Genomic DNA, 57,671 nt, shown 5'->3' with positions numbered 1-57,671 from the left:
CTTTAAAGAGCAACAACGTGTTTTTGATGTTGCACTACAAAACTCACTTCAGGTTTCTAACCTCCATTCAGATGTGATTAGCCAAGAGCTACAAAGAAGTATTGCCTCTTTACGAACCATCAGTGGCCATGAAAGAGTCAGACAAGGGGACGTGCCTTTTATTATTGAAGAGCTGAAATGGCTTCAAAGCATACTAGGGCAGGCGGTGATTAATACGAGCTTTGTCGACCAAGATTGGAATCTTACTGACTATCAAGGCCGTAAAACCCAAATCACCCAGCCAGATATTAAGGATGATGTGCAATGGAAACTGGCTAGCCATCACGTGACTAAGCCACATATTGGTTTGGTTACCGGAGAGCCATTGATTGCGCTTGGTGTTCCTGTTTTTAATACGAAGCAAGATTGGCGCGGTATTGTTGCGGTGTCGATATCAATAAACCATCTCAGAAACAGACTTTCAGAAGTCAAACTTGGCAATAGCAGTTATGCATGGATTGCCGACAACTTTGGCAATGTGGTCTCTCACCCCGATAAGTCACTTATTCTTGATGCGAACATTTTCGATGTCGACCATATTGGTTTTAAGGGGTTTGGTGACATTGCCTTGCAAACAAAACAACACGATGTGGGGTATGGCCACTACTTTGATGAAAACCTCGGTGAATCTAAGATTGTCACTTTTGCAGAGATAGATTGTTTGCCCGGTTGGACGCTGTTTGTCACCACCAAAGAGTCGGACATTTTCCTTGATATTAAAGCGTTAGTCGAGGATGTGACCATAACTTCATCGCTGGTATTAATTGTCTTCTTTCCTATCATCATCTATCTGACTAACTCTGTAACGCGGCCGATTTTGCAGCTTACGGACGAGGTGAGAAACTCGGTGAACAATCACTACACTCAGTTTGTGGAGCAAAGCTCGAAAGATGAAATAGGGCAGCTATCGAAGGCATTTAAAAACACCATTGATGAGATTCAACAGCATAATCGAAATCTGGAAGTGGTGGTTGCGCAAAGAACGAATGAGCTCAACGATGCCAACCATGATCTGGAGCTGTCGGTGAAGTTATTAAATGAAAACAATCAGAAGCTAACATGGCTTGCGATGTATGACCCTCTGACGAACTTATTCAACAGGCGGGCTTTAATTAGCCAAGTGCATCAAGAGTTGGCCAATAAGACGATGCTTTTTGATACCACTTGCTTGATTCTGATCGATCTTGATTTCTTTAAAGCGGTGAATGATACATTTGGGCATGATGTGGGTGATCAAGTGTTGATACATATAGCGGATTTCCTGAGTAAAAACTTGAGAAAGCAAGATCTTATTGCCAGATGGGGTGGGGAAGAGTTTGTTATTCTGTTGAGAGAAACATCGATTGAACAGAGCGAACAAATTGCCATCAATTTGCAAGAGAAGATGAAGCAGGAAAACTTTTCGCCCGTAACAAGCATGACGTTTAGTGCTGGTGTCGCGACATTAGAAGCAGGGCAAAGCTTTGATGAACTGGTTGCCAATGCCGATAAGGCACTTTACGAAGCAAAGAAATCGGGAAGAAACTGCGTGAAAAGTTGGTATTAGCATAAAAGCTGTGTTGATATAAAGCTCATATATCCGTGCAGATCTACGCTCTTTCTTGAAGACGAATATCATGCTCTACGGGAGAGAAAAAGGGCTGATAACCAGCCCTAGTTTACTATGCCACTTCACTTATCAATCAGTGATTTGCTAAGTAATCAGCGACTTGTGCACGGTATTTGGCTTTCATTGCCTCGCTAATGAAGCTCGCGTTAATCGCATTGATCGTGAACTGAGCGAGTTCTGACTTTGTCATTGGGTGAGCATTACTGACCGCCATGAAGTTATCCGTCATGTAACCGCCAAAATACGCAGGATCGTCCGAGTTAATCGTCACCGCGACGCCTTTACGCAACAAGTCGACAATGTTGTGCTGTTCCATTTCATCAAATACACACAGCTTAATGTTCGATAATGGGCAAACCGTCAGGGGCATTTTGCTTTCGATCAGGGCATCCATTAATGATTCATCCTCAACGCAGCGAACTCCATGGTCAATACGGCTGACACTGAGCATCTCGACAGAGTCGACAATGTTTTGTGCCGGGCCTTCTTCACCAGCGTGTGCAACGGTCAGTAAGCCAGCGTCTTTGGCTTGTTGGAAAGCACGTTTGAACTTCTCTGGTGGGTGACCAAGCTCTGAAGAATCCAAACCGACACCGATGATTTTGTCTTGATGCTTGATGATTGATTGCAGCGTTTCAATCGCGCTCTCTTCCGATAGGTGACGTAAGAAGCAGGCAATGATTTGAGACGTAATACCTAGCTGTTCGTTACCATCTTGCATAGCACGGTGAATACCATTGATGACCGTCTCAAACTCAATGCCGCGATCGGTATGGGTCTGTGGGTCAAAGAAGATCTCAGTATGGATGACGTTGTCGGCTTTGCAGCGCTCTAGGTATGCCCACGTCAAATCATAGAAATCTTGTTCCGTACGCAGCGCGTTGGCGCCTTGATAATAGATATCTAGGAAAGACTGCAAATCTTCGAACTCGTATGCTTTGCGCAGTTCCTGTGGTGACTCGAAAGGAATGTCGATATTGTTGCGTTGTGCCAGTTCGAACAACAGCTCTGGCTCTAGCGAACCTTCGATATGTAAGTGTAACTCTACCTTTGGAAGACCTTGAATAAATGCGTTCATAATAAACTCCCACTTTTTCTTATGGTTGTTGTGGATGCAATTACTCTAAGGATAGGTATAGATTGAGAAAAATCGAACGCTATTACAAAGAGTAAGATCCACAGTGATCTCAACTCTTCGTAATCAGCACTTTGCGGGAGCTGGTAGAGACCCCCAAACCATATCATTGGGGTTATACGAAGCAAACGGCGCGATTATACGCAAAAATTGAAGGTTGACCAGAGCCGTTGATGAAATTGTACTATCTAAGGGATAAGGGATAAGGGATAAGGGATAAGGGATAAGGGATAAGGGATAAGGGATAAGGGATAAGGGATAAGGGATAAGGGATAAGGGATAAATAACGTTGCAGTGATTTCATCGCATGATGGTTTCGTTGTCAGCACACACCTTGCTGATTTTCGAACGTTCAGTGGCTAAAACTGAATATCATCACGCGAGAAACATTTGGAGTCATATCGAGTTTATTGTGCGTTGCTCATTGTGAGCTCTCATTGTGAACTGAGAGAAGGGGTGGCGATACCTTGCACATCGATACTTTAGATTGAGAGGAGTAAAGAAAAGGAATTGGAAGGAAATGTAATTATAGCTCGAACATTTTATCAAATTCTCTTTGCTCCATAATGTCCTCAATTCGGCGGCGCGTTCTTTGTTTAATCGCAGCTGCGTTTTGTTCGGACTCTTTCTTTTCTTGCTCAATCTGCTTCTTGCTTTTGTTTGCCATGTTTTTCACCTTGGGAATTTCTTCCTAAATTTCCGCATCATTCATTAATGCACGAAAATTGATTTATTTAATAATAAAACTTCCTAGCTTTGAACCTGAGTCACACAGAATGTCACCGGAGTAGGTTTTCTCACAGTATTTAAAATCAATGAGATAGCAAGCGGATTGGAGTTTTGGCAATATATGGCGCCTCAAAATATCACTGTTAAGTTGATGAATTTTGGCGTTCCAAGAGATGTCGGGTTGTTTTAAACGGAATTCAATCTCTATCATTTATTCTCCTGTTTTTTAGTGATCTTTTCTTTATTCAATAATTGGTACCAGTGTCTTTGGCGACCTGTTCTTTTAGACATAATTTTTCCTAATTTTAAGTAAGTGAAATACCAACGATGGCTATCGTATTTGATAGATATAACGTTCCAACGATAGATATCGTGTCCGCAGCCCATTTATTTTAGGCAGCAGAAAACCGAGCAAGAATACTTGCGGGTTGTTAAGTGTGAGGAATTTTTGAAGGGGGAGAGAGTTTGGTGCAGCGAGGAAATGCTGCACCAAGAAAAGCTATCTTATAGAGGAGTAACTTCAGTCGCTTGAGGACCTTTTTTACCGTCTTCTACATTGAAGCTTACTTTCTGACCTTCAGTCAAAGTTTTGAAACCGTCAGCAACGATAGCGTTGAAGTGTACGAATACATCTTGGCCGCCGTTGTCTTGAGTTAGGAAACCAAAACCTTTAGTTTCGTTGAACCATTTTACTGAACCAGTTACTTTACCAGACATAAAAACCTCTGAAATTAAACAATAATATACGAATTGTGGTGGATCTTTTTTAAGCTATTGAATGTGCAATCAAGAGGAAGTTTTACGCAGGAGTCTGAACCGAGAGTTCAGGGTGTTACTGAGAGGGAACTTAAACTAAATGTAGCATTAACAGCTCTTTTCTAGAGCCAGCCGCCACTATACAGGGTGTTTAAAAAAATAGCTACATTTATTTTTCAATTTTTTTTCGTTCGAAAAAAACTGATGGAGTAGAACAATTTCATCCCCTCATGATTTTTATCCGTCTTCCTACAATGAATCCATACCAATAAGGGAGGCAATATTATGAGTACAGTGAGAGAGATTCGTCAGATCATTCCATCGCACGCAACAGCAGATGGGGATGGAGTGAAAATTCGTCGCGTAGCCGGATTCAACAATACGAGCTTTTCACCATTCTTGATGGTGGATGAATTGAAATCAGACCAACGAGCAGACTATGTTGGCGGTTTTCCTCCGCATCCACATCGTGGTATTGAAACACTGACCTATATGCTGACTGGGCACTTCCAGCATCGTGATCACATGAACAACGTTGGTGAGCTCCGTTCCGGCGGCGCGCAATGGATGGCGGCAGGCCGTGGTGTGATTCACAGTGAAATGCCAATCATGGAAGACGGCGAACTACATGGTTTCCAAATTTGGATTAACCAACCAGCGCGAGACAAGATGTCTCCGGCGCAGTATCACGACTTCCAGCCGGAAACCATTACCGAGCATCGTGCAGAGGCTCATGGTTTAGTCCGCGTTATCTCTGGTGAGTTGAACATTGGTGATGAGGTAATTCAAGGCCCATTGAGCCGAACGGGTGTGCCGGTGACGGTTGCCGATTGGCGAGCTCATTCAGGCGCCTCGCTCAATCTTATGACGCCTAAACATCATAATATGATGGTCTATGTTTACAAAGGCAGCATCAAAGCGGGTGAACGTGTTGTCACGCAAGGCGAGATGGCATTGCTTTCTCAAGGAGAATGGGTGGCGCTACAAGCCAATGACACCAGTGGCGTTTTGCTATTTATTGGCGAACCGATTAATGAACCTGTCGTGCACTATGGCCCGTTTGTGATGAACAGCATCGACGAGATTGAACAAGCGATTCAAGACTACAATTCTGGCGTGTTTGAAACCTACTAAGGCGTTTAATGCCTGATAGCCAGTACCGAGTCTTGAAAATGATGCTCTAGGTTTGAGTACGAGAGGAAAACTCGAAGTGATTTGGAGCCCGTTAATTGGGCTTATACGCAAGCAAAGACGATATCCACTGCCATCGAATTTGCATTAGCCACACCGACATGGTGTGGCTTTTTTTGTTGTTCAGGTTTTATGACCGAGAATCGGTGATTGAGTGAAGCTCGCTTTTTGGGTTGGGCGAGCGTTTAGCTTTGTTCCCAGCGTTCGATGGCGTGCTGACCATATGCCACACCCAGTTCATAAGCTTCACGCAAAGGCTCAGGGGATCGGCTTAAACGCTTTAACTTAAAGCCTTCTGGTGGGCAGATTTGAATGATCTCAACGCCTGCTGGTGGATTGTTTATTAATTCCAAACTCTGGTTGTATCGGACATGACGCGTAAGCATTGGCTCGATCAATGCCTAATTCTTTGAGCGTGACGTCCCACATCCAATCTAAATCCATCATATCGCCACCGCGCACGAGTTGCGTGGGGGAGATAAACTCTTTGCGTAAGCTGTAATCGAGGTAGATCTTGAGGTTTCTGCCCGGCATTTTTGCAAGGTAAGCCGCTAAGTTACTAGCGCCTGCCGAGACGCCCCAAAAGCTGTCAAAAGGGGAGAAGTCTTGTTCCATAAAGTGATCGAGTATGCCGCAGGAGAATACTCCGCGCATCGCGCCGCCTTCTACAATCAGCGCTCGAGAGCCAACTTGTTCCATCCTAGCCATCCGTTTTGATTATTTTGATTTGGGATACGAGTTAATTAGAGTAACGGATCTAATGCCCATACCCAAGTTGTGTTCGCTTGATCGTCACCTTGATGAATTTTTGATTTATGTTATAACATAACAATTGTTAAAGAATTAAACGGTAGCGTGTGTCTTGTGTGGGGGGAGAATGAGCGATATTGACGCCATTATTAAGCATGTAGAGGTCAGCTTTAGAGCTCAAGGAAAGCAGTTAACATTGCAGAGGAAGCTGGTGTTGCAAGCGTTGGTTCATGCCGATAAAGCGCTTTCTGCTTATGAGCTAGTGGATTACTGCAAAGCTCACTTCGATAAGAATATTCAGGCGATGTCAGTTTATCGGATTCTGGATTTTCTTGAAGGCGAGCATTTAGCCCACAAGCTTAAAGTTTCCAATAAATACATCGTCTGCTCCCATATCCTCTGCGAGCACGAACACGGCGTTCCTCAATTTCTCATCTGTTCCAAATGCAACAAAATCAGCGAGCAAGCCATCGATCCAACCTTAATTCACGGTCTGCAATCCCATGCAAAAGAAGAAGGTTTCACCGTTGTCAGCCCTCAATTAGAGATCAATTGTGTTTGTGATGACTGCGCTAAATCCAAGTAAATATAGCTGTTTTTGAATGTCCTCTATCTGCGTATTCATCACCACTCAATGACGTTTATCCCTTCCCACTACTAGCATCATCAGCAAGGAGTTCTGAACCGCTATGTCTGTAACATTGATTAAAAACGCCCTTGTCGTCAACGAAGGAACCATTATCGAGACCGATTTACGAATTGTCGGTCAGCGAATTGACACTATCTCAGCCAACATCGCGGCGAAACCGGAAGATACGGTGATTGATGCGAAAGGGTGCTATTTGATTCCCGGTATGATTGATGATCAAGTGCACTTTCGTGAGCCGGGGTTGACGCACAAAGGTTCGATAGCAACAGAATCCCGGGCTGCAGTTGCTGGGGGTATCACAAGCTATATGGAAATGCCGAACGTTAGTCCTGCAACGACAACCATTGAGGCGCTAGAACGTAAATTCTCTATTGCCGAGCAGAGCTCCCTCGCGAACTACTCTTTCTACCTTGGTGCGACCGAAGACAACCTTGAGCAAATCAAACAGCTTGATCCGAAGAAGCACTGCGGCGTGAAAGTGTTTATGGGTGCTTCGACGGGCGATTTGTTGGTCGAAGCGCCTCAAGCCTTAGATGACATTTTCCGTGATTCACCAGTGTTGATTGTGACGCACTGTGAGAGTGGCCCTGTGATTGCGCAAAACAAACAGCGACTACTCAAAGAGAAGTCGGTATTCACCATTGAAGATCATCCGTTACTGCGTGATGACGAGGCGTGTTATGCGTCTTCCTCTTATGCGGTAGAACTGGCTAAGAAGCACAACAGTCAGTTGCATGTTCTGCACATCACGACAGCAAAAGAACTGGCTTTGTTTGAAGCGGGCCCGATTCAAGGTAAGAGCATCACTGCAGAAGCGTGTGTTCACCACCTCTGGTTTAGCAATGAAGACTATGCAGAGCGTGGTAACCAAATTAAATGTAACCCAGCGGTGAAATACCCAAGCGACCGCGAAGCCATTCTAAAAGCGTTGAGTACTGGCCAAATTGACATTATCGCCACTGATCACGCACCTCACACATGGGAAGAAAAACAGGTGCCTTATGAGCAAGCGCCAGCGGGCTTACCTTTGGTGCAGCACGCACTGCTGTCTTTGTTTGATCAAGTTGCTCGCGGGTACATGACGATGGAGCAAGTGGTAGAGAAAACGGCTCACAACCCAGCGATTCGTTATGGCGTTCATGAGCGCGGTTTTATCCGTGAAGGCTACTTTGCTGATTTGGTTCTTGTTGATGCCGCAGCACCAACGCCAGTGACGAACGAGAACAGCTTGTACCATTGTGGTTGGTCGCCATTTGCTGGCCATCAGTTCTCGGCTCAAATTAAGAATACATGGGTCAATGGCGGCCTAGTGTATGCCAACCAACAAGTGAATGAGCGCGCTGCACACGCCATGCGATTGGTATTTGATCGCTAGGATTCACGTTTTTTAAAAACTTAGATTATTTGAAAGCTCAGTTTATTTTCGAAAGCTTACATTTATCCGCTTTCTTTGGGCTTTATTTGTAGAAGTATAGTTGCCGTAGCTTGGGTGTCTTTATGGCACCGAATAAAGAGAAATCAATATGTTAAGAAGAAACCCTACTGGTCACATGCCGGAAGTATCGGAAACGGCGTTCATCGATCCGACGGCGATCATCTGTGGCAAAGTGATCATTGAAGATAACGTTTTTATTGGCCCTTATGCGGTGATTCGTGCTGATGAAGTGAATGAGCAAGGCGATATGGAAGCCATCGTCATCAAGCGCGATACTAACATTCAAGATGGTGTGGTCATCCACTCAAAAGCAGGTGCAGCTGTGACCATTGGAGAGCGTTCGTCGATTGCGCACCGTTCTATTATTCATGGCCCATGTGAAGTCAGTGATGACGTGTTTATCGGTTTTAACTCAGTGGTGTTTAATGCTGTGATTGGCACAGGTTGTGTGATTCGCCATAACTGCGTGGTGGATGGACTAGACTTGCCAGAGAACTTCCATGTTCCGCCGATGACCAATATCGGCGCCGACTTTGATTTGAACAGCATCTCCAAAGTGCCGCCAGAATACTCGGCGTTTTCGGAGTCTGTGGTTTCGGCAAACCACGAGCTGGTGCAAGGCTATAGGAGAATTGCCAATGAGCTCTGAGAACCAACCCATACTTGGTGTTCCTACTAACATCATTACTGGGTTTCTGGGCGTAGGAAAGACCTCTGCGATTTTGAATTTGATGGCGAACAAGCCAGAGAACGAGCGCTGGGCGGTATTAGTGAATGAGTTTGGTGAAATTGGCGTTGATGGCAGTTTAGTTCATGGGCAAAAAAGCAAAGAGCAGCAAGTGTTTATTCGTGAAGTACCCGGCGGCTGCATGTGCTGTGCTGCGGGGTTGCCAATGCAAATCGCCTTAAACCAACTACTTAATGAAGCGAAGCCAGACCGTCTGCTGATTGAACCTACTGGGCTTGGCCACCCGAAAGAAGTACTGCAAGTGTTGTCGACAGATCACTATCGCCAAGTGCTTTCGCTACAAAAGAACATCACTTTGGTCGACGCGCGTAAGCTTGCGGATGTGCGCTATACACAGCATGACACGTTCAACCAACAGATTGCGATTGCCGATACAGTGGTGGGTAACAAGCTCGATCTCTATCAAGAGGGTGATACCCAGAAGCTCGAAGCTTACGTGGCGGAAGTTGGTCGTCCGAATACAAAGGTGATTTTCGCGGAGCATGGTGTGATTCATTTTCATGAATTTGAAGGTGAGACCACCATTCATGAGCATCCGCCGCACCATCACCACCATCATGCGAGTGAAAAGCCGTTGGCTTCAGATATGCCAATGCCTGAGACTGGCGTTATTAAAGCGACCAATGAAGGCGAAGGTTTCCAGAGTGTCGGTTGGCGTTTTGCTCCAGAGAAAGTGTTCGATCGCCGGAAGTTGCTCCCTCTTCTGGTCGAGCTGGAAGTAGAGCGCATGAAAGCGGTGTTTATTACTGGCGATGGCATTTATGGCTACAACCTAACGCCTGATGGGCTACAGGAAGTGGAGTTGGATGACTGCGCGGAAAGCCGAATTGAACTGATTGCAGACAGCATCGATGAGCAATTTGAGGCAAAGCTTCTGTCTTGTGAATTGGTTTAAGGCTAATAACAGCGGGCATTATCCTCATTAATGCCCGTGTTTCTTTCTCATCTCCCTCTGCGTTTTTTTCCTATTCCTATTCTTCATTAACACCACGATCATGATCTTTTGGTGATGTTGACTTTCCATATTGACATTGTTTGATTGTCAAATTAAATTAAAATCAAATAATTTGATAATCAAACTAAAATTGGAAGGTAAGTGTCTCAATGGCTGTATCGCAACACTCACATGATTTCGTTTCTCATAACCAGAAGGGTGAAAAACGCACGCTCTACGTATTGATCCTAACCGTGACCACCATGGTGGTGGAGATTGCTGCCGGAACCATGTTTGGCTCAATGGCATTGCTAGCAGATGGTTGGCATATGGGGACACACGCAGCGGCATTTTGTATCACCTTGTTTGCTTACCGCTACGCGAAACAAAACGCCCATAATGACCGCTTCTCATTTGGTACGGGTAAGGTGAGTGTGCTCGGCGGTTTTACCAGTGCGATTGCGTTAGGGATTGTGGCATTGATGATGATGGTCGAGTCGATTCATCGTCTCTTCAACCCAGAAAGCATTCAGTTTAACGAAGCCATTATGGTGGCGGTGATTGGTTTAGTGGTAAACCTTGCAAGCATGCTGCTTCTGCAAGATCACCATCATCATGGGCATGACCATCATGATCACCACGGACACGATCACGAACATCATCACGACCACAACTTAACCGCAGCGTATTTCCACGTACTGGCGGATACGTTGACGTCTCTGTTGGCGATTGTCGCGTTGATTGTCGGTAAGTTTTACGGTTGGATTTGGTTGGATGCCATGATGGGGATCGTTGGTGCCGTTGTGATTGGTAAATGGACTTTGGGTTTAATGAAGCAAACAGCGCCAGTGTTGTTGGATGAGAGCATCAACAAGTCTTACCGAGATGAGATTACAGAGACGCTTGCACCTTATGCTGAGATTGTTGATTTGCACATCTGGAAGGTGAGTGGTCACCATTACTCTGCGGCAATTGCGCTAAAAAATCACAGCGACAAAACGCTGGATGAATTTAAGCAATTATTGAGTAAATTTGATAAGATTCACCACCTAACTTTGGAAGTTCAAACGACTGAGTGATGCGCGAATTAGAAAAGCTGAATCAAACGCTTACCGAGTTCTATGACAAAATGTCTTCTTGGGAGCAATCTGTAGTAAAAGGCACGGGTTATTCACTGGCTCAAATCCACACGATTGAAGTGTTAGGTGGGCATGGTGCGTTGCGTATGAAAGAACTGGCGGAGAAGCTCGGTATTACAACAGGCACGTTAACGGTTCAAATTGAGAAACTGGTAAAAGCGGAGCTTATTGAGCGTTGTCCGCATCCAGAAGATCGCCGCGCAATTGTAGTGAAGCTCACTCCTGCTGGTGAGGAGATTCACCGTCATCACAATCAGCTGCATTTAGATTTGGTGCAAGACTTAACGCGTAATATCGACCCGGATCATCAGGCGATTTTGTTTGCTTGCTTACAGAAGATGAACAGAGAATTTTGATTGCGCTTTTCGTTTCTACACTCAGATATTGAGTCTCGAATAGCAAAAAAGTAGAGCACCGAAATGCTCTACTTTTTTATAAGCTCGATAGAATCTGTTCGATTGGCAGCTGTGTAAACGCATACGTAATGCCAACACAGAATGCAGCGCCGGTAACGCCCATGGCGACAGTCGTTGCGAGTAGCAGAAGGGTAATCTTAGGCATTAGAGATTAAACTCCTTCTTAAAGGTTGGGTAAATGACACCATTTGCTTCTTGGTAGGATTTAAAGCCATAACCAAACGCAAATGCTGCCACCACAATGGCAAATGCCGCAATGTTTCTTCCTTTCATCCTTAAACTCTCTACCAATCGTTTTTCTATTGCTTAATGAATTCGGGTTCTTCAATTACTGGGTAAAACACACAAACAGTACCCATGCTGTTGTTAGCACAAGTAGCGGTGTGAATACTTTCTGAATTGAAGCGCCATCGGTTAGGTCATAAATCACGATCGATTCTTTATAGAATGCGCGTTTGAATGAACCAAAGCTGATTTCATTTTTAACGTCAGATTGCTCATAGTGATGACGTGCTGAGTCTGCCATTTGAGACTCTAGATCTTGCATCTCGTATTCTTTGTTAAAAAATGCATCCCACGCCGAAATACGTGCAACAGCTTTTGGTGAACGATTGCACTTCAGTTTTTCTAGACGCTTAGCGTATGCAGCTTGATATTTATCCACGATGATTTCCTACATGAATAGACTGTAATGTTGAACACAGCGTTAAATGCTCTGCTCAGTGGTTGTAAAAATTAGAAAATGAGAATCAAAAGGGAATTTTTACATGAGTAGGAAAGTGGCCAGATGAGGAAGTACGGCATTTGATTGTTAAAGAGCTCAAGGAAGGTTATCCCTTGTGTTGCGGATAATATGGGCTGCTTCTGGATGCGACAAACAAAAATAATTAGTGAGGACAACAAGCAATTTTTGTTGCGGACTTGGCCATTCTGAGCATCGAGACTCGTTTAACATGAATAAATACTAGGTATAGCAAGGGCTTGAGAGGTATTTAGATATGGGAGTTTTTTAAGCACTTACGGTGAATAAAGTTCATAACTGCTAATTATAAATACATCAAAAAGCGATATTATTTTTCTCGTTGGAGTGCTTAATAAAGATTGAGAGTTTGATTTTCTCGTGCAATCCGCCGCAGTCTTTACTCCTTCTTTGCACTCAATCCGAATATATTTCCCCCCCTCCATGGTGATATTTGGATTGAGTGTCTTTTTTTTAGTTATTTAGCGTCTTCTTTAGCTTGTTACTGTCTTTTCGCTTTGACGATAAGATTTGCTAACTGTGCAAACCCAAAGCCACCATTTTCCTCAGTCAAAAAGCTTGGTTGATGGTTCAGTTTCGCCAGTAAAGGGCGAATGTTGTTCACGCCAAAGGTTGTTGGCAACCATTCAAACATGCCTTCATCATTCAATGAATCACCCACATACGTGATGTGCCCTAAGCTCGGCAACTCGCCATTATTGAGCTGCCTAATGTAGGCTTCACCACTAGTGCGCTTACTATGATTGCCCACCCACGCATTTATGTGAATTGAACTCAATGTTGCATTGACGGGGTGAGATTCCACATTCAAATTCACGATGCGATTGAGGATTTCCATTGTTGTAGAAGGAGGGACCGGCGCTCTATCTTGTGTGATGTTCACCGCCACGTCGCAGTAACGAAAGCTCTGATCGTGGCTGAACTCGACATCAGGATACTCTGCCAAAATGCCCGCAATGCTTTCTTGCAATGCATACTGTTCTTTGCGCATCACTTCTGCCGGACGGGCAAAGGTGGTGTTGAATCCTGTCGCGTCTTTTCTCATCCAAAACGCGCCATTTTCACCAATTACACCATGCAGTGACCACATCTTTGCCATTTGGTCACACCAACCAGCGCAGGCGCCTGTGACTGCGACCACTTTTACGCCCACACGCTCTAGCTCGGCTAGCGCAACTAATGTCTCTGGTGGCAGTTTACCTTGCCAAGTCAACGTGTCGTCCACGTCGGTCAGCAGCCATTCGATCTGTTTCAGACTCTCCAAGTTGAGCTCTGATAACGGGTTAGGCATTCACCACTCCTTGCTTGTTTACTTGAGGATTGATTGCTTGGTTTTCGTCACTGACATCTTGCAATGATTTCGCTGGGGCCAGTGTACACTCGATGCGTTTTTCTGTGTTGGCCTCAAAAAGGTGAACATGCTTTGGTTTGATATCCAGACCAAGTTTATCGCCAATTTGAATTGGCGTATGTCCCTCAACACGAACAACCAGTTTTTGTGAATTACCGCCTTCTGTGCGGCAGTAAAGCAACAGATCGGCACCGAGCGATTCAATCAATTCGACTTCTACCTGCAACCATGGGTTATCTCGGCTGATTTGTAAATGCTCCGGGCGAAGACCTAGCTTCACTCCCCCTAAATCCAAGTTTGTTGTGGATGTAGGAAGCAGTGCATCGCCAATCGTAATGCCGTCAACGCTAACATTGCCATCTAAGATGTTCATGGATGGTGAGCCAATAAAGGTCGCGACGAACAGAGAAGCAGGGTTATCGTAAATCTCTAGCGGTGTACCAACTTGTTCGACATTGCCTTTGTTCAAGACAACAAGCTTGTCTGCAAGCGTCATTGCTTCCACTTGGTCGTGAGTAACGTAAACTGACGTGGTACCAAGGCGACGTTGCAGCTTCTTAATTTCTAAACGCATTTGCACACGCAGTTTGGCGTCTAGGTTAGACAGAGGCTCGTCAAACAAGAACACCTTTGGTTCACGCACAATTGCGCGTCCCATCGCGACACGTTGACGTTGTCCGCCAGAAAGCTGTCCCGGTTTACGGTCGAGTAGGTGATCCAACTCCAGCATCTTTGCTGCTTCGTGAACCAATCGTTCGATTTCTGCTTTCGGTGTTTTGCGGTTGCGCAGACCATAGGCCATGTTGTTGTACACCGTCATATGTGGGTACAAGGCGTAGTTCTGGAAAACCATGGCAATGTCGCGCTCGCCAGGTTCGAGATCGTTGACGATTGTGGTGTCGATCTTGAGCTCACCAGAGCTGATTTCTTCTAAACCTGCAATCATGCGAAGTAGGGTGGATTTACCGCAGCCACTTGGGCCAACCAGCACGACCATTTCACCGTCGCAGATATCAAGATTGAGTTTTTGGATCGCCTGATAGCCGTTCGGATAACATTTAGCGATATTTGAAAGAGTTAACGTGGACATTTATTTCTCCGAATCTACCAGACCTTTAACAAAGGCTTTTTGCATTGCAATTACCACAATTACTGGTGGCAACATGGCGATAATGGTGGTGGCCATAATTTTGTTCCATTCGATCACACCATCAACCACTCCGAGCATCTGTTTAATGCCCATCACGATGGTGTAGTACTGCACGTCGGTGGTGATCAAAAGCGGCCACAAATATTGGTTCCAGCCGTAAATGAAGGTGATGACGAACAGTGCCGCGATGTTGGTACGCGACAGAGGCAACAAGATATCGAAGAAGAACTTGATCGGTCCTGCGCCATCAATTCGTGCTGCTTCCACTAACTCATTCGGTACCGTTAAGAAGAACTGACGGAACAAGAAAGTGGCTGTCGCACTGGCAATCAGCGGAATGGTTAAGCCGTAAAATGAGTTGAGCATGTTGAGGTTCGTAATCACCTCAAACGTCGGCATGATGCGAACTTCAACGGGTAACATCAGCGTGAAGAAGATCATCCAGAACGCCAGCATTCGCCCCGGAAAACGGAAGAACACCACCGCATACGCGGATAGGTTGGAGATGCTCAACTTACCGATGGTAATGCACATCGCCATAATGAAAGAGTTCAGCAGCATACTGCCAATCGGCAAAGTATTGTTGTTGTACTGAGTGTCGTTACTCAACAAGTCAGTAAATACGCTAAAACCCAAGTCCCCAAACCACAATGGAGTGCCAGTAGCGAATGCGCTGTTCTCATGGGTAGTTGCTACGATTGCAATCCAAACCGGAAGCGCAATCGAAATGATGCCAAGAATCAAAATGACATGGCAAAACAGATTAAAAAACGGTCTTCTTTCTACCATCAGTACGCTACCTTCTTCTCAACATACTTAAATTGAATCACTGTCAGGGAAGCGACCAAGATCATCAGAATCACGGATTGAGCGGCCGATGAGCCTAAATCCAGCCCGATGAAACCATCGTTGTAGACTTTGTAAACTAAGGTGGAAGTGCTGTTACTCGGGCCGCCTTGCGTCATCGCGTGAATGATGGCGAACGTATCAAAGAACGCATAGACAAAGTTCACGACCAACAAGAAGAAGCTGGTTGGCGAAATTAGTGGGAAGCTAATAGTGATAAAGCGTTTGATTGGACCACTTCCGTCAATGGCAGCGGCTTCGTGCAGAGACTTGGGTACCGATTGAAGCGCCGCAAGGAAGAACAGGAAGTTGTAGCTGATTTGCTTCCAAGTCGAGGTGATGATCACCATCCACATTGCATGGGTGCCATTGAGCGTTGGGTTCCAGTCAACGCCAAACAGATGCAATAACTCAGTCATCACACCGATGGTTGGGTCGAATAGGAATAACCACAGCGAACCCGCGACAACCGGAGCGACCGCATAAGGCCAAATCAAGAATGTGCGGTACATGGTTGCACCGCGGATGATTTGCTCGGCAAAAGCGGAAAGGATAAGCGCACTGACCAACGCGAGCACCGCAACGCTGATGCTAAATTGCAGCGTGGTCATTAACGAATCTAGGTACAGTGGATCATGGAAGAGCTTTTCAAAGTTCTCTAAACCCACAAACTCACGGCTCATACCGAAAGCATCTTCAAGTTGTGAAGATTGGAAAATGGCTTGTCCTGCCGGCCAGATGAAGAACACCAAGGTGATCAACAACTGAGGTGCAATCAACGCAACCGGAAGCCATTTGTGTTTAAAAACAACAGGTGAGGACATACAAATACCAAAGTAAAACAGGCAAGGTGTGTGAACGAATTCCCCACCCAAAGGGGGCGGGGAGAGTGCGTACCTGAGTGGTTATGTGAATAAGACTCAGCGCACTATTGTTCGTTATTAATGTTCGTTACTTCTGCGTGCGCTCAAAGCGACGTAATTGCTCGTCACCGCGACGAACCGCATTGTTTAGCGCAGCTTGTGCCGTTGCTTTGCCTGCCCAGACTGCTTCTAGCTCTTCATTGATGATGTCACGTGTTTGCAGGAAGTTACCGAAGCGAATGCCTTTTGAGTTTTCTGTAGGCTCTGTCGAGGTCATTTGCAGAACGGCTGTGTCGGTGCCAGGATTCTTAGCGTAGAAGCCTTGCTCTTTCGTTAGCTCGTAAGCCGCTTTAGTGATTGGTAGGTAACCAGTGAACTGGTGCCAATCCGCTTGAACTTCTGCACTAGAAAGGTAAGAGAAGAACTTTGCCACACCTTTGTATTCCTCGTTTGAATGACCACGCAGAACCCAAAGTGATGCGCCACCGATGATGGTGTTTTGTGGCTTAGCTACCAACTCGGAGTCGTAAGGCAGTTGCGCTACACCGATATCAACGTCTTTCATGTTCTCTTGGATGCCAGCCAGACCAGCGGAAGACCCCATAGTCATCGCACACTCTTGGGTGTAGAACAGTGGCATACCATCAGATTGGCGACCGCCGTATTTGAAGATGCCTTCTTTCGACCACTTGCCCATTTGGTCAATGTGTCGAACGAAGGCTGAATCATTGAACTTGAATTCTGTGTTTAGGCCAGCAAAGCCGTTGTTGTTATTGGCCACAGGAACGTTGTTACGCGCACCGAAGTTCTCGATTTGCGTCCATGATTGCCACGTTGTGCTGAAACCACACTTTGCGCCAGACGCCAGTAGTTTGCGAGACACTTCTTCCATCTCTTTCCACGTTTTAGGCGGGTTTGTGATGCCTGCTTTCTCGAACATATTTTTGTTGTAGTAAAGCACTGGTGTAGAGCTGTTAAATGGCAGTGAAAGCATGTTGCCGTCGTTGGTGGTGTAGTAACCCGTTACTGCCGCAAGGTAATCATCTGGATTGAACGGTTCTTTGGTGTCGTTCATCAATTGGTAAACTGGATAAATCGCTTTTTCTGCACCCATCATGGTGGCTGTACCGACTTCGAACACTTGCACGATTGCAGGTTGTTCTTTTGCACGAAACGCAGCGATAGCACTTGTCATGGTTTCTGCGTAACTGCCTTTGTAAACTGGCTTGATCTCGTATTCTGATTGGCTTGCGTTAAAGTCTGCGGCAATTTCATTGACCTTTTTACCTAGCGCGCCACCCATTGCATGCCACCACTCAACCTCAGTTTTTGCTTGTGCTTGTGTGCTGATCAATGCCGCTGCGACAGCAAGTCCGGCGAGGTGTTTCATAGCCATAATGATTCCTTTTCATAGATGATTTGAACAGGTTGATTCCTTGCGGATGTTCACTTTGATAATGAATCCGCTTCAAAAAAATTCAAATGAACATTAAATGAGTCAAATGACGATCTAGTTACAGAAAAATGAACTTATTTGAGCATTATTTTCGTCACGATTTTGTAATCAAATCGTCATTGAGGGCTGAGATAGTTCATTTGAAAACAAATGAAAAAGACGGAATAAAAAATGACACTAACGGCACACCGTGGCTTATCCAGTTTGGCTCCAGAAAACACCTTATCGGCAATACAACGCGCCATTGAATTCGGCTGCGAATGGATTGAAATCGACGTTCAGCTCAGTGCTGACAACATTCCTGTGGTTATTCATGACAACACCGTAAACCGCTGCACTAACGGCCGAGGCAAAGTCAAAGAGCTGACTTGGCACGAATTAAGATTGTTGGACGCTGGTTTATGGTTTGGCGATGACTTCGCAGGCGAACATATTCCTAGTTTAGAAGAGACGCTTGAGCTCACTTCGAGAGCGGGCGTGAAGCTCAATATTGAATTGAAGATCTACTCAGGCGATGAAATTGATCTGCTGTGCGAAAAGGTTGCACAGGTCATTGAGCGTTTGGACGTCGAGGCGGATGCCATTCTCTTTTCTAGCTTCAACACTGAAGCCTTGATGACGATGAGAAACTACCTGCCAGAAGTGAGAAGAGGGCAGTTATGGCAAGAGATTCCAGACGATTTTTCTATCGTGTTGCAACACATCGATGCTTACAGTGTGCATTGTGATTACCGCTTTTTAACTGAGTCACAAGCGAAGCAGATCAAGCAGTTTGGCTACCAGCTGTTTTGCTATACACCGAACTTTCCCCAATTAGTTGAAGCACATTGGCAGTGGGGAGTGGATATGATGATTACCGACATCCCGCAACGTTACAAAGTAGAAGTGCCTTCAGCCAAACGAGAACCCGCACTGAATGAATAACCTAAATGTCCGCCAGCAAAGCATCATTGAACTGGTTCATCAGCAAGAATATTGTTCGATAGAAGAGCTTGCTCAACGCTTTGAAGTCACGACGCAAACCATTCGACGTGACATCAATCAGCTTTGCCAATTAGGACTGACCCGACGCCATCATGGTGGTGTCGGATTGCCTGCTACCTTAAGCAACCGCAGTTATGCCTCTCGCCAAGTGACCAATCAACAAGAAAAGCAGACCATCGCCGATGAAGTGGTCAAAGCTATCCCGAACGGGGCGACTTTATTTTTGGGTATCGGCACGACTATCGCGTTGATTGCCGAGCGTTTGGCGAACCACAGCGAGCTTCGTGTGGTGACGAATAACTTCGAAGCGGCACACATTCTTTCTCACTTTGAGAATATTGAAACTTGGATTCCCGGTGGGCGTATTCGTACTAACGATCGCGACGTGGTAGATGGCTCTGCAGAGCAGTTTTATGGCCAGTTTTCGGCGGATATTGGCATTATTGGTTGTGCAGGCGTGACCGACATCGCGCAGTCGCATTCCGACATGATCAACCTTGGCAGCACAACGATGGATACTCAGCCGTTCGCAATGGAACATGAATTGCGAGAAGCCAAAGTGAGCCAAGCGATTTTGGCTAACTCGGAGCAAAAGTGGCTAGTGGCGAACAACAGTAAATGGCAGCGCAGAGCCAATACTAAGGTGGCTCCGCTTAGTTATTTCGATCGCGTTTTCAGTAACTAATAAAAGAACACAAAAAAGCCGCCATCACAGGCGGCTTTCGATTATCTTTTGGCTATCTCTCGCGTCGCTACTTTCCGCTGTCTGTTCAGCCTAGTCGTGGATAGGCACAACCAAAATATCAACCGGAGACTTGTTGATCAGATGTCTTGAGTAAGAAATGATCTTGCTCCAGAAATCTTGGTGGTGACCACAAATCAGTAGGTCTACTTCTTGTTCTTTAATGGTCACTTCTAGTTTGTCTGCCAAGTCACCGGTGCCGACAAAGAAGTGCTTCAACGGTTGCTCCATGTAATCGCTGAAGGATCTCAAACACTCCATAGAGTGCTCATTCAGCGGTCTTTGATCTGGGTCCGCTTTGATATCAACAAGCTCACGATAAATCTCACCATGAGTACCGTCGATATGGATAAATGATATCTCGGAGCCGAGATAACTCGCCATAGATGCAGCGCGGTCAATCAACACAGTACTCTCATCAGACAGTTCCAGTGCGACTAGGATATGTTTGTATTTCATAACCATGCCCTTTTGTGGAATACGTTACTAATAGCATAGTATGTCTTGGCGAAAAAATGTGTTGCTAAGATCCCGAAATTGCTCAAAAAAGTTTTGGCAAATTATCATCAGCAGAGCAAGTGGAAGGCATTGATAAAAATAAAAAAAAGAGCCAGTATTAGTACCAGCTCAATTCAATCTCTAAAGGCATGTCACAGCGTATTTTCTCGCCGCACATTTCATCTGAAGCATTGAGGTGAACCAGTTTTGCTGATGAGTAGCTGCTGCCACGAAAATGATCCCTTGCTTCACAAAGGCTCGCGAACGTTAGCGGGCTTTTGTTTTCATTTAATATCAGTGATCTTGTCTGGTTTTCTACGTTGTAAGCGAGGTAGATACCACCCTCGACTGATTCAATCAAAAGATTCATAGCCGTTTCCCTTGGTGTGTCACTCTCTGGCTATTACGGCGAGTGATAGAATTTAGTTCACTTCCTGTGTTTGAATTCGTTTTTCTTAGACCTCGCTAGTGACAGAAGTCGCTTGCTTTTTATACAAGAAAACCTTTAGACTTCGCCCATCACTTCTTTAGGAGATTACGCCAACATGAACAACTAAACCTGTCATCCAACTCTCATTTTATTTTTTGGATTTACAGGGTTAGTAGGCGTAGCTCACTTTCCGATATTTCTTTGCAATCATCTCGCTTCTGTTTGAATCGTTTTTATGGGCGAGTGTCATTGCATCGATCTCATCTCTAGATTTATCTCAAGCTACGGCTGTTGTCCCTGTTATACAGGAGGCAAATTATGCCAGTTTTACAGGCTTACAATATCAGTCATCAATTTGGTAACGGCGAAACACTGTTTCAGCAAATCTCATGTTCTATGACCAAACGTCGTGTTGGGTTCGTCGGACGCAACGGTGTTGGAAAATCGGTGTTTGCATCGATACTCAGCGGTGAGCAAACCCCGACCAGTGGCACGGTGAACGTACCAAGGTCATTTGCAGTATATCGTCAGCAACCATCGCACTTGTTAGGTGGCGACCTTTCGATTGCCCAGTTTTTAGCAAAGGACAAGGTACTGAGCGCTATCAAGCAGATCGAAATGGGCGATTGCTCTGAACATTTGTTTGAGGTAGTGGGCGAACAATGGGATTTGCCGATTCAACTTGCTAAGCAGCTTACAGATATGGGCTTACCGCCACAGCCAGACTTTCCTTGCTCGCAATTGAGTGGTGGACAGTTAACGCGTTTGCAACTGTGGCAGTTGTTCGACAGCGAAGTGGAATTGCTGATCCTTGATGAACCGTCGAACCACCTCGATAAGCACGCCAAGCAGTGGTTGATTGACTCGATGCGCAGTTTCTCAGGCGCGATTTTGCTCATCAGTCACGACCGAGAATTGCTGCGCGAGATGGAAGAAACCTGGGAGCTATCCGGTTTAGGTTTGCAAGTGTTTGGGGGTAATTACGATGTGTATGCCGAGCAAAAGCGAACAGAACTGCAAGCGGTGGAACGCCAATTAGCCAGTGTCGAAAAGCAAAAGAAACATTTGGAAGAACAAGCTCAGCGCAATCGCGAGAAAGCGGAGCAAAGAGCGGCTCAAGGTAACAAGTTGAGAAAGGATGGCAGTCAGCCAAAGATCTTACTTGATGGAATGAAAGACAAAGCCACAGCCCGAGCTGCCAGTCGCAATAAGAATGAGCAACTTCGCCAAGCGCATCTACAAGAGAAAGAGCAAAGCTTACGAGCGCGTAAAGAGCAAATCAAAGGGCAAAAACTGTATTTGGCAGACAGTCAAAGTCGCTCACGAAAAGTCGTATCGTTATTAGAAGCCGTGTTGCCATTTGGGGCTGCTCAACCTATTACTGCGCAAGTTCATGCGGATGATAAGGTACATTTGCTGGGCAAAAATGGATGCGGTAAATCGACCTTACTGAAAACCCTGTTGGGCGAGTTCTCATTGCAAAGTGGTGAGCAGCAAGTCAATACGCCGCTTTATTACCTCGACCAGCACTTTGGTGCGATACAACCTGAACTCTCCATGTTGGAAAACTTGACGCAACATTGTGAGGGGATGAAAGAAAGCGATGCCAGAACATTACTAGCAGGTATTGGCTTTCGTCGAGACAGTGTATTTCGTTTGGGGAATGTATTAAGCGGCGGGGAGAAAATGAAGCTCGCGATGCTGATTGTCAGTCATCAACCAACTCAGCCTTTATTGCTCTTGGATGAGCCGGATAATCATCTCGACCTAGATTCGAAAATCATGCTCGCTCAGGCATTAAATGCTTACCGAGGCGGTTTTATTCTTATCAGTCATGACCAAGACTTTGCCGCGGAGTCGGGTGTGTCTCGCTGCATTGAACTGAGCTAACACCAATCAGCGATAAACGAGGAGTGTCTATCTCACGGGGCAAAGTAATTCACTTTATCTCCGTGGATTCACAGCTTTATTCAGACGATTAGAATCATTTCTCCGATATAGGTAAGATGCTTGATGCATTACACAAAACAAAAACAGAAAAGGAAGTCTATGAAAAAGAAAACCTTAGCATTGGTGACCGCGTTCGCGATGACGGGCATATTGCCGAGTGCTTATGCCGAAGACTCAACAAAGGAATTGGTTGAACACGTGCACAAAATGGCGGTGAAGTACCCAACGACAAAGAAAGTCGATGTAGTGGACGAGTATTTTGGTACCAAGGTCAGTGACCCGTACCGCTGGTTAGAAGATGACCGCAGCAAAGAAACCGCAGATTGGGTCAAAGCACAGAACCAAGTCACGTTCGATTACTTGGCGCAAATTCCTTATCGTCACCAGATTGAAGAACGCTTAACTCAGTTGATGGATTACGAGAAGTTAGGGCGTCCATTCAAAGAAGGGAAATACACCTATTTCTACAAAAACGACGGTTTGCAAAACCAAGATGTGCTTTACCGCCAACTCGATGATGGCAAGCCAGAAATTTTCCTCGATCCAAATACTTTTAGTGAAGATGGCACAACTTCGCTGGCGAACGTGAGTTTCACCAAAGATGGTTCTTTAGTCGCTTACAGCATTTCAGAAGGCGGTAGCGACTGGCGCAAAGTGATTGTGCTTGATGCCGAGACCAAAAAGCCTGTCGGTGAGACGCTGGTGGATATTAAGTTCAGCGGCGTAAATTGGCTGGGGAATGAAGGTTTCTACTACTCAAGTTACGACAAGCCAGAAGGCAGCGAGCTTTCGGCAAAAACCGACCAACATAAGCTTTACTATCACGAGCTAGGCACTAAGCAGAGTGAAGACAAGCTAGTCTTCGGCGGTACAGAGACTGAGAAGCACCGATACGTTCGCGGTTACACTTCGGACGACCAACGTTACCTATTTATCTCAGCAAGTACGTCAACGTCGGGCAACAAACTGTTCTTGAAAGACTTGACCAAGCCTGACAGTCCGCTGCAAACCATTTTGGATGACACCAATTCTGATACTTGGGTGATTGATAGCAAAGGCACCAAGCTGTATTTGGTCACTAACTTAGATGCGCCAAACAAACGTGTAGTGACGGTGGACGCGAGCAACCCTGAGCCAAAGAATTGGAAAGATTTAATTCCTGAAACTGATAACGTGCTTAGCCCATCAACAGCGGGCGGTTACCTGTTCGCAAGCTACATTGTTGACGCGCTTTCGATGGTCAAACAATACGACATGGACGGCAAGTTCATTCGTGAAATCAAGCTACCAGACATCGGCAGTGCTTACGGCTTTTGGGGTAAGAAAGAAGACGCTGAAGTCTACTACTCTTTCACCAACTACAAGACGCCAAGCACGACCTATCGCTTAGACATCAAAGAGGGTGACAGCGAGGTTTACCACAAATCGAACGCGCCATTCGATCCGGCACAATTTGAATCTCGTCAGGTGTTCTACAAGTCGAAAGATGGCACCAAGATTCCGATGATCATTACCTACAAGAAAGGCACACCGATGGACGGCACAGCGCCAACGATCTTGTATGGTTATGGTGGTTTCAATATCAGTCTGACGCCTTACTTCAGTCCAAGCAGAGCGGCATGGTTGGAAATGGGTGGAATCTACGCTGTTGCGAACATCCGTGGTGGTGGTGAGTACGGTAAAGAGTGGCACAATGCTGGCACCAAGTTAGAGAAGCAAAACTCGTTTGATGACTTTATTGCCGGAGCTGAGTTCCTTATCGATAAAGACTACACCTCATCAGACAAGCTTGCGATTAATGGTGGCTCGAACGGCGGCTTGCTCGTTGGGGCAGTGATGACGCAGCGCCCAGAGCTGTTTAAAGTGGCACTGCCGGCAGTTGGTGTATTGGATATGCTTCGCTACCACACCTTCACGGCAGGAGCGGGCTGGGCTTATGACTACGGTACCGCAGAGCAAAGTAAAGAGATGTTCGATTACCTCAAAGGTTACTCGCCAGTACACAACGTCAAAGCGGGTGTTAAGTATCCAGCAACCATGGTCACTACAGGCGATCATGATGATCGGGTGGTGCCAGCGCACTCCTACAAATTTGCGGCCGAGCTGCAGTCGAAACAAGCAGGTACAAACCCAACGTTGATTCGAATCGAAACCAATGCAGGTCATGGTGCAGGTACACCGACTAGTAAAATTATCGAGAAAACCGCGGATGTTTACAGCTTCACTTTGTTCAATATGGGCGTCGAAAAATTGTAAGTGAGAGGTTAGCTTCAAGCTTGGGCTTAAGTTCATTTGTCAATGAATCACAACGCAGTCTTCGGGCTGCGTTTTTTGTTTTATCTCAGCCAGTTAATAACAAGGTTATAACGCATATAACCATAGGTGATAGAGCTTCCTATTATTCTTCCTCTTAGTTTTCTACAGCGTTTAATCGACTATCCCTAACTTATCCAACGTTTGTTTGCAGACCTTTATTTGATGGGGATTGGATAACGCATTCAGTTAGTTCAAGTGGAATAAATATAATATGAAAAATCTTACCAAAATCGTTGTTGCGGGGTCCCTCCTCTCGTGTGCAGCAGCGCAAGCAGGAGGTCTGTACTTGTACGAGACTTCCACTACTGATATCGGTTTGGCTTCTGCGGGCATGGCCGCAAGGGCGCAGGATGCTTCGGTCATGGCGGCGAACCCCGCGGGTTTGTCTAACGTGGCAGGCCAGTCATTTTCCGGCCATCTGATCAGCTTGTATGGCGATACCACGCTGGACACGGTTGGTGGCGGTGATGCTGGGAATATCATTGGCTACGTCCCGCTTGGTTCTGCATTTTATAGCCAACAGGTGAACGATAAGTGGACGCTTGGTATCGGTATGTATGGTAACTATGGATTAGGGTTGGAGTACGACAAGTTGTTTAATCGTATCGATATACCTAATGCGATCACTCAACCTTGACCGTTCAGCCTTCTGCTTCTTACCGTATTAACGATCAATGGTCTGTAGGTGCGGCATTGGGCATCCATTACGGCATTTTAGATATGGATGTGAAAGTTGACGGTACGACCATCGCTGGTGGTGTTGAAGATACAGACACCCAAGTTAATGGCCGCGTTGGTGTGCTGTATGAGTTGAATTCCGGCACTCGCTTAGGTCTGTCTTACTCGAATGAAACTGAGTTCGAATTCGACGATAAAGACTTCTCGACCAGTGCCGTTGCGCCTCAGCAGTTGGTGTTCAGCGCTTACCATGAGCTCAACGACAAACTGGCGGTGATGGGTAACTTGAACTGGCAAGATTGGAGCGCGTACCAAACGCTGATGGATGTTGAGACGCAAGACACTTACCAAATTGCACTTGGTACTCAATACAAGGTGAACAGCAAAGTCATGTGGAATGCTGGTTTTGCTTTTGACTCTAGTATGTTTGCAGATCAATCCAATGGTGATCTCACCATTCCTTCAGGCAATGCTTACCGTTTAGGTACAGGTATTGACTACAAGATTGATGAAGCAAGTACGGTGTCAGTTGCCTTCGAAGCGACCTTGATTGAATCGTCTGAAGTGAAAGGTCGAGCGGGTAACACGATTGCAAGCTTTGACGATCCAGCGTTGTACTTCCTGAGCATTGGCTACAGCTGGAAAAACCAATAAATCAGTTTAAAACAACGGTAAGCAGGCTTTCGCTTACCGTTGTTTTATTGTTATTGATTGTTCTCGAGTTTTTCGCGGTATTGGTCTTGCAGAATGTACATGCGTTTTACATCGCGGTAGCTACCGTTAATGAAGTACTCTTGCACGAGATGACCTTCCTCAATAAAACCGCACTTCTGGTAGAGGTGAATTGCTTTTTCGTTGTCTAAGGCAACTAACAAATAGATTTTGTGTAGGTTAAGAATTGAGAACGAATAATCCAAAGCTCGATTGATCACCTCTTCGGCATAACCTCGCCCTTGATGATCTGGTGCGATGATGATCTGGTGCGATGATGATTTGGAATTCAGCACTACGGTGAATGTAGTTAATCTCAATCAGCTCTACCAGACCAATTAATACGCCGTGTTCATCTTCCACTACAAAGCGGCGCTCGGCGTCGTCGTGAATATGTTTGCGGTAAAGCTCTTCTAATTCATCGTGGGATTCGTACGGTTCTTCAAACCAATACGTCATGATATTACGGTTATTGTTGAGGTCGTGAATAAAGCGCAGGTCTGAACGTTCTAAAGCACGAATTGTGAGACCATTTTTCATCGTCTATCTCCGGATAGAAAAAGCATAATTAAATGCGACTATAACCATGCCATCTTAGCCTATTAGGGGGAAATCTCCCCTTTACTTCTGCGAGTTTATGCTTGTAAAAGCGATCTTCGTCATAGCCCTGTAACGCCTTTAAATATAAGGCTTATCGCAACAACAAAAGTTAATCATAACGACAAAAAACCTGATTAGGTTAAGGGTGCGATTTCAGATTAAATACCGCCAACGACTTAAGGTCATAATCTACATAAACAAGGTATTAAATATGTTTTCAATCGGTGACGTAGTAGTAGCTACTAAAGGTATCGATCTAGGTGAAATGGTTGTTACAGGTCTAAGCAGCGGCGGTTTCTACGTACGCGTTCAGGCTGGCGAAGCAACACTAACTTACCCAGCGAAAGATGTTAAGAAAGCATAATTTAATTTGCTGACTTGCAAAAAAGGTAGCTCACGAGCTGCCTTTTTTTATGCCTATTATTCCTTCCTAAATTCCTACTTTATTTCGTTCTGAATTATTTTTAATCGAATTTAATATGTTTGATTAATATATTGGTGCTCTCGTCATTTTTGACTCATATCAATAAAAGTTGTGGTTTTAAGTTGTTGTTTTTATGTTGTATTTTTTACTTATTGCCCCAAGTGTCTGTTTTTACGAAAGTTAGATGTTAAATTCGTTGCTCATCTAAATATTCGATTAATATCAATTCCTTTTTCCCATTTTTAAAAATATGGTCATTTCAATAACTTTCGCCCCAACTGATTTAGGGGAACAGTGATGAATAAAAAGAAAATAACGCTAGGGATTGTAGGAGTTGGCTTGGTGGCGTACTTCGGTACAGTCTATATGGTGAACCAAGACGATAAAAAAGTGGCTCAACAAAATCTGACGCAATTTAGTTCGTTAGATCAATCGACACTGGATTATCAAGCGATGAAGGTATTGGCGGATAAAGGTTGTGGCTATTGTCATACGCCGAGCAGTGAAATGCCTTTCTATTCTGAAATGCCAGTGGCAAAACAAATTATGGAAGCGGATGTAAAAGTGGCCATGCGTCACTTTGACATGACAAACTTGCTGGATGACGTGAAGCAGAACGATCCAGTTTCTGAAGTGGCTTTGGCTCGTCTTGAGAAGGTGCTCTACGACGATTCTATGCCGCCAGCGATTTACCTGACCATGCACTGGTCTGCAAGTATGTCGAAAGATGAAAAACACACGCTACTGAAATGGATTCGTGAAAAGCGTGCTGAGCGCCACGCACAATCACCGGTATCTGAAGAACGTAAAACCAAAGTTCTACAACCAATTTACACTACGTTTGAAACCGACGCAGACAAGGCTGAACTGGGTAAGGTGCTTTACCACGACACACGACTTTCAGGCGACAATACGGTCTCATGTGCATCATGCCACAGCCTTGATACAGGCGGCGTGGACCGACTCGTAACGTCTGTTGGTATTCATGGCCAAGTGGGTGGCATCAACGCGCCAACCGTTTTTAATGCTGTGTACAACAAGCTGCAATTCTGGGATGGTCGCGCTGCGGATCTGCAAGATCAAGCGGGTGGTCCTCCGTTTAACCCGATTGAAATGGGCTCTATGGATTGGGATGAAATCGTCGATAAGTTAAGCCAAGACCCAGACATGGTGGCGATGTTCCAAAAGGTTTACTCAGGTGAGATTAATGGCAACAACATTACGGATGCGATTGCCGAATTTGAGAAAACCCTAACCACACCAAACAGCCGCTTCGACCAATACATGATGGGTGATACAAAGGCGCTGGACTCGCACGAGAAATACGGTTTGATGCTGTTCAAGAAGTACGATTGTCAAACCTGTCACGCGGGTGAAGCGATGGGTGGTGAAACGTTTGAAACCATGGGCATGAAAGCGGATTACTTTGCGGACCGTGGTACCGACATGACGGATGCAGACCTTGGTCGTTACAACTTCACTGGTAACAAAGAAGACAAACATAAGTTCAAAGTGCCAACCTTGCGCAACATTGAACTGACAGCACCATACTTCCATGATGGCCATGCCGATACGCTAGAAAAAGCCATCTACGACATGGGTAAATACCAAGTCGGAGTAGAAATGTCGGATGAAGAAGTGGATGCCATCAAAGCGTTCTTGAAAACACTGACGGGCGATTATGAAGGCCGTCCTTTAAGTTAAGCTGAGGCATCACCGACAAGTTTGTTATCGCTAAAACGATAGACGTCGTAATCAAGACCACCTTTGACTAAGGTGGTCTTTTTTATGGAACAAATTCAATCAAATAGGGATTGGTATGATTGATCATTTTGAAATTAAGGTAGTGGATTTTAACGCCTGTGTCGCGTTTTACTCCAAGGTGCTTACCCCTTTGGGCATAGAGTTAAAATGGTCGGACGAAGCAGCGGCAGGCTTTGGATTAGTTGGTGAACCCAATACGCGCTTCCTGATAGAAAAGGGGGCTCGAAGTGCCCCTTGCCACATTGCGTTTAAAGCGAATGACAAAGCGTCCGTCGAGGCCTTTCATAAAGCAGGTATTGAGGCTGGTTTTACTTGTCATGGTGAGCCAGGCTTGCGTGAACACTATGCGCCAAATTACTACGCAGCTTTTCTTTATGATCCTGATGGCAACAACATCGAAGCGGTGGTTTATTTATAGGGCGTTAATTATAGGATTATCCAGTGGGTATTTACTGATCGAACGATCGTTAGATCATTGGTTTTACGATCAAGATAGAAGATAATCGAGCTCCTATTTCATCCCTATAAAAAGAACGAAAAACACTATGAAAGTTGTCGTCACAAAGGCACAAAAACAGCACGCTCAAGGCATTACCGAAGTTCTCAATCCCATCATAGAAGAGGGCTTATACACGATTCTCGATACGACCTTTACCCCAGAAGAGGAAGAAGGCTTCATTGAAAGCTTTCCTGAAACGGGTGTGTTCAATGTAGCATTGAATGTAAAAGAAGCGGATGAGGAAGACAGTGCCGTGCTCGGTTTCCAAAACGTAGAGCCTTTCGCCAGTTATACCAAGGCATTCGCACATGTGGGTATTATCGGTACGTTCGTCGATGCCAAGTGCCGTCGACAAGGTGTCGCGTCAGCGTTGTTTACCGCTACCTTTGCTGATGCGAAGTCCAAAGGCTATGAAAAGTTGTTTGCTTATGTACGAGAGGACAACCCTAACGCGCTCGCAACGTATCTGAAACATGGCTTTGAAGTGGTCGGTACTGCTAAGAAGCACGCCAAGGTTAACGGCCACTACATCAATGAAGTCATGATCGAGAAGTTTCTCTAACGCTTAGAAGGAAAGCAAGATGCACAAGTCAGCAGGTATCATCATTAAAGACGGCTCACTGTTGGTGCTGCGCTCAAAAGGCAAAGACACCTTCTATGCGCCGGGCGGAAAACTGGATAGTGGTGAAACATCAGAGCAAGCGTTATGTCGCGAACTGCAAGAAGAAGTAAGCATTGTCGTGGCGGAAAATGCCTTAACGTTGTTTGGCCGCTTTGAGGCGCCTGCACACGATAAAGACGGCATTACTTTGGTTATGGATGTGTTCTTCGTAAATGATTATTTGGGCGAGGTGGTTGCCAGCAACGAAATTGAAGAATGCCAATGGGTAGATTCTTCAAACGTGGATGACATTGCGATAAGCACAATTTTCCGCAATGAGGTTTTCCCGCGCTTGGCTGAGCAAGGATTAGTGAAGTAGCCGCCTAATCACGAACAGAATACAAAAACAAATGCCCACAATGCGAACGTATTGTGGGCGTTTTACTTTTTGAATCTTTTTCTACAATTCATGTTGACCTGTCTATAACTCTACAGTTTAAGATGCTTTCATCAGCGCTGAGGAAAATTACATGTATCGGATATCGGAACTGGCAGAGATGCTGGGTTTGTCTCGCACCACATTGCTCTATTACGAGAAGATTGAGCTCATCAAAGGGCAGCGGTTAAGCAACGGCTACCGCGCGTATAGCGATGCGGATCTGCAACGCTTGCGTTTGATCCAGCAATTGCAGAGCGGTGGACTGACGCTCAAAGAATGTAAAGCCTGTCTAGAAGCCAAAGTGGATCGCCAGTTGATGTTGGAAAGACTCAAACAGCTCGATGAAGAGATTGAGCAAAAGCAGAAATCGCGACAGCTGTTGGCGGCATTGCTTGGTGAAACACCGTTAACCGATTGGCATGAATCGTTGGATGAAGTCGCGCCGGATGCGCACTTGAAATGGCTGATGACGCAAGGTTTTAGCGAGAAAGAAGCCCTTCACTTACGTTGGTTATCAAAAGACATGAATACTCACGACGACTACATGGCGGAGTTCTTCCGCGTATATGAAGCCCTGGAGTTTTGGGGGCCGGGTTCAGAGCAAGATACGTTGAAAGCGTTGAGCCTATTACCAACTCAACCTGATGAAATCTTGGAAATCGGCTGTGGTCAGGGCATTGCGACTCGTACTTTGGCAAAACACGCACATGTTACCGCGGTCGATAATGACGAGCCGTCTTTGCAACGCTTGCAAGGCGAAGCTCAGGCTCTTGACCTAAGTGCCAATATCACCACGGTGTGTGCCAGCATGACTGAACTGCCATTCGCCGACGGGACGAGCAACCTAATTTGGGCGGAAGGCAGTGCTTACATCATGGGTGTGGAAAACGCATTCAAAGCATGGCGACCATTGCTTAAAGACGGCGGTATCTTAGTGGTGAGCGATTTGGTTTGGAATACAGACACGCCAAGCGAAGATACAGTGGCATTCTGGCAAAAAGAGTACCCAGATATGGGCAGCGTTGAGAAGCGCATTGCGCAAGCGAAAGCAGCAGGCTACCGAGTGTTAGAGACGTTCCCAATTAGCCAACAGGCATGGGATAACTATTACGTTCCTTTAGATGAGCGTGTGCAAAGTTTGGAAGCTGAGATGCCAGCATCACAAGCATTGAAAGACATACAAGTTGAATTAGATATCGTTAAACGCCGTGGTAATGAAGTGGCGTATCAGATGTATATCTTACAAAAAGATTGATAGAAAAATGAACGAAACAACAAATCAAAACACTCAAAAAGCAAACTACACACTTTCTCCTTACGAGGGAGTAATGAGCAGCGAGATGATCGCTTTGTTTACTCAAACCTTTTCTGATTCTGAAGGCGAACTAGAAGGCAAAACCATCGGCTCGCTCGTCGGCGATTTATTGAGTACGACACCTGAGCGAGAGCTTAAAGGCTTTGTTGCGAAACAAGATGAACGCTTGATTTCAGGCGTGTTGTTTACACCGTTACGCTTTGAGAATGGTGAAGTGGGCTACTTGTTGTCGCCAATGGCAACACTAACAGAGTGCCAAGGTAAAGGCGTAGGACAAGCCCTAATCAACTTTGGCCTTGAGCAACTGAAACAACAAGGCATCGAATTGGTATTTACCTATGGCGACCCTAACTTTTACTCGCGTGTTGGTTTCCAACAAGTGACAGAAGCGCAATTCAAAGCGCCTCATACTTTAAGCTTTCCACATGGTTGGTTAGCACAATCACTTGTTGGTGAGCTGACGCCAATCCAAGGGACATCCTCTTGCGTGAAAGGTTTGGATAGTCCTGCTTACTGGTAAGGTTACCTGCAATAAAAAACGGAGCTCGAAAGCTCCGTTTTTTAGTATTTAGCGAGCGCTAAATAGTATTGTACTCATCCAGTATTAACTGGCTCACTTGAGCGATAACCTGATCGCGCGCTTGCAAGGATAAATCGGTTTCAGTAATGTAAATGCTGATGTAAACCGGTTTATGATTCTCTTTCCAGATCATTGCTGTGATACCGCGTGATCCAAAGCCACCTGCGCCAGAACGATCGGCAATCGACCAACCCTTTGGTAACACAGAGCGCATCAAAGAATCAGAGACTTTGTTATCCTGCATCCAGATTTTTAATTGAATGCGTGATTCGTAGGACAGCGCATCACCTTCTAATAACGTATGCAGCGTATTTACCATGGCATTAGGTGTTGTGGTGTCTCGCTTGTCGCCCGGGTTCGCCTCGTTCAGTCTTGGTTCAAAACGGTCAAGACGCGTTGCTTTATCACCGATAGAACGCAAGAACGTAGTGACACCGCGTGGACCCCCAATGCTACGCAAAACAATGTTGGCTGCGGTATTGTCGCTCATCAGCATTGCGGCTTCACAAGCATGCTCAATACGCGTTGTTTGACCTGCCATACGATCCATTACTGGTGACCAAACCACCATATTGCGCTCTTCTACTTTGGCTGTGGCGTTTTTATCGAGCTTTTCATTATCCATGTCACTAAGCATCGTTGCACATGCAAGCGTTTTGAATGTGCTCATCATCGGGAAGCGCTCGTCGCCTCTATAGTCCCAATGCTCATCGGTTTGAGTATCCCAGACAGACACACCGATTCGACCCGAAATATGCTCTTCAATTGCGGAGATGTCTTCATTAAGTTTGGCGGCGTACGTTGCACTCGAACAGGCTAGCAATCCAAGTAGCAGAAATAGCTTTTTCATTATTGATTTTCTTAGTGTTATTTATTTTGGTTCACACTCAGGCGAATATAGTCGAACTATAGCGAGTTAATACTCTAATGACTGTTAGATTATTGTCTTTTTTCTGTAGGAATCTTTTCATACACCAAGCTTTACCCGTTTTTACGCTGATTGACGTTGCTTTACACATGGATAGCTAAAGTAAAGTTGTCGAATAACCGAGTAACCAATCATGAAAACAGTCCGCAATATCATCTGGGTAATGGTCGTCGCGATGTCCATATTATGGTTTGCGATGGAACCGCAGATTTTCTCTTCAACCAATGTCTTTGAATGGCGATCGGCCATGATCCAATATTCAGGGATTCTGTCTCTGATGCTGATGTCAATCACCATGGTTTTGGCGATGCGCCTTACTGTGGTCGAAAACTGGCTACATGGCATGGACAAGGCGTATCGCGTTCATAAATGGTTGGGTATTGGGGGCGTTGCTTTTGGGGTGGCGCATTGGCTTTGGTATCAAATACCTAAGTGGTTGGTGATGTCGGGTATTTTGGCAAAACCGATAAAACACTCAGGTGCAGGGCCTGCAAGTAACCTCTCTGATATTGAAATTTGGATTAACGGTTTGCGCGATTTTGCTCAAGGTATTGGTGAATGGGGCTTCTATTTGCTATTGGTTTTGCTGGTGGTTTCTTTATGGAGCGCAGTGAAATATAAGCCATTCAAACTCTCTCATCGGTTCATGTGCGTCGCGTACCTATTGATCGCGATACATTCTGTTTTGCTACTGAAACGTGCGTATTGGGGTGAGCCTGTTTACTATCTTACTGTTGGGTTTGCAGCCGTCGGTTCGATTGCCGCGCTTTATAGTCTGTTTGGTTTTGTGGGGCGTCGCAACAAACACACGGCGGTGGTGAGCGAGACACGTTATTTCCCACACGCAGAAGTAATGGAGTTGGTCATCACACCAGATGCGTCTTGGCAAGGCCATAAGGCGGGGCAATTTGCTTACCTACGATTTGGTGATGAGGATGCCCATCCGTTTACGATTGTATCAAGCACTGAAAGTAGCGAGTTACGCTTCTTAATCAAGGAGCTAGGGGACTTCACCACCGGGCTTTATGAGCGAGTACAACCGGGCGATACGGTGACAGTAGAAGGCCCTTATGGTCGCTTAGCATTTGATATAGATAAACCTCAAATATGGATCGCGGGGGGCGTGGGGATTGCTTCTTTCTTTGCGGCTTTGGAAGCATTAAAAGCGCAAACGAGTCATCAGAATGTTCATCTATTCTATTGTGATCGCGGTGTAGATGGTCAGTTGGTTGATGAGTTATGGCACCTTGCCCATGAAGCGAAGGTTAAATTACACGTAATTGATACACTAAAATCGCCACGTTTGAATGCGCAACGTGTGGCTTTACAGTGTGGTAATTTGAATCAATATGAAATGTACTTTTGTGGACCAGAAGTTTTTTCAAAAGCGCTGAAAAAAGAGTTAGATGCGCATCAATTTAACATTGATCAGAGTTATCATGAAGAGTTATTTATTATGCGCTAAGTGTCAGGATTGTTAGTCATAAGTTAGCTCAGTGATGAGTTTTTTAAGCCTCAATTTCGATATTCAGAAATGGTTAGGGTAATAAGCAAATCCAAACCGAGAGAGTAAAGATGACTATCACATCAAAACGCATTCTAGCGCTGACGACTTTAGCGACACTAGCGGCTTCTGGCCAAGCTCTAGCCGAAGGGCGTAATAATTCGATTGAAGCCGGTGCAACATTTGTGGGTGACCACGAGATGTTTGCACTGGGCTACAGCCGTGACGTGGGCAATAACATTGTGACTGGCGGTGGCTTCTTTATTGGTAACGACACTATCGATATGTCTGCAAGTAGCGATCAAGATGCATGGGGTATGTACGCGAATGTTGGTTACCGTTTCGAGATCGCTGAATTCGATATCATTCCTAAAATCGGCTTGAACTACTTCAATGCTGATGTAGACATCAAGAGTGGCGATCACGCTGGCAAAAGCATGAACATCGACAATGTTTACGCATCAATCGGCGGCACGGTTAACTGGCGTATGATTGGTCTAACGGTTGACTACGGTAAGATCAACGATTCAACAGTTAACCCAATTACGAATAAAGAATTTGAAGAAGATGTAGTGCGCGCTACGGTAAGCTTCAACTTCTAACCTTTTTCATCGACCTTTATCTTTTTGTCGTTTTATTGCACACACTGCTTGTTTGCCGCCTGTACCGGGCGGCTTTTTTACTTCTGGTTGTTTTTACACATAGATGGGGCGACGAGCAGGTGGTTTAGCGAATAGACCGCTTGAGACGTTATAAGTCGCGCAGAATATCAGACAGGTACTTTTCTAATTTCACAATGGTTGGATGTTGATAATAGCCCCTGTGGAATTGAAGGCCGATATCGAAGAACATTTGCTTCTTATCCTGAGTCAACGGGACTTTTTTGATCCCTTGCGGCAAAACGGATTCGGGCAGCGCAAAGCAAATCAAAACATAGTTGGTGTTCGTAAGCCAATCTAATGCAGCGTGCACAGAAGGAACCGTTAATCGCCTCGTAAGAGCAAAACCGAGTTGTCGTTTAACCCTTTCATAGTAAATTGCATCATCAAGCGCTCCCATCGAAACGCGTACTAACTTCTCACTTTGTAAAGCTTGAATGTCCACTTGGTCTTGGTGCGATAAAGGGTTACTTTCTGAGGTGTAGAGGTACAAGCCCAGCTCGCCAATTTTTCGTTCAACAACACGCTCGTTCATTACTGACGGGTAGCCGGAAATGCCCACAGCGAGTGAGCCTGCTTTTGGAAACTCGATGCCTTCCAAATTCCAATCCACCATAGAAAAGTCCGCAATATTGTTGTTGTGATCGAGAAGTTCGAGTAGTGGGGTAGTAAGGATTGCACTGAGTGGGTTGGGAACAAAAAAGCGGAATTGAGTGGGTTGAGTTGCTGCTTCTAACACATTGACCTGAGTTTGTGCAGACTCCAGCTGTTCGAGTGGCTCTTCAATAATACTCATCAGTTGGCTGCAAAATAGGGTTGGAACATACAGCCCTTTGTTGGCAATGAATAGCTCGTTGCCAAATAGTTCGCGGCAATCGGCTAACTGACGGTTAAACGTTGCTCGACTAATGTCTAGCGTATGGCACACCTTGGGCAACGATTTTTGTTCAAAAACCAGGTGTAAAAAGCGGTACAGGTTGAGATCTATCGAGTGTTTCACAAGGTGCCTTAAATTATAAAATTTCGTCGTTGAGTACGACATTGTGTGGCGTTCAAAGGTTCAAATTTGAGCTTCTTAACCTTCAAAAATGCGCATGTAATCCACGTATTCTGATAGTGGTAAATTAACGTATTCACTATCCGGAGGTGTCATGCTTAAAGATCTATTTGGCTTATTCATTTTGGTGCTATTAGTCAGTGCGCCTGTTTTTGCGAAAGAGCAGGACCCATTTGTCGCGGGTGGCGTCACCTTTATGGATGACCATGAGGTCTTGAGTGTGGAAATCGGTGCTGAGGTGTTACCTAACCTTAACTGGTCAATCGGATTTAATGCGCCCTTAGACAGTGGAGAAAAAGAGGAAAATGGAATTTACTCGGCTGAAAAGCAAGTATGGGGGCTGCATACTGCACTGGGGTATGAAATCCGTTTGAGCGACATGCTCGCGATTACGCCGCGTATTGGTGTGAACTACAACGATGTCGAGATCGAGTACTTTAATGAAGAAACCAGCGAACATGTGGAATCTTTAAATCAGAACAACATCACTCCAACGCTGGGAGTCAAAGTCGATATTGCTCGCGTTGGTTTGATTGTGGAAGGATACAAAATAGATGAAGATCTGAGCCTTTCAGAAGAAGAGGAAACCGCAATTCGCGTGATGGCGGCTTATAACTTCTGAGTTTCCCCTCACTGTTATTGACTCAAATAGAAAAAAAGGAGCTGCATTATCAGCTCCTTTTTCTATTTAGATACTTATTTACAGTTCAATCTTTTTAACCATTCCCGCTTCTGCGTGACCTGGAATGTTACAAGCGAACTCAACCTTGTTGTCTCCGTGGAAGTGCCACAGTAATTGCTTGGCTTTACCCGGCTCAACCGTGACTGCGTTGCCTGAATCGTGCATGTGGTCACCACTCATGTTCTTCATCATTTCACGATGTTCTAGCTGCTCTTTGGCAGAACCGATAGTGAACTCGTGGTTGATTTTACCTGTGTTCATGACTACAAACTGCACCACATCGTTTGGCTCAATCTTGACATCTTTCTTGAACTTGATCGTCATGTCATCACTCAAGAGTACGTGTACCACTTTATCTGGCTTTGCGCCTTTTGCTGGCATACCTACCGCAGACATGCCTGGCATATCCATCATGTTGGAGTGGTCCATTTTGCTGTGATCCATCTTCATGCTGCCGTGGTCCATGTTTTCATGCTTCATATTGCTATGATCCATATCGCCATGATCCATGTTTGAATGATCCATTTGTGCAAAAGCAGTCGTTGTTGTTAAAGCTAGAGCAAGAGTGATTAGTGTCTTTTTCATCTGTTATATCCTTGTTTTAATTCATTAATAATTTGGTTGTTTCCCCTCAAAACTGAACGTTTGAGGGGAAAGTAGGGATTAAGCGTTGTTGTTTACATCACTAGCTTGTGCGCTAGCTTGGTGATTAGTCGCATTGCTTTGGCGCAACTCACGTTGTTTCCACAGCTTGAAGATGGCTGGCAGTACTAATAGCGTCAGTAGTAGTGCTGATGCCATACCACCAATCATTGGTGCGGCGATACGTTGCATTACTTCTGACCCTGTACCTTCGCCGTACATGATTGGAATAAGGCCAATAATGACCGTCAGTACCGTCATCATTACTGGGCGAACACGTAAGCCTGCACCTTCACGAATGGCATCGGTTAGGTCTTTCGCCTCAAGCTTTTGCTTGCTCTCTTCTGCATCCAGCTTTTTGTAGTGCCAAGCTTGGTTGAGATACACGAGCATGATGACCCCAATTTCAACCGCGACGCCTGCTAGGGCAATAAAGCCGACCCCAACGGCAATCGAGAAGTTGTAGTTGAGGATATGCATGAGCCACAAACCACCGACCATAGCGAGCGGTAGGGTAAGCATGATGATCATCACTTCGCCGACACGGCGGAAGCTGAAGTAAAGCAGCAGCATAATGATGGCTATAGTGATTGGTACCACGACACTCAAGCGGTCCTTTGCGCGCTCCATGTATTCGTATTGACCAGACCAAGCTAACGAGTAACCCGCAGGAAGCTCAAGTTGGTCTGCTACGATTTGTTGCACTTCCACGACGTACGAGCCAAGGTCTCGACCATCGATATCGACAAATACCCAGCCGTTCGGGCGTGCGTTTTCTGTCTTAATCATTGGAGGGCCGTCTTCGTAACGGATATCCGCGACATCAGCTAGGGCGATGCGAGCGCCATTTGGAGTCACTAACGGCAGGTTTTGCAGTTTTACCACCGAGTCACGGTAGTCTTGTGGGTAACGAACATTGATTGGGTAACGCTCCAAGCCTTCGATGGTTTCACCCACATTCATGCCGCCCACCGCGGTCGAGATCACCTGCTGAACGTCTTTGATGCTTAAGCCGTAACGCGCTGCGGCACGACGTTTGATGTCGATCGTGACATAACGACCGCCTGCTACACGTTCTGCGTAAACCGATGCTGTACCCTGAACGCCATTAAGAATTGGTTCCAACTGAGAACCGATCTTCTCAATCACTTTCAGATCAGGCCCCGCGATCTTGATGCCGATAGGGGTTTTGATGCCCGTTGCTAGCATGTCGATACGCGTTTTGATTGGCATTACCCAAGCGTTGGTTAATCCCGGGAATTGCACTAGATCATCGAACTCTTTACGCAGTGATTCTGTCGTTACCCCTTCACGCCATTGATCGCGTGGCTTCAACTGGATCACGGTTTCAATCATGGTGAGTGGCGCTGGATCGGTTGCGGTCTCAGCTCGACCAATCTTGCCCCATACCGTCTGTACTTCAGGGACGGTTTTGATCAGCTTATTGGTTTGCTGTAGCAGCTCACGAGCCTTACCAATCGAGATGCCCGGATAGGTTGTTGGCATGTACATCAAGTCACCTTCATCCAGCGGCGGGATGAACTCGCTACCCAGCTTACTGGTTGGGTAATAAGCCGACGCCATTAGACCTAATGCAATAATAATCATGGTCTTAGGGTACTTTAAGCTGGTATTCAATAGCGGACGGTACAACGCGACCAAGCCGCGGTTAACCGGGTTTTTGTGCTCCGGTAGCACCTTACCGCGAATGAAGTAACCCATAAGTACAGGGACGAGTGTGATTGCCAAACCTGCTGCCGCTGCCATGGCGTACGTCTTAGTGAAGGCAAGTGGCGAGAACATCTTGCCTTCCTGACCTTCTAAGGCGAACACAGGCACGAAGCTTAGAGTAATGATCAGCAATGAGAAGAACAGCGGAGCGCCGACTTCTTCGGCCGCCTTACTGATGACTTGCCATCGGTTTTTATCGGTCAGTGGCGTTCGTTCAATGTGCTTGTGAACGTTTTCGATCATAACGATTGCACCATCCACCATGGCGCCGATGGCAATCGCGATACCACCAAGGGACATAATGTTGGCATTAATACCTTGCCAATGCATCACGATAAACGCAGTGAGAATGCCGACCGGTAGGCTCAGAGCGATAACCAACGAAGAACGAATGTGGAATAAGAACAACGCACACACAATCGCAACGACGATGAACTCTTCTGCGAGCTTCTTCCATAGGTTTTCTACTGCTGCATCAATTAGAGTCGAACGGTCGTAAGTCGCAACAATTTCAACACCTTCTGGTAGGCCGCGCTGTAGGTCTGCAAGCTTGTCTTTTACTTTTGCAATGACTTCACTCGCGTTCTCGCCAAAGCGCATTACGATAACGCCACCAACGGCTTCTCCTTCGCCATTCAGCTCTGAGATACCACGGCGCATTTGTGGACCAAGGTTAATGTCTGCGATATCACCTAATAGCAACGGCGTGCCTTTCTCGGTGACTTTTAGAGGCAATGATTTGATGTCTTCAATACTGGTTAGGTAACCCGTGGTACGAACCATGTGTTCGGCTTCCGCAACTTCGATAACGGACGCGCCGGTTTCTTGGTTACCGTTTTGGATCGCCATGTTCACTTGTTGCAGAGTGAGGTTGTATGCACGCAGCTTGGCAGGATCAATTTGTACTTGGTACTGCTTAACCATGCCGCCAACGGTCGCGACTTCAGAAACGCCATCAACCGTCTGCAGTTCGTACTTCAAGAACCAGTCTTGCAGGCTACGAAGTTCGGCCAAATCGTGCTTACCGGTTTTGTCTTGTAATACGTAGCTGTAAACCCAGCCCACACCCGTTGCATCAGGACCTAGGGTTGGTTTTGCGTTTGGTGGCAGCTTTGGTGCTACTTGGCTTAAGTACTCCAACACGCGTGAACGTGCCCAGTACATGTCGGTATCATCGTTGAAAATGATATAAACGTAAGAGTCACCAAAGAAAGAGTAGCCACGAACTGTCTCAGCACCCGGCACGGCAAGCATGGCGGTGGTGAGCGGGTAAGTGACTTGATCCTCGACAACTTGAGGAGCTTGGCCCGGATAGCTTGTTTTGATGATCACTTGCACATCAGAAAGATCCGGAATGGCGTCAACAGGCGTATTCTTTACACTGTAAAGTCCACCCAGCACGAGCGCTAGAGTGGCGATCAACACTAAGAAGCGGTTGTTGAGCGACCAACGAATAATTGCACTGATCATAATTACCCCTCAACGGCCTCTAGCTGTTTAAGAACATAGTCAGACCCTTGTTTTTCAACTAGAAATCGAACCTTTTGTCCTTCTTCAAAACCGGATAAATCCACCTCTTCACCGACAGAGAAGTTCATCTCGCCTGCATCCCAGTTCCATTCAGCTACTGGCAGGTGATTTAAAGTGATCATGCCAAAATCAGCCATCAGCATCGTGATGTCACCAGTTAGCCAAACTTCTGCTGCAATGACGCTTTCATCTGCCTTGTAGTCGATGATTTGGTACTGGCCAGATTCTGTCTTTTGCATTTCAAATTCAATGGCTTGGCCTTTTTTCAAGTCACCCATATCAACGCCATCAGCGAAAGTGAAGTTCATCACCATGCCAGGCCAATCCCACTCTGGTACCGGCTGGTGGTTGATGGTCAGCATGCGGTGATCTTTCATTACATCGGTGATTTCACCTTTTGCCCATGCCGTTTCTGCTTCTGGTTCGACACCGTTAATACGAGATAGATCTGCAGATTGGCTAGATTCAGAATCGAGCATGAAGTGCGCAGAGGTGACTATCTTGTCATCTTGTTTCAGACCTTGTAATACCTCGATTTGCTCTCCGGCTTCACGACCAACTTCAATTCGAGCTGAGCGGTATTTACCATCGCCTTCTGCCAGAACCACACGAGTCATACCACCGGAACGAATGACGGAGGACTTAGGAATGGTCAATACGGCATCGTCGGTCACTGGTTGCAGCGCGATGTTGGCAAACATGTTTGGTTTTAATTCGCCATTTGGGTTAGGAAATTTAAGGCGTACACGTAATGTACGTGTTGTTGGATCAAGGATTGGGTACACGTAATCTACGACCCCTTGCCATTCAATGCCCGGAATCGCGTCAAGGGTCATGGTGGCTTGAGAGCCTGCTTTCATCCAGTGCGCTTGACGCTCAAAGACTTCCGCATCAACCCAAACATTGTCCAGTGGGCCAGCACTGATTACCGCTTGTGCAGGGGACAAATAGCCACCTTCACGCACGTTTAGGCTTGCAATGACACCGTCAGCCGGTGCTTTGATTTCAATGGTTTGCGATGCTTTACCACGACGAGTAATGGATTTGATTTGAGCACGGTCAACCCCAAGCGTTACCAAGCGTTCGGTCGCGCCTTTCACTAGACCTTGGCGGCCTGTACGGTAAGCATTCAGCAATTCTTCTTGTGCTTTAACCAGTTCTGGAGAGTAGAGAGTGAAAAGAACATCGCCTTTCTTCACTTTTTCACCGACGGCGTTGATGTAGAGTTTCTCAACCCAACCCGCGACACGTACGTTGGTCTGCCACAACAGACTTTCATCGAAGGCGATATAGCCGACGGTCTCGATACGTGGGGACAGTTTTTCCAAGGTGACTCTTGCTGTCTTTACACCCAGGTTGTTTTCAACGGAAGGGTCGATAGTGATAGTACCCGGTGCACTTTTCTCACCAGATAGATCTTCCGCGTAAACCGGAATTAAATCCATGCCCATTGGGGATTTACCCGGCTTATCGCGTTTGTAGTTCGGATCCATTGGGGCAACCCAGTAAAGCGGATCGTTAGAGCTTGCAGCAGATTCGCCACCCATCGCACTCATGTCATGAGCCGAGCCCGTAAGAAAATGATTAGCACCAAACCCTAAAGCACCACCAACAATCAGCGCGATGGTTGCAATTTTTAATGTTTTCATTGTTTTACCTTATTATTTTTTAAATTCAGACAGTTCTGGCTGCTCGACTTGATAGTCGAAACCACCGAGCAGGGTGGCTAAATTGCTGTTTGCGATGTTGAGATCGGTCAGCAGACGTTGTTGCTCTAATTGCAGAGCCAACTCGTCAGTCGTGGCAGAAATCACATCGTTAAACTGCGCTGTGTTGTTTTGATAACCCCGCTCAACGGCTTGAATGCGCGCTTTCGCTTGAGGCAATAAGGTGGATTGATAACGTTCTAAACGCTGGGTTAAGTTGCCGCGATCAACCAGCAAAGTGTTCACCTTGGCATTCATCTGCGTTAGTAAGGTGTCCTTTTGTGATTGCGCAGCACCAACTTGGTACTGGGCGGCAGCAAGGTTGCGGTCTTGGCGGTCCCCTGTGAACAACGGAATGTCCATGGTGAGGTAAGCGCTGACCAAATCGGAAGCGGGCTCTCCCATCATGTTGTCGGCTTGGCGGTAGGCGTACATTACTTCGACGCCAAACTGCGGGTTGTAGGCTTGCTCAGCAATTTCCACCTGAGTTTTATTGGCAGAGATGCTGACGTCGGCCATCTTAACCATCGGGTGTTGGCTGAGTTGCTGGTAGTGCTTGGTGGAGTCGATGCTGGAAGCAAGTTTGTTGTTCAGCGTGTCCCAGTTCAATTGATTGCTCGCGTGCAGAGCCTGTTCGTTTGCCAACCAATCTGACCCCAGCCATTCGGAGAGTTGAGAGATAAGACGACGTTGCATTTGTGCGTTGGCTTGCAGTTTCTCATCTAACTTGCTGACTTGAAGTTGGGCGTTGAGCAGGTCTTGCGCTTCACTCTTACCAATCGAATAGTTGGTTTGAATAAAGTTTTCCATCTCCTTCATCAACTTGCGGTTCTCAAGCATGATTTGCTCCGCACGTTGCTGATAACCTAGCTCTAACCACAGTTGAGTCATGCTGTTAGCCACCTCAAGTTCACGAGCGTGAACTTGAAGTCCAAGGCCGTCGGCTTGTTGATTGGCTTTCTTCTGCTGTAAATCAAGCGTAGAGCCACGCTCAAACTGTTGCATTAAACCAACGGAGATGTTGGTCATTGGGTCTTCGTCGAATTTGAAGCTGTCGACAGGCAAGCCACCAAAACCCACTTTCAGTTTTGGGTCCATCAAGGTAGAGCTTGCAACGCCCGTTTCACGCATGGCAGCAGATTGCGCTGAGTATTGCTTACGATTGCCATCATTACTCAAAGCGATGTTGATCAGTTGGGCAAGCTTGGTCGTTGAAGCTCGCTCACTTGATGCGGAATTTTGCGCTGCGTGCGTCTCGTTACCTGCGGCGTTAACCAAGGTTGGCGCAGCGACCAGAGCCACTATAAAAATAGGTGCAGCTAAGCGGTATGGTTTGATATCCATAATCTAAATCCAGTGTTCGCCGGATCGATGGAGGTGCGGATTTTATTGCGGGAACAGTAAAGCCTTGTAACCTCATCGTTCAGGCGCATTAAAACAACCTGCGATACACACGCAGGGTCGAATGCTTGACTGACTTAAACTATAGGAGGTCGGTACAGGTCGCGGCTGACGTGTACTACTGGGGAAGCAACTTCAGGAGTAATGGTTGCGCGATAAACGACAGGCATTGGGCTATTGATAGGATTCGGTAGGGGGACGAAAACTATCGTACACGCGGCAGTACAGCAGGTATGAACCATGCCTGAGCCTCCGCCACAGTTCATGCTGGTTTCTCTTGCATCGCTATTTTCTGCTACGGACGCTTCGGACATAGAAACGTCTGTCATGGAGACGTCCATCATGCCAGGCATACCGCAGTGTTCACTTTCACTCATCATAGACGAATGATGTGCCATGCCTTTTGACATCATTTGAATGTTCATCAACGGCTCACTATTCGCCACACTCGATACCAAAAGTACCAGTGTTGTGAAGAGAGTTAACCAGATTGTATGCAGCGATTTTAAGTGCATACCCTTTCCCATGTGTTTGATGAAAATGATGAAAACCCTTCGATTCTAAAGGTTAACCTTAGGGGAAGGTCAATATTTTATTGCCCTTCTTATCAAAATAGTAGCGTTCACCAGTTTCTGCACAATCGAGGGAGTAAAACGTTTGTTGAGTTCTTACTTGTGATACTTCGTGACAGAAGTGCTTTCTTTTTATGACACGAAAAAAATGTGGTTTATAAGTTTTGTATCACACCGCCTTGTCTTGCAAATGTTTATCCTTATAGAATGCATGGTTTTATTTGTGCAGATGTGGATTTGCTTTGCTGCGGAGGTTGTATGATAGAAATTGTCATCGATGGAAAATATAGAATTGTAGAAGAGGGGCTGACCCTTCTAGAAGCAGCAAAAGTGTGTGGAGTTGAGATTCCATCACTGTGCGGAATGAACAAAAGTAATGAAAAAGTACCGTGTGACTTGTGTGTGGTTGAAGTTGAAAGCGGCGGTACTAAGCGCGCGTGTGAACTTGAAGTTTACCGTGGCCTTAATGTGGTCACGCAATCAGAACAATTAAGCGAGCATCGCAAAAAAGCCTTAAACCGCATCATGACGGACCATTACGCCGACTGTGAAGCACCATGCAAAACCGCGTGTCCTGCGGGTGTGGATATCCAATCGTACCTTTATCACATCGCACAAAACGATCATCAAAAAGCGATTGAAGTGATTAAGCGTACGCTTCCTATGCCGTTATCGATTGGTCGTGTGTGCCCTGCATTCTGTGAGAGCGAATGTCGCCGCTCGTTAGTCGATGAGCCTATCGCTATTCGTCAGCTAAAACGTCATGCCGCGGATGCGGATTTGTCTGCGCATGAAGCCTATGTACCAGAAAAGAAACCAAGCAAAGGTTTGAACATTGCCGTCGTCGGCAGTGGTCCTGGTGGTCTAACGGCTGGTTACTACTTATCGAATGAAGGCTACGACGTTACTGTATTTGAATCCATGCCCAAAGCGGGTGGTTGGCTTCGTTATGGTATTCCTGAATACCGTTTGCCAAAAGACATTCTCGATAAAGAAATCGAATTAATGTGCCGTAATGGCATGCAAGTTCATACCAATCAAAAGCTGGGTGTCGATTTCACGCTTTCTCAATTGAGCGAAGAATACGACGCAGTGTGTTTGGCTGTCGGTGCGTCTCAAGCGGTTGAAATGCATTATACAGGCAGCGACCTTGAAGGTTGTTACCTGGGCGTTGATTACCTGAAAGATTACGTGACTGAGCAAAACTACGTCACGGGTCAGAAAGTCGCGGTGATCGGTGGTGGTAACACAGCAATTGACTGTGCTCGTACTGCGCGTCGCGCTGGTGCAGACACCACGTTGATTTACCGTCGTACTCGTGACGAAATGCCAGCAGAAGACTACGAGATTGTCGAAGCTGAACACGAAGGGGTGAAATTCCACTTCTTGACCAACCCTGCAGAAAACCTTGCCGATGAAAACGGACGCGTGAATGCGATTCGTCTAGAGCGCATGGCGTTGGGTGAGCCGGATGCATCTGGTCGTCGAAGCCCTAAACCAACTGGCGAGTTCTTTACCGAAGAGTTCGACACCGTGATTGCAGCAGTATCGCAAAAGCCAGATCTGAGCTTCCTCGAAGGCGAAGACTTGTCGATTCCACTTACGCGCTGGAACACCTCTGATGCAGATGAAAAGACCATGCACACCGGCACGGGCAACATCTTCAGTATTGGTGATTTCCGCCGTGGTCCAGCAACGGCAGTTGAAGCGGTGGGTGATGGTCGCGTTGCGGCAAAAGCCATTGACCTATTTTTGAATGGCGATATGGCCGATATGCCAAAGGCGGCGTTCAACTCGCGCAAAGAGAAGAAACTCTCTCAAGTCGATCCGCTTCACTTCGAGAACATCCAGAAAGTCGCTCGCTCTATCATGCCTGAATTGACTCCAGCACAACGTGAGCAAAGCTTCGCTGAAGTGGAGTTGGGCTTTGATAACGAAGAAGCAATGAAGGAAGCGGCGCGCTGCCTTGAATGTGGCTGTCAGGCCAATACTGATTGTGCGCTGCGTGATTACTCCACCGAATATGAAGCTGAGCAAAGCTTTGACTTTTCCTTGCAGGTTAAATCACATCAAGATTGGTTAGATCTTCGTGCGAAAGACCTGCGTCATAAGTACGAAGTTGACCGCAGCTCTGAGTTTATTGAGTTTGATGCCAACCGCTGTATTAGCTGTGGTCAGTGTATCCAAGCGTGTCGCGACAAAGCCGTGCACGGTGTACTGAACTTTGTGTGCGATAAACGAGGTCGTCCGGCATTACGTCCTGACGATCGTCCACACTTTGGAAGTAACAAGAATGGCTTAACTCTGATGGGCGATTCGAACTGTGTGCAATGTGGCGCATGTGTTCAAGTGTGTCCAACAGGCGCGATGGTCGATAGTCGTGACCGCTCGCAAGGTCGTACCGAAGATCTGAAAGCGGTCGACACCATTTGTACATACTGCGGTGTGGGTTGTAAGTTGACCATGTTCGTGGACGAAGCAACCAACACGATTCGCTACGTGAAGGGCGGTGACTCGCCGGTTAACCAAGGCATGCTGTGTGTGAAAGGGCGCTTTGGTTTTGATTTCATCGGCAGTGAAGAGCGTCTTACCACGCCATTGATTCGTAAAGACGGTTGGTTGCAGCCTGCAAGTTGGGAAGAGGCGATTCAACTGATTGCGAGCAAGTTCTCTGGCATCAAGCAAGATTTTGGCAGTAACGCATTGGCGGGTTTCTCTTCAGCGAAAACCACTAACGAAGACAACTACGCATTCCAAAAATTTGTCCGCCGTGAACTGGGCACCAATAACGTCGACCACTGTGCGCGTTTGTGTCACGCATCGAGTGTAACCGGACTTGAAGCGTCACTGGGTAGTGGTGCAATGACCAATGACATCCCAAGTATTAAGCACTCGGATGTGATCTTTATTATTGGTTCGGATACCACATCGGCGCACCCGATAATCGCTTCACACATCAAACAAGCAATTCGTCATCACGGCGCTCGCTTGATTGTGGCTGACCCGAAACGTGTCGATATGGCAGAGCATGCTGAGCTGTATATGGCGCACCGTCCGGGTACGGATGTGATGCTCCTTAATGGCGTCATGCAGCAGATCATCAAGAACGGTTGGTACGATCAAGAGTACATCGAAGAACGTGTCGACGGCTTTGATACCTTACTGCAAGAAGTGATGTCACCAGCTTATAACCTCGATAAAGTGGAGTTGGTTACGGGCGTAAAAGCCGAAGACATTCAAGCAATGGCGCGCATGATCGGTACAGCAGATCGTACGGCTGTTTACTACTCGATGGGGATTACTCAGCATACGACAGGTCATGACAACGTGCGTTCTATCGCTAACCTGCAATTGCTGTGTGGCAACATCGGTATTGAAGGTGGTGGTATTAACCCGCTGCGTGGTCAATCAAACGTGCAAGGCGCGTGTGATATGGGCGCTTTGCCAAACAGCTTCCCGGGCTACCAAAAGGTATACAACCCAATTGTGCGTCAGAAGTTTGCGATTGAATGGAACGCGCCAAATCTGCCTTCTGAGCAAGGTCTAACCCTGACAGAAATCATTGATGCGGCTTGCCATCGTGATGTTCGTGGTATGTACATCATGGGTGAGAACCCAGTATTGAGTGACCCGAACCAAGCGCACGTGATTGAGGGCTTAGAAGCGCTCGATTTCTTAGTGGTTCAAGACATCTTCCTAACAGAAACTGCGCAATACGCGGACGTGGTTCTGCCTTCTTGCTCATTTGCAGAGAAAGCGGGTCACTTTACCAATACGGAGCGTCGTGTTCAGCGTGTGAATCCGGTTGTCACGGCACCGGGTGAGGCAAAAGAAGATTGGTGGATTATTCAAGAAATCGCTAATGCGATGGGAAGTGATTGGGACTACCACTGCGTGTCTGATATCACTAACGAAATTGCACGAGTGACACCTCAATACGCAGGTCTTCGTTGGGAGGCGATCACGCCAAACGGTGTGCAATGGCCGAGCAACAAGAACAACCCGGCAGGTACTCGCATCATGCACCAAACCCAGTTTACTCGTGGTAAAGGACAAATGGTGGGCGTACCGTTCCGTTATGCGGCTGAGCTGCCAGATGAAGAGTATCCACTGGTGCTTACTACAGGTCGTGTGCTTGAGCAGTTCCATACCGGTACCATGACGCGCAAAACCAAAGGGTTGGATAACCTTGCTGGCCCTCGCGCGATGGTGAGCGTGGAAGACGCAGAAGCACTTGGCATCAGTAATGGTCAGCGTCTGACGGTGTCTACACGTCGCGGCAGCATTGAGATTGATGCCTTTGTGACTAAGCGGATTCAAAAAGGTGTGGTGTTCATTCCTTTCCACTTTGTTGAATCGCCAGTCAACCGCCTAACGACAACGGCAACTGACCCGCATGCGAAGATCCCTGAGTTCAAGGTCGCTGCGGTTAAAGTGGAAGTGAGCGAAAAAGCGCGCAACGAAGAGCCTGCAACGGAAGCGGTTCATCCCATTTAAGCCAATCTGTTTAGATACAGTTCAGCAGCGCACTGGCGAGTTGGGCGATTACATATAAGCTTATGATATGTAATCGCTAAACGAGCAGTGCGTGTGCTGAGAGTCATTAAATGGATTGTGTTGTTTCTACCTGCATTAATTTGGCTGCTAGCAAGGCAATATCATGATATCTGGTGGGCGGAGAATCTAACCTCGATTCCCGCTCTCCTTTTATTCGCCTACCTAGGCTTTGCTTTGGTACTTTTGGTTTGCCGTCACTGGGTGAAAGCCATTGCTGCCACTTCGATTGGTTTCGCTTCGATTGCGTTTCTCTTACCCACTCAAATCACGAACAACCAAACCTGCGAAAACCCGCTGACGATCATCCAATTCAACCTGTTCTACGAAAATCCGGACATCAATCAGTTCATCAATTACTTGCTTAAACATCCTGCAGATTTGGTGGTGGTGCAAGAGCTCTCGCCTCAAGTGGGGGAGAAACTCCATCTTCTCGACGATATTTATCCTTTCTATTATGGCGGCCAGCGCGGTGTTGGTTACCCGTCAAATCAGATGATTTTGAGCCGTTATCCTTTGGAGCCAGTTTCGATTTATCACACCCCAGATGGTCAAGAGGTGATTCGAGCAACATGGCAAGTGGACAACCCTATTACCTTGATGACAGCGCATCCTCCTTCGCCAAGAACTGAGCCGTTATGGCAACGTCGCAATGCCCTGATTCGAACCATAGAAACCCTTACTGATTTGTATCCAACACCGGAAATGATCGTGATAGGGGATTTCAATCTTTCTGCTGCAAGCCCAAGGTTTAATGGGCTGTTTTCTCGTTTCCAAACTCAACCTGTTGCCAGTTGGCCAACATCAGTGAAAGGCTTGCCGGTTCCTGCTTTCGCCATGATAGGGATTGATCACCTTTGGCTTAAATCAGAAAAAACGGACAGACAAATCTGTACTCGCCTATCGACAAGTCAACCAAATGGTTCTGATCACCGCTTGGTCACCACGGTGATAGGTAACGTTCTGAATTAATTCCTGTTTCATTCTCAAGATTGTGAGCGAAATCGGTTCACACCTGACAAAAGCGGTCTTTACTTTATACACCATGCTCCCCTTTCTTTTTTGGAACGGGATTCCATAACTAAAGCAGTAAATAAACTGGTGATACAAGGGTTAAAAATGAAACCATTCAAACGAACGTTAGTGGCAGGTGCCATCCTAGGGTTAATTGGCGCTGTGGCAGGATGCAGCCCAGCAGAAGAAGCGAAACAACAAGAACCAAAACCTGAGGCTCAGGTAGAAGAACAAGCTCAAGCAACTGCGCCTGCGGAAAGCGGTGAAACGATCTATTTGGCAGACACCATCATCACAATGGATGAAGACCAGCCTCGTGTAGAGGCGGTGGTAGCGGACGATGACGGCAAGATTGTTTTTGTTGGACAAGAAGCGCAGGCGCTGAAGCAGTTCCCAAATGCGGATAAAGTCGATTTAGAAGACAAGGTGATCATGCCTGGCTTTATTGAGCAGCACCTGCATCCGTTTCTCGGTGCACTCACGTTGAGTATGCCGGTCATTGCTCCTGAAGAGTGGCAGTTACCAAGTCGTACTTGGCCAGCGGTGAATGGACATGAAGAGTATCTGGCCGCGTTGACTGCCGTTGAGAAAGAGATGAAGGATCCAAATGAAGTATTGTGGACATGGGGCTACAACAACTTCTTCCATGGTGAATTGACACGCGCTGATCTTGATAAGATCTCGAAAACACGTCCAATCGGTGTATGGCATCGTTCGGCACATGAGTTCTATGTAAACACGGCATTTGTTGAGAAGTTTGGTCTTAACCAAGCTGACATCGATAAACAAGGTAAAGAGGTAGCAGCTCAGTCAGATCTGGAAAATGGTCATTTCTGGGAAGGTGGTGCGTTGATTTACCTGTTACCACGTATCTACAAAGATCTTGGCAGTGAAGCAAGATTCCGTGCCGGACTAGAGCAAATGGTGGAAATGCTGCACGAGAAAGGGGTGACGGCTTACAACGAACCTGGCGCGTTTATACCAGAGGATATGGTGGGTCTGTATAAAGAGATCTTGGGCGCAGATGAAACACCAATGTATTCCTTCTTTACACCAGAAAGTAAGTCACCGTACTTCCTGAAAGGCAAAGAGGGTGTGGTTCAAGCGGTTGAAGAGATCACCAAAACCTTCCCTGATGAAGGCAAAGTTCGCTTCTTTAAAAACCAAGTTAAGCTACTGTTCGATGGCGCAATCATCTCTCAGTTAATGATGATGAAGGACGGTTATCTGGATGGTCACCATGGCGAGTGGATTCAAACCCCTCAAGAAGTCGAAGACATCACCAAGCTCTTCTGGGAGAAGGATTACCAAATCCTCGTTCATGTAAACGGTGATGAAGGCGTTGAAAAGCTGATTGAAATTTTGAAACGCCGTCAAGCTGAATACCCACGTGAGAACCACCGTTTTACGATTGTTCATTTTGCCAATTCGACCGACGAACAAGTCAAGGAACTGAAGGAGCTAGGTGCGATTATTAGTGTTAATCCATATTACGTAACGGGCTTTGGTGATCGCTTTGGTGAAGTCGGGTTAGGTGAAGAGTGTGCGCACGCGATGGTTCGACTAGCCACGATTGAAAAAGAGCAGATTCCTGTTTCTTTGCATTCGGATATGCCAATGGCTCCGGCTGATCCGCTGTTGCTGGCGTGGAGTGCTGCTACTCGCCAAACCAACAATGGAAATGTGCTGCGTAAAGATCTCGCGCTCTCTCGTGAGGCCGCACTAAAAGGCATTACCATTGAAGCGGCATATTCGTGGGGGATGGAAGATACGCTCGGTAGTATTGAGGTAGGTAAAGTAGCCAACTTCACGGTGCTGGAAGAAGACCCTTACAAAATCGACATCAACAAGCTGAAAGATGTGCCGATTTATGCAACCGTCTTTGAAAGCAAGTTGTTCCCTATCGATAAATAGCACCAAAATCCAGTACTTAAGAACTGCAAAGTGTCTAGTTATTTAGAATTAGGTTAAACCAAGCGACGGCTTGTCATGGAATTGACTGACTCTGACCGTCGCTTGTTATTTGTGTGAATTCTTTAACCTAAACTTCATCCGCTTTCTATACTGAAAAAGAAGCAAAGAAAAAAAATTCATAACGATAAGAGGCAACTTGCATGACAAGAACTACCTCAGCAGTGTTAATACTAATCTTAATGAGCGCCTATTTTGCCTATAACCGTTTTTACGTTTATCCGCAAAAGTTACAAACACAGGCGGAATCGATGCTGATCCAAATGGCCAACCGTGAAGAGTGGCTTGACGTACATGAGATGATGGAACGTGTAGAAGCGCACAAGGCGCATCTGGAGTTGAACGCAGACATTACCTCAACCAGCGGCAAACGCGCATACAGCGAAGGGTATATTACCTACAGCGACCGCAGTCGAAACGTTTGTAAACAGGTGGTGTTCAACTTCAAAATCAATTCGCTAAGAAGCTATAGCATTTCAGATCTGCATGACTGCTCTTTGGGTGAGTATTACTGATTTCGCTATGATGATTGAATGATTCAATAAAAACGCTCCAATTCTGGAGGCGTTTTTAGTTCTAGAACCTTGTAGGTTAATCGAGTGACTTCTTGAAGCGAAGTGAAGCAACAAAGAGACCGATAACGGTAAACCCAAGCAGCCAAAGCGTATCTCGCCAAAGCTCCATCAAATCTGCACCACGTAACACCACACCACGAATAATACGCATGAAATGTGTGGCTGGCAGGGCTTCTGATATCCATTGTGCCGCAACGGGCATCCCTTCATAAGGGAACATAAACCCTGATAATAAGATTGATGGCAGAAGAATAAACACCGTCATCTGCATCGCCTGTAGCTGAGTCGTCGCAATGGTGGATATCACCAAACCTAAAGTTAAACTCGCGGCGATAAATAACAGCGTGCCAAACAATATCTGACTAATGGCACCGTTTATCGGTACATTAAATATCCAGTGACCCAAACCGAGAATGATGAAGACTTGAATCAAACCTACGAAGATGTAGGGAATGATCTTCGCCACCATCAGCTCGATAGAGTGGATTGGTGTGGTAATCAGTAACTCTAGATTGCCACGCTCCCGTTCTCGAACAATGGCTGCACTGGTGAACAAGATCATCGTCATGGTTAGAATCACGCCCAACAAACCGGGGACAATGTTCACCGCCGAGCGCCGACTCGGGTTGTAATACAGCGCAACTTCAAAGGTTTTGGTTGGGGCAGGGCGTATCTCAAAATCAAAATCCGTTAACGGCATGGTTTGTAGTGAGAGAATCGCTGAGCTGATCATTGTGTCGGAACCATCCACAATCCACTGACCAAGCTCTCTACTTTGCACCATACGTTGGGTTAGATCGCTAGGCAGAATCAAAGCCGCACGAACGATACCATCTTGAATGGCTTGTTCTGCTTGCTCCGCGGTAGCGAAGGTTTCGACCACATCGACCACTTGCGTGACTTTGACGGATTCGGTAATCACGCGTCCGGCGGTACTGCCACTTTGATCGACGACACCAACGGGAATATTGCGAATATCGGTATTAATGGCGAAGCCGAACAGCAAAAGCTGAATCAACGGGATCATCACGACCATACCAAAGGTAATGCGGTCACGTGAAAGCTGACGGATCTCTTTGATCATCACCGCTTTCATACGGGCGATAGATTTCATCATTGGCGACCTTCCCCCGTAACGCTTACAAACACATCTTCCAAGCTAGGACGAGCAATGTTCATCTCGCAGCCCTCAAGCTCAGGAAAGGTTTGGGTTAACCATTCGATTGGTTCTTCGATGTGCTGGTGGATCAAAATACGTAAGCGAATGCCTAGCTGTGCGGCCGAGCGCACCTCTTCACGCTGAATGACTTTCTCTTTTAGCTCGCGTAAGTTATCCGCTTTGACTTCAACGATGTTAACGCCCATTTGCGCCATGAGCTCTTCTGGTTCACCATCGGCGCGGATTTCCCCCGCTTCCATAATCGCTAGACGATGACAGCGTTCTGCTTCGTCCATGTAGTGCGTGGTGACCAAAATCGTGGTGCCTTGGTCAGAGAGATCAAACAATTGCTCCCAGAAATCACGTCGGTTCTCTGGGTCAACCGCAGACGTGGGTTCATCGAGAAACAACAGTTCTGGTTTGTGCATGGTCGCAGCGGCGAGAGACAAGCGCTGCTTCTGACCGCCACTCATTCCGCCGACGCGCTGTTTACGTAGTTGGTCGAGACCGTAGGTGGATAGTTGTTCTTCGATGCGAGCTTTTAGGGCCTTGGTTTCCATTCCAAAGATTTGTCCAATAAACTCAAGGTTCTCTTGAACCGTCAGATCATCATAGAGGGAGAACTTTTGTGTCATGTAGCCAATCTTAAGGCGCAGCAATTCCGATTGTTTTGGGATCTCTAGCCCGAGTACATCAACATTGCCCTCACTTGGGCTGAGTAGGCCTGTTAACACACGAATGGTTGTCGATTTACCGCAGCCGTTGGGGCCAAGAAAACCATAAATACTGCCTTTGGGCACATTAAGCGTGATGTTGTTGATGGCGGTGAAGTCACCAAACTTTTTCACTACATTTTCAGCTTGAATCGCGTATTCGGTCATTGGCTTACTCCACCAAATCCACTTGCGCTGGAATACCCGAAGGCAAGGATTGTGCGGAGTCTTGAAGGTCGACTTCTGCAAGGTACATCAAACGTGAGCGTTCTTCCTCGGTAAGCGCGAAATAAGGTGTAAATGAAGGCTCAGTCGCAACCCAACGAACGGTGCCGCTATATGGTTGCTCAACGCCATCTACATGCACGTTAACCGTTTTACCTGGCACAAAGTCGACTCGATAGTTAGCAGGAACATAAACGCGAGCGTATGGGACGCGGCTAGCTTGAATCACAGCAACCACGCCATTGACAGGGACGCGTTCGCCAAGGTTAAACGGTAGGCTATCTAACAAGCCATCTCGCGTGGCCGTGATGGTGAGTTCTGCCAGTTTCTGCTCTTGCAGTGCCACATCGGCTTTTGCTGCCATGAGTGCGGCTTTCGCTTGTTCAATATCTTCAGGGCGAGAGCCAGCCGTCAGTTTGCTGAACTCTTCCTGTGAGGAGTCTAGCTCTGCACGGGCAGAATCTCTGGCTGCTAAAGCGGTGTCTTTTTCTGATTGGCTGATGAGTTTCTTACGAACTAACTCTGCTTTACGTTGGTAGTTCTTTTGCGCTTCAACCAATTGAGCTTCCGCTCTGGCAACACGTGCTTGCGCTGCAGCAATGTCTTCTGGTCGCTCACCATTGGTCAATTTCAAAAGATAGGCGTCAGCCTTGGCTTGTTCGGCTACGGCGTGAGCTAAAACGGCTTCTTGGTTCTTTGTATCGAGCTGAACCAGCACTTCTCCTTCGGTGACTTGGCTGCCTTCCTTGATGGGTAGGGCACGAATTATCTCGCTAGAGGTTGCAGTAAAGGTTACACGGTCACGTTCTAATGTGCCAAGGGCTTGCTGCCCGTCATCTTTGGAACAGGCAGTTAAAAGAGTCAGGGCTAGGGTGCCAAGAATGATTCGCTTCATCATGCGACGCTTCCTCTAAGAAGGTGAGCTCGAATTCGTATCAAGCTATAGAAGAGTGTGGGACTGCATTCAGTGTAACGTGAGTCGTTTTTGTCCGGCTAGGAAGTTAATTCCTTCAATATTCATCAATTGATTAATTATTGAAACTGGCCTCACTCTTGAATGAGTCTCTAAGAATATTCTCATTCAAATATAGTGGGTTACCGTGATGTTGGTGGGATTAGAAAAGATAAATTGAAGAATCGAGACAAGGATCAGGTTTACTGTACACACGTAAAGAAACGGCTGGATAAAGTAAAGCCCGATGGTTGAGCATCGGGCTTTACAGAGCGCGCTAGGACAAAGTTAACGCAACCTTTAATGGCTGTTTAAGCCGTTTTAAACTGACTGACGATTTCTTGTAGACCAACCGCCAGTTCACTCAAGTCTCGGCATGCAATCGCGGTTTGACGAGAGCCTGTTGCGACTTCGCTAGAGAACTGGTTGATGTGTTCGACATTGCGGTGCAGCTCTTCAGTCACAGAGCTTTGCTCACTGCAGGCACTCGCGATTTGGATGCTCTTTTCAGCGATGTTGTCAGCGCTTTGTTCGATGTGACCAATCGTCGTTCCCGCTCGCTGAGCTTGTTCAACGCACACTTGAATCAAATCGTTGCTGTTGTTTGTAGCCGATACCGCGGTTTTCGAGCAATTCTGAAGTTTACTGATGATAGCAATGATCTCTTCTGTCGATGCTTGTGTGCGACTCGCTAGCGTACGAACTTCATCAGCTACAACTGCAAATCCGCGGCCTTGTTCACCCGCGCGGGCAGCCTCAATTGCGGCATTGAGAGCAAGCAGGTTAGTTTGCTCTGCGATGTCTTGAATCACGTCAACCACCACGCTGATGTTCGATGCGTCTTGCTCTAGCTCGCTTACCATGGTGCCAACAGATTGAATCGCGATTGAGGCTTCGTTGATCTGCTCAATACATTCTTGAACCACTTCTAAGCCTTCTTTGGCTTCTTGAGAGGCGCTGTTTGCAGTTTCTGAAGCGGCTTCTGTGTTACTTGCTACATCATGTACTGTTGCTTGCATTTCGTTCATGGCGGTCGCAATCAGGTTAAGTTGTTGCTGTTGCTCATCCATGCCAGAAGAGGTTTGCTCTGAAATGGCGCTCACTTCCTCGGTAGCGGTGCTCACTTGGGCGGTAGTAGAAGAGATGCTGTCGACCAGACTCAGCAGCTTGGCTTGCATATCTTCACAGGCGTCTGCCAATAATCCGAGCTCATCGTTACCAATTTTATTGCGCGGAAGTTTGTAGGTTAGATCGCCAGAAGCAATCTTTGAGGCCATTTCAACCACATATTGCAGCGGAGAACAGATTTGTTTTGTAAGGAATAAGCCGAGCACGAAGCTCAATGCCAATAAAGCAACAATCGCGATAATGCTATAAGTGATGGCGTCTGCAACTACATCGTGAGTGCTGTTGATGTCTTCTTTGATGAAGGTTTGGTTTAACTCAACCAGATCTTTAATCGAGCTAGAAAGTGCTTGGAACGTTGAAAAACCATCCAGCAGCATGGCGTTGGCTTCGTCAATACGTTTCGTGGTTAATAGCTCTGAATATTTGTCGTTGAAGCTACGGTACTTTGACCATGCACTCGATACTTCATTATAAGTATCAC

At 46.3% G+C, this 57,671-nt stretch carries 51 protein-coding genes, 3 pseudogenes and 1 riboswitch (2 of these 55 cut by a window edge); of the genes and pseudogenes, 27 read left to right on the top strand and 27 right to left on the bottom strand.

The window, feature by feature from the left end; translation table 11 throughout:
• A protein-coding gene (locus KHO06_RS24115; RefSeq protein WP_212582714.1) for a diguanylate cyclase crosses the window boundary here: on the top strand, positions 1-1,585 show its 3' portion. The gene continues 41 nt to the left of window position 1, outside the view; 1,585 of the gene's 1,626 nt are visible here — the last part of the coding sequence; its start codon lies off the left edge, out of view; its stop codon occupies positions 1,583-1,585.
• A gap of 136 nt (positions 1,586-1,721) precedes the next feature.
• On the opposite strand, the gene KHO06_RS24110 is transcribed toward KHO06_RS24115, so the two are convergent.
• The 4 genes from KHO06_RS24110 to KHO06_RS24100 all read right to left on the bottom strand — a co-directional run bounded on the left by KHO06_RS24110 (position 1,722) and on the right by KHO06_RS24100 (position 4,229).
• Complete coding sequence (locus tag KHO06_RS24110; protein WP_212582713.1) at positions 1,722-2,726, bottom strand: adenosine deaminase; 1,005 nt, start codon at positions 2,724-2,726, stop codon at positions 1,722-1,724.
• Positions 2,727-2,826: 100 nt separating this feature from the next.
• Positions 2,827-2,926: riboswitch (purine riboswitch) on the bottom strand.
• A 383-nt stretch (positions 2,927-3,309) separates the two neighbouring features.
• The gene (locus KHO06_RS24105; protein WP_005426350.1) at positions 3,310-3,450 is read right to left on the bottom strand and encodes a hypothetical protein; all 141 of its coding nucleotides are present in this window, start codon (positions 3,448-3,450) and stop codon (positions 3,310-3,312) included.
• A gap of 63 nt (positions 3,451-3,513) precedes the next feature.
• Entirely contained in the window at positions 3,514-3,723 is a 210-nt protein-coding gene (locus KHO06_RS26655; protein ID WP_005452681.1) for a hypothetical protein, read from the bottom strand.
• A gap of 293 nt (positions 3,724-4,016) precedes the next feature.
• Positions 4,017-4,229: a cold-shock protein gene (locus KHO06_RS24100; RefSeq protein WP_005426339.1), complete on the bottom strand. Its 213-nt coding sequence runs from the start codon at positions 4,227-4,229 to the stop codon at positions 4,017-4,019.
• 324 nt (positions 4,230-4,553) lie between these two features.
• On the opposite strand from KHO06_RS24100, the gene KHO06_RS24095 reads away from it, so the two are divergent.
• Positions 4,554-5,402, top strand: coding sequence for a pirin family protein (locus KHO06_RS24095; protein ID WP_045399078.1), 849 nt, complete (start codon positions 4,554-4,556; stop codon positions 5,400-5,402).
• A 242-nt stretch (positions 5,403-5,644) separates the two neighbouring features.
• On the opposite strand, the pseudogene KHO06_RS24090 reads toward KHO06_RS24095, so the two are convergent.
• Positions 5,645-6,158: pseudogene (locus KHO06_RS24090) on the bottom strand (DUF6363 domain-containing protein).
• A gap of 178 nt (positions 6,159-6,336) precedes the next feature.
• Between KHO06_RS24090 and KHO06_RS24085 the strand changes: the two are divergent.
• From KHO06_RS24085 to KHO06_RS24060, 6 genes are all read left to right on the top strand, one after another.
• Positions 6,337-6,795, top strand: a complete 459-nt coding sequence (locus KHO06_RS24085; RefSeq protein WP_010647262.1) for a transcriptional repressor — start codon at positions 6,337-6,339, stop codon at positions 6,793-6,795.
• A 103-nt stretch (positions 6,796-6,898) separates the two neighbouring features.
• Positions 6,899-8,233 carry a dihydroorotase gene (locus KHO06_RS24080; RefSeq protein WP_212582712.1) on the top strand — a complete coding sequence of 445 codons (1,335 nt, stop codon included), beginning with the start codon at positions 6,899-6,901 and terminating at the stop codon, positions 8,231-8,233.
• A gap of 148 nt (positions 8,234-8,381) precedes the next feature.
• Complete coding sequence (locus KHO06_RS24075) at positions 8,382-8,942, top strand: carbonate dehydratase (protein ID WP_005531901.1); 561 nt, start codon at positions 8,382-8,384, stop codon at positions 8,940-8,942.
• Positions 8,932-9,936 (top strand): GTP-binding protein, encoded by a 1,005-nt coding sequence (locus tag KHO06_RS24070; RefSeq protein WP_212582711.1) that lies wholly within the window; start codon positions 8,932-8,934, stop codon positions 9,934-9,936. Before KHO06_RS24075 ends, KHO06_RS24070 begins: the two co-directional genes overlap by 11 nt.
• Before the next feature lie 209 nt (positions 9,937-10,145).
• On the top strand, positions 10,146-11,054 hold the full coding sequence (dmeF, locus tag KHO06_RS24065) for a CDF family Co(II)/Ni(II) efflux transporter DmeF (protein WP_045419060.1): 909 nt from the start codon (positions 10,146-10,148) through the stop codon (positions 11,052-11,054).
• A complete protein-coding gene (locus tag KHO06_RS24060) occupies positions 11,054-11,470 on the top strand; it encodes a MarR family transcriptional regulator (RefSeq protein ID WP_012129855.1) in 417 nt (138 codons plus the stop codon). The genes dmeF and KHO06_RS24060 overlap by 1 nt, the downstream gene beginning before the upstream one ends.
• 76 nt (positions 11,471-11,546) lie before the next feature.
• On the opposite strand, the gene KHO06_RS26795 is transcribed toward KHO06_RS24060, so the two are convergent.
• The 8 genes from KHO06_RS26795 to ugpB all read right to left on the bottom strand — a co-directional run bounded on the left by KHO06_RS26795 (position 11,547) and on the right by ugpB (position 17,896).
• Positions 11,547-11,675 carry a hypothetical protein gene (locus KHO06_RS26795; protein ID WP_005426395.1) on the bottom strand — a complete coding sequence of 43 codons (129 nt, stop codon included), beginning with the start codon at positions 11,673-11,675 and terminating at the stop codon, positions 11,547-11,549.
• On the bottom strand, positions 11,675-11,803 hold the full coding sequence (locus KHO06_RS26790; RefSeq protein ID WP_005426337.1) for a hypothetical protein: 129 nt from the start codon (positions 11,801-11,803) through the stop codon (positions 11,675-11,677). The genes KHO06_RS26795 and KHO06_RS26790 overlap by 1 nt, the downstream gene beginning before the upstream one ends.
• Before the next feature lie 55 nt (positions 11,804-11,858).
• The gene (locus KHO06_RS24055; RefSeq protein WP_212582710.1) at positions 11,859-12,194 is read right to left on the bottom strand and encodes a hypothetical protein; all 336 of its coding nucleotides are present in this window, start codon (positions 12,192-12,194) and stop codon (positions 11,859-11,861) included.
• Between the two features lie 577 nt (positions 12,195-12,771).
• A complete protein-coding gene (locus KHO06_RS24050; protein WP_212582709.1) occupies positions 12,772-13,581 on the bottom strand; it encodes an HAD-IIB family hydrolase in 810 nt (269 codons plus the stop codon).
• On the bottom strand, positions 13,574-14,731 hold the full coding sequence (locus KHO06_RS24045) for a sn-glycerol-3-phosphate import ATP-binding protein UgpC (RefSeq protein ID WP_212582708.1): 1,158 nt from the start codon (positions 14,729-14,731) through the stop codon (positions 13,574-13,576). Before KHO06_RS24045 ends, KHO06_RS24050 begins: the two co-directional genes overlap by 8 nt.
• Positions 14,732-15,580 (bottom strand): sn-glycerol-3-phosphate ABC transporter permease UgpE, encoded by an 849-nt coding sequence (gene ugpE / locus KHO06_RS24040; RefSeq protein ID WP_212582707.1) that lies wholly within the window; start codon positions 15,578-15,580, stop codon positions 14,732-14,734.
• Positions 15,580-16,461 carry a sn-glycerol-3-phosphate ABC transporter permease UgpA gene (gene ugpA, locus KHO06_RS24035; RefSeq protein ID WP_038889730.1) on the bottom strand — a complete coding sequence of 294 codons (882 nt, stop codon included), beginning with the start codon at positions 16,459-16,461 and terminating at the stop codon, positions 15,580-15,582. The genes ugpE and ugpA overlap by 1 nt, the downstream gene beginning before the upstream one ends.
• A gap of 127 nt (positions 16,462-16,588) precedes the next feature.
• Positions 16,589-17,896 carry a sn-glycerol-3-phosphate ABC transporter substrate-binding protein UgpB gene (gene ugpB / locus KHO06_RS24030; protein WP_005426429.1) on the bottom strand — a complete coding sequence of 436 codons (1,308 nt, stop codon included), beginning with the start codon at positions 17,894-17,896 and terminating at the stop codon, positions 16,589-16,591.
• A gap of 231 nt (positions 17,897-18,127) precedes the next feature.
• Here ugpB and KHO06_RS24025 point away from each other — a divergent pair, with 231 nt between their 5' ends.
• On the top strand, positions 18,128-18,880 hold the full coding sequence (locus KHO06_RS24025) for a glycerophosphoryl diester phosphodiesterase (RefSeq protein WP_212582706.1): 753 nt from the start codon (positions 18,128-18,130) through the stop codon (positions 18,878-18,880).
• Positions 18,873-19,625 carry a DeoR/GlpR family DNA-binding transcription regulator gene (locus tag KHO06_RS24020; RefSeq protein ID WP_105065767.1) on the top strand — a complete coding sequence of 251 codons (753 nt, stop codon included), beginning with the start codon at positions 18,873-18,875 and terminating at the stop codon, positions 19,623-19,625. The genes KHO06_RS24025 and KHO06_RS24020 overlap by 8 nt, the downstream gene beginning before the upstream one ends.
• A 90-nt stretch (positions 19,626-19,715) precedes the next feature.
• Here KHO06_RS24020 and KHO06_RS24015 read toward each other — a convergent pair whose 3' ends face one another.
• Positions 19,716-20,141 (bottom strand): universal stress protein, encoded by a 426-nt coding sequence (locus KHO06_RS24015; protein WP_105065768.1) that lies wholly within the window; start codon positions 20,139-20,141, stop codon positions 19,716-19,718.
• Positions 20,142-20,298: 157 nt separating this feature from the next.
• Positions 20,299-20,550: a DUF6482 family protein gene (locus tag KHO06_RS24010; protein ID WP_005426417.1), complete on the bottom strand. Its 252-nt coding sequence runs from the start codon at positions 20,548-20,550 to the stop codon at positions 20,299-20,301.
• A 378-nt stretch (positions 20,551-20,928) separates the two neighbouring features.
• Between KHO06_RS24010 and KHO06_RS24005 the strand changes: the two genes are divergently transcribed.
• The 3 genes and pseudogenes from KHO06_RS24005 to KHO06_RS23995 all read left to right on the top strand — a co-directional run bounded on the left by KHO06_RS24005 (position 20,929) and on the right by KHO06_RS23995 (position 26,208).
• Entirely contained in the window at positions 20,929-22,500 is a 1,572-nt protein-coding gene (locus KHO06_RS24005) for an ATP-binding cassette domain-containing protein (RefSeq protein ID WP_212582705.1), read from the top strand.
• A gap of 159 nt (positions 22,501-22,659) precedes the next feature.
• Positions 22,660-24,816 (top strand): prolyl oligopeptidase family serine peptidase, encoded by a 2,157-nt coding sequence (locus tag KHO06_RS24000; protein WP_212582704.1) that lies wholly within the window; start codon positions 22,660-22,662, stop codon positions 24,814-24,816.
• 271 nt (positions 24,817-25,087) lie between these two features.
• A pseudogene (locus KHO06_RS23995) lies at positions 25,088-26,208 on the top strand (outer membrane protein transport protein).
• A 50-nt stretch (positions 26,209-26,258) separates the two neighbouring features.
• Here the strand turns inward: KHO06_RS23995 and speG are convergent.
• A pseudogene (gene speG / locus KHO06_RS23990) lies at positions 26,259-26,805 on the bottom strand (spermidine N1-acetyltransferase).
• Positions 26,806-27,076: 271 nt separating this feature from the next.
• Between speG and KHO06_RS23985 the strand changes: the two are divergent.
• From KHO06_RS23985 to KHO06_RS23955, 7 genes are all read left to right on the top strand, one after another.
• Positions 27,077-27,229, top strand: coding sequence for a hypothetical protein (locus KHO06_RS23985; protein WP_005426336.1), 153 nt, complete (start codon positions 27,077-27,079; stop codon positions 27,227-27,229).
• 357 nt (positions 27,230-27,586) lie between these two features.
• Positions 27,587-28,993 carry a cytochrome c peroxidase gene (locus KHO06_RS23980; protein ID WP_045380062.1) on the top strand — a complete coding sequence of 469 codons (1,407 nt, stop codon included), beginning with the start codon at positions 27,587-27,589 and terminating at the stop codon, positions 28,991-28,993.
• 115 nt (positions 28,994-29,108) lie between these two features.
• Positions 29,109-29,471 (top strand): VOC family protein, encoded by a 363-nt coding sequence (locus KHO06_RS23975; RefSeq protein WP_212582703.1) that lies wholly within the window; start codon positions 29,109-29,111, stop codon positions 29,469-29,471.
• A gap of 127 nt (positions 29,472-29,598) precedes the next feature.
• A complete protein-coding gene (locus KHO06_RS23970) occupies positions 29,599-30,114 on the top strand; it encodes a GNAT family N-acetyltransferase (protein WP_212582702.1) in 516 nt (171 codons plus the stop codon).
• A 19-nt stretch (positions 30,115-30,133) separates the two neighbouring features.
• Complete coding sequence (locus KHO06_RS23965) at positions 30,134-30,532, top strand: NUDIX domain-containing protein (RefSeq protein WP_212582701.1); 399 nt, start codon at positions 30,134-30,136, stop codon at positions 30,530-30,532.
• Positions 30,533-30,683: 151 nt separating this feature from the next.
• On the top strand, positions 30,684-31,847 hold the full coding sequence (locus KHO06_RS23960; protein WP_212582700.1) for a MerR family transcriptional regulator: 1,164 nt from the start codon (positions 30,684-30,686) through the stop codon (positions 31,845-31,847).
• 7 nt (positions 31,848-31,854) lie between these two features.
• A complete protein-coding gene (locus KHO06_RS23955; protein WP_212582699.1) occupies positions 31,855-32,427 on the top strand; it encodes an N-acetyltransferase in 573 nt (190 codons plus the stop codon).
• A gap of 58 nt (positions 32,428-32,485) precedes the next feature.
• Here the strand turns inward: KHO06_RS23955 and blaCARB are convergent, their stop codons facing one another.
• Positions 32,486-33,337: a CARB/PSE/RTG family carbenicillin-hydrolyzing class A beta-lactamase gene (blaCARB, locus tag KHO06_RS23950; protein WP_045372481.1), complete on the bottom strand. Its 852-nt coding sequence runs from the start codon at positions 33,335-33,337 to the stop codon at positions 32,486-32,488.
• A gap of 211 nt (positions 33,338-33,548) precedes the next feature.
• On the opposite strand from blaCARB, the gene KHO06_RS23945 reads away from it, so the two are divergent.
• A complete protein-coding gene (locus tag KHO06_RS23945) occupies positions 33,549-34,880 on the top strand; it encodes a ferric reductase-like transmembrane domain-containing protein (RefSeq protein ID WP_212582698.1) in 1,332 nt (443 codons plus the stop codon).
• A 110-nt stretch (positions 34,881-34,990) separates the two neighbouring features.
• Positions 34,991-35,521, top strand: coding sequence for a hypothetical protein (locus KHO06_RS23940; RefSeq protein ID WP_045419079.1), 531 nt, complete (start codon positions 34,991-34,993; stop codon positions 35,519-35,521).
• 148 nt (positions 35,522-35,669) lie between these two features.
• Here KHO06_RS23940 and KHO06_RS23935 read toward each other — a convergent pair whose 3' ends face one another.
• Positions 35,670-36,578, bottom strand: a complete 909-nt coding sequence (locus KHO06_RS23935; RefSeq protein ID WP_005425115.1) for a LysR family transcriptional regulator — start codon at positions 36,576-36,578, stop codon at positions 35,670-35,672.
• Between the two features lie 151 nt (positions 36,579-36,729).
• Between KHO06_RS23935 and KHO06_RS23930 the strand changes: the two genes are divergently transcribed.
• A complete protein-coding gene (locus tag KHO06_RS23930; RefSeq protein ID WP_005425112.1) occupies positions 36,730-37,257 on the top strand; it encodes an autotransporter domain-containing protein in 528 nt (175 codons plus the stop codon).
• A gap of 78 nt (positions 37,258-37,335) precedes the next feature.
• Here the strand turns inward: KHO06_RS23930 and KHO06_RS23925 are convergent, their stop codons facing one another.
• The 5 genes from KHO06_RS23925 to KHO06_RS23905 form a co-directional block, all read right to left on the bottom strand.
• Positions 37,336-37,902 carry a cupredoxin family protein gene (locus tag KHO06_RS23925; protein ID WP_005425081.1) on the bottom strand — a complete coding sequence of 189 codons (567 nt, stop codon included), beginning with the start codon at positions 37,900-37,902 and terminating at the stop codon, positions 37,336-37,338.
• A 78-nt stretch (positions 37,903-37,980) separates the two neighbouring features.
• On the bottom strand, positions 37,981-41,160 hold the full coding sequence (locus KHO06_RS23920) for an efflux RND transporter permease subunit (RefSeq protein ID WP_212582697.1): 3,180 nt from the start codon (positions 41,158-41,160) through the stop codon (positions 37,981-37,983).
• A gap of 2 nt (positions 41,161-41,162) precedes the next feature.
• The gene (locus KHO06_RS23915) at positions 41,163-42,869 is read right to left on the bottom strand and encodes an efflux RND transporter periplasmic adaptor subunit (RefSeq protein ID WP_212582696.1); all 1,707 of its coding nucleotides are present in this window, start codon (positions 42,867-42,869) and stop codon (positions 41,163-41,165) included.
• A gap of 12 nt (positions 42,870-42,881) precedes the next feature.
• On the bottom strand, positions 42,882-44,270 hold the full coding sequence (locus tag KHO06_RS23910; RefSeq protein ID WP_212582695.1) for a TolC family protein: 1,389 nt from the start codon (positions 44,268-44,270) through the stop codon (positions 42,882-42,884).
• A 134-nt stretch (positions 44,271-44,404) separates the two neighbouring features.
• Complete coding sequence (locus KHO06_RS23905) at positions 44,405-44,842, bottom strand: hypothetical protein (protein ID WP_038882981.1); 438 nt, start codon at positions 44,840-44,842, stop codon at positions 44,405-44,407.
• A gap of 315 nt (positions 44,843-45,157) precedes the next feature.
• Between KHO06_RS23905 and fdhF the strand changes: the two genes are divergently transcribed.
• The 4 genes from fdhF (at position 45,158) to KHO06_RS23885 (ending at position 52,953) form a co-directional block, all read left to right on the top strand.
• On the top strand, positions 45,158-49,396 hold the full coding sequence (gene fdhF, locus KHO06_RS23900) for a formate dehydrogenase subunit alpha (RefSeq protein ID WP_212582694.1): 4,239 nt from the start codon (positions 45,158-45,160) through the stop codon (positions 49,394-49,396).
• Between the two features lie 93 nt (positions 49,397-49,489).
• Positions 49,490-50,425, top strand: a complete 936-nt coding sequence (locus KHO06_RS23895) for an endonuclease/exonuclease/phosphatase family protein (protein ID WP_212582693.1) — start codon at positions 49,490-49,492, stop codon at positions 50,423-50,425.
• 147 nt (positions 50,426-50,572) lie between these two features.
• On the top strand, positions 50,573-52,381 hold the full coding sequence (locus KHO06_RS23890) for an amidohydrolase (protein WP_212582692.1): 1,809 nt from the start codon (positions 50,573-50,575) through the stop codon (positions 52,379-52,381).
• 200 nt (positions 52,382-52,581) lie between these two features.
• On the top strand, positions 52,582-52,953 hold the full coding sequence (locus KHO06_RS23885) for a hypothetical protein (RefSeq protein ID WP_086015291.1): 372 nt from the start codon (positions 52,582-52,584) through the stop codon (positions 52,951-52,953).
• A gap of 76 nt (positions 52,954-53,029) precedes the next feature.
• Here the strand turns inward: KHO06_RS23885 and KHO06_RS23880 are convergent, their stop codons facing one another.
• The 4 genes from KHO06_RS23880 to KHO06_RS23865 all read right to left on the bottom strand — a co-directional run.
• On the bottom strand, positions 53,030-54,127 hold the full coding sequence (locus KHO06_RS23880) for an ABC transporter permease (protein WP_212583429.1): 1,098 nt from the start codon (positions 54,125-54,127) through the stop codon (positions 53,030-53,032).
• The gene (locus tag KHO06_RS23875; RefSeq protein ID WP_199459121.1) at positions 54,127-55,053 is read right to left on the bottom strand and encodes an ABC transporter ATP-binding protein; all 927 of its coding nucleotides are present in this window, start codon (positions 55,051-55,053) and stop codon (positions 54,127-54,129) included. The genes KHO06_RS23880 and KHO06_RS23875 overlap by 1 nt, the downstream gene beginning before the upstream one ends.
• A gap of 4 nt (positions 55,054-55,057) precedes the next feature.
• Positions 55,058-56,005 (bottom strand): HlyD family efflux transporter periplasmic adaptor subunit, encoded by a 948-nt coding sequence (locus tag KHO06_RS23870; RefSeq protein ID WP_212583428.1) that lies wholly within the window; start codon positions 56,003-56,005, stop codon positions 55,058-55,060.
• A 368-nt stretch (positions 56,006-56,373) separates the two neighbouring features.
• Positions 56,374-57,671: the 3' portion of a methyl-accepting chemotaxis protein gene (locus tag KHO06_RS23865; protein ID WP_212582691.1), read on the bottom strand. 334 nt of this gene lie beyond the right edge of the window; 1,298 of the gene's 1,632 nt are visible here — the last part of the coding sequence; its start codon lies beyond the right edge, outside the window; its stop codon occupies positions 56,374-56,376.

This window comes from Vibrio sp. B1FIG11 (assembly GCF_905175335.1).
GTDB lineage: Bacteria > Pseudomonadota > Gammaproteobacteria > Enterobacterales > Vibrionaceae > Vibrio > Vibrio campbellii.
This window is presented reverse-complemented; position numbering and strand designations above follow the sequence as displayed.

Excerpts from the sequence above, each read along its gene's own strand:
- KHO06_RS23940 (WP_045419079.1), top strand. The coding sequence starts at position 34,991 with ATGACTATCACATCAAAACGCATTCTAGCGCTGACGACTTTAGCGACA.
- KHO06_RS26790 (WP_005426337.1), bottom strand. The coding sequence starts at position 11,803 with ATGAAAGGAAGAAACATTGCGGCATTTGCCATTGTGGTGGCAGCATTT.
- KHO06_RS24105 (WP_005426350.1), bottom strand. The coding sequence starts at position 3,450 with ATGGCAAACAAAAGCAAGAAGCAGATTGAGCAAGAAAAGAAAGAGTCC.
- KHO06_RS23920 (WP_212582697.1), bottom strand. The coding sequence starts at position 41,160 with ATGATCAGTGCAATTATTCGTTGGTCGCTCAACAACCGCTTCTTAGTG.
- KHO06_RS23890 (WP_212582692.1), top strand. The coding sequence starts at position 50,573 with ATGAAACCATTCAAACGAACGTTAGTGGCAGGTGCCATCCTAGGGTTA.
- KHO06_RS23915 (WP_212582696.1), bottom strand. The coding sequence starts at position 42,869 with ATGAAAACATTAAAAATTGCAACCATCGCGCTGATTGTTGGTGGTGCT.
- fdhF (WP_212582694.1), top strand. The coding sequence starts at position 45,158 with ATGATAGAAATTGTCATCGATGGAAAATATAGAATTGTAGAAGAGGGG.
- KHO06_RS23975 (WP_212582703.1), top strand. The coding sequence starts at position 29,109 with ATGATTGATCATTTTGAAATTAAGGTAGTGGATTTTAACGCCTGTGTC.
- KHO06_RS23885 (WP_086015291.1), top strand. The coding sequence starts at position 52,582 with ATGACAAGAACTACCTCAGCAGTGTTAATACTAATCTTAATGAGCGCC.
- KHO06_RS24005 (WP_212582705.1), top strand. The coding sequence starts at position 20,929 with ATGCCAGTTTTACAGGCTTACAATATCAGTCATCAATTTGGTAACGGC.
- dmeF (WP_045419060.1), top strand. The coding sequence starts at position 10,146 with ATGGCTGTATCGCAACACTCACATGATTTCGTTTCTCATAACCAGAAG.
- KHO06_RS23905 (WP_038882981.1), bottom strand. The coding sequence starts at position 44,842 with ATGCACTTAAAATCGCTGCATACAATCTGGTTAACTCTCTTCACAACA.
- KHO06_RS23870 (WP_212583428.1), bottom strand. The coding sequence starts at position 56,005 with ATGAAGCGAATCATTCTTGGCACCCTAGCCCTGACTCTTTTAACTGCC.
- KHO06_RS23910 (WP_212582695.1), bottom strand. The coding sequence starts at position 44,270 with ATGGATATCAAACCATACCGCTTAGCTGCACCTATTTTTATAGTGGCT.
- KHO06_RS23925 (WP_005425081.1), bottom strand. The coding sequence starts at position 37,902 with ATGAAAAAGACACTAATCACTCTTGCTCTAGCTTTAACAACAACGACT.
- KHO06_RS26655 (WP_005452681.1), bottom strand. The coding sequence starts at position 3,723 with ATGATAGAGATTGAATTCCGTTTAAAACAACCCGACATCTCTTGGAAC.
- KHO06_RS24085 (WP_010647262.1), top strand. The coding sequence starts at position 6,337 with ATGAGCGATATTGACGCCATTATTAAGCATGTAGAGGTCAGCTTTAGA.
- KHO06_RS24020 (WP_105065767.1), top strand. The coding sequence starts at position 18,873 with ATGAATAACCTAAATGTCCGCCAGCAAAGCATCATTGAACTGGTTCAT.
- KHO06_RS24010 (WP_005426417.1), bottom strand. The coding sequence starts at position 20,550 with ATGAATCTTTTGATTGAATCAGTCGAGGGTGGTATCTACCTCGCTTAC.
- KHO06_RS24000 (WP_212582704.1), top strand. The coding sequence starts at position 22,660 with ATGAAAAAGAAAACCTTAGCATTGGTGACCGCGTTCGCGATGACGGGC.
- KHO06_RS24045 (WP_212582708.1), bottom strand. The coding sequence starts at position 14,731 with ATGTCCACGTTAACTCTTTCAAATATCGCTAAATGTTATCCGAACGGC.
- KHO06_RS23985 (WP_005426336.1), top strand. The coding sequence starts at position 27,077 with ATGTTTTCAATCGGTGACGTAGTAGTAGCTACTAAAGGTATCGATCTA.
- blaCARB (WP_045372481.1), bottom strand. The coding sequence starts at position 33,337 with ATGAAAAAGCTATTTCTGCTACTTGGATTGCTAGCCTGTTCGAGTGCA.
- KHO06_RS23930 (WP_005425112.1), top strand. The coding sequence starts at position 36,730 with ATGCTTAAAGATCTATTTGGCTTATTCATTTTGGTGCTATTAGTCAGT.
- KHO06_RS24095 (WP_045399078.1), top strand. The coding sequence starts at position 4,554 with ATGAGTACAGTGAGAGAGATTCGTCAGATCATTCCATCGCACGCAACA.
- KHO06_RS23965 (WP_212582701.1), top strand. The coding sequence starts at position 30,134 with ATGCACAAGTCAGCAGGTATCATCATTAAAGACGGCTCACTGTTGGTG.
- ugpA (WP_038889730.1), bottom strand. The coding sequence starts at position 16,461 with ATGTCCTCACCTGTTGTTTTTAAACACAAATGGCTTCCGGTTGCGTTG.
- KHO06_RS24015 (WP_105065768.1), bottom strand. The coding sequence starts at position 20,141 with ATGAAATACAAACATATCCTAGTCGCACTGGAACTGTCTGATGAGAGT.
- KHO06_RS24080 (WP_212582712.1), top strand. The coding sequence starts at position 6,899 with ATGTCTGTAACATTGATTAAAAACGCCCTTGTCGTCAACGAAGGAACC.
- KHO06_RS23960 (WP_212582700.1), top strand. The coding sequence starts at position 30,684 with ATGTATCGGATATCGGAACTGGCAGAGATGCTGGGTTTGTCTCGCACC.
- ugpB (WP_005426429.1), bottom strand. The coding sequence starts at position 17,896 with ATGGCTATGAAACACCTCGCCGGACTTGCTGTCGCAGCGGCATTGATC.
- KHO06_RS23875 (WP_199459121.1), bottom strand. The coding sequence starts at position 55,053 with ATGACCGAATACGCGATTCAAGCTGAAAATGTAGTGAAAAAGTTTGGT.
- KHO06_RS23970 (WP_212582702.1), top strand. The coding sequence starts at position 29,599 with ATGAAAGTTGTCGTCACAAAGGCACAAAAACAGCACGCTCAAGGCATT.
- KHO06_RS24075 (WP_005531901.1), top strand. The coding sequence starts at position 8,382 with ATGTTAAGAAGAAACCCTACTGGTCACATGCCGGAAGTATCGGAAACG.
- KHO06_RS24050 (WP_212582709.1), bottom strand. The coding sequence starts at position 13,581 with ATGCCTAACCCGTTATCAGAGCTCAACTTGGAGAGTCTGAAACAGATC.
- KHO06_RS24025 (WP_212582706.1), top strand. The coding sequence starts at position 18,128 with ATGACACTAACGGCACACCGTGGCTTATCCAGTTTGGCTCCAGAAAAC.
- KHO06_RS23880 (WP_212583429.1), bottom strand. The coding sequence starts at position 54,127 with ATGAAATCTATCGCCCGTATGAAAGCGGTGATGATCAAAGAGATCCGT.
- KHO06_RS23955 (WP_212582699.1), top strand. The coding sequence starts at position 31,855 with ATGAACGAAACAACAAATCAAAACACTCAAAAAGCAAACTACACACTT.
- KHO06_RS24100 (WP_005426339.1), bottom strand. The coding sequence starts at position 4,229 with ATGTCTGGTAAAGTAACTGGTTCAGTAAAATGGTTCAACGAAACTAAA.
- KHO06_RS23980 (WP_045380062.1), top strand. The coding sequence starts at position 27,587 with ATGAATAAAAAGAAAATAACGCTAGGGATTGTAGGAGTTGGCTTGGTG.
- KHO06_RS23945 (WP_212582698.1), top strand. The coding sequence starts at position 33,549 with ATGAAAACAGTCCGCAATATCATCTGGGTAATGGTCGTCGCGATGTCC.
- KHO06_RS24070 (WP_212582711.1), top strand. The coding sequence starts at position 8,932 with ATGAGCTCTGAGAACCAACCCATACTTGGTGTTCCTACTAACATCATT.
- KHO06_RS24060 (WP_012129855.1), top strand. The coding sequence starts at position 11,054 with ATGCGCGAATTAGAAAAGCTGAATCAAACGCTTACCGAGTTCTATGAC.
- KHO06_RS26795 (WP_005426395.1), bottom strand. The coding sequence starts at position 11,675 with ATGCCTAAGATTACCCTTCTGCTACTCGCAACGACTGTCGCCATGGGC.
- KHO06_RS24110 (WP_212582713.1), bottom strand. The coding sequence starts at position 2,726 with ATGAACGCATTTATTCAAGGTCTTCCAAAGGTAGAGTTACACTTACAT.
- ugpE (WP_212582707.1), bottom strand. The coding sequence starts at position 15,580 with ATGGTAGAAAGAAGACCGTTTTTTAATCTGTTTTGCCATGTCATTTTG.